Annotated in this window: 56 protein-coding genes, 1 tRNA gene and 1 other RNA gene (2 of these 58 cut by a window edge); 47 read left to right on the top strand and 11 right to left on the bottom strand. The window is 40.1% G+C overall.

The annotated features are described in order from the left end of the window. The 8 genes from GEZ84_RS00295 to GEZ84_RS00335 form a co-directional block, all read left to right on the top strand. A protein-coding gene (locus GEZ84_RS00295; RefSeq protein WP_153222852.1) for a DEAD/DEAH box helicase crosses the window boundary here: on the top strand, positions 1-63 show its end. Its footprint begins 1,281 nt before the window's first position; the window shows 63 of its 1,344 coding nt (coding positions 1,282-1,344); its start codon lies off the left edge, out of view; its stop codon occupies positions 61-63. Between the two features lie 357 nt (positions 64-420). Next, positions 421-1,611, top strand: a complete 1,191-nt coding sequence (metK, locus tag GEZ84_RS00305; protein ID WP_153222853.1) for a methionine adenosyltransferase — start codon at positions 421-423, stop codon at positions 1,609-1,611. A 95-nt stretch (positions 1,612-1,706) separates the two neighbouring features. Next, positions 1,707-3,098, top strand: a complete 1,392-nt coding sequence (gene pgdA, locus GEZ84_RS00310; protein WP_153222854.1) for a peptidoglycan-N-acetylglucosamine deacetylase PgdA — start codon at positions 1,707-1,709, stop codon at positions 3,096-3,098. A 201-nt stretch (positions 3,099-3,299) separates the two neighbouring features. Then, positions 3,300-8,021 (top strand): S8 family serine peptidase, encoded by a 4,722-nt coding sequence (locus GEZ84_RS00315; RefSeq protein WP_153222855.1) that lies wholly within the window; start codon positions 3,300-3,302, stop codon positions 8,019-8,021. A gap of 301 nt (positions 8,022-8,322) precedes the next feature. Continuing rightward, on the top strand, positions 8,323-8,694 hold the full coding sequence (locus GEZ84_RS00320; RefSeq protein ID WP_153222856.1) for a GFA family protein: 372 nt from the start codon (positions 8,323-8,325) through the stop codon (positions 8,692-8,694). A gap of 35 nt (positions 8,695-8,729) precedes the next feature. Then, on the top strand, positions 8,730-9,647 hold the full coding sequence (gene glyQ, locus GEZ84_RS00325; RefSeq protein ID WP_000038736.1) for a glycine--tRNA ligase subunit alpha: 918 nt from the start codon (positions 8,730-8,732) through the stop codon (positions 9,645-9,647). A gap of 258 nt (positions 9,648-9,905) precedes the next feature. Then, the gene (gene glyS, locus GEZ84_RS00330; RefSeq protein ID WP_153222857.1) at positions 9,906-11,942 is read left to right on the top strand and encodes a glycine--tRNA ligase subunit beta; all 2,037 of its coding nucleotides are present in this window, start codon (positions 9,906-9,908) and stop codon (positions 11,940-11,942) included. Positions 11,943-11,983: 41 nt separating this feature from the next. Beyond that, entirely contained in the window at positions 11,984-12,241 is a 258-nt protein-coding gene (locus tag GEZ84_RS00335) for a DUF896 family protein (protein WP_000372163.1), read from the top strand. A 115-nt stretch (positions 12,242-12,356) separates the two neighbouring features. Here the strand turns inward: GEZ84_RS00335 and GEZ84_RS00340 are convergent, their stop codons facing one another. Genes GEZ84_RS00340 through GEZ84_RS00350 form a run of 3 tightly spaced genes read right to left on the bottom strand, consistent with a single transcriptional unit; the run spans position 12,357 to position 15,208 of the window. Next, a complete protein-coding gene (locus tag GEZ84_RS00340) occupies positions 12,357-13,601 on the bottom strand; it encodes an NAD(P)H-dependent oxidoreductase (RefSeq protein WP_125421183.1) in 1,245 nt (414 codons plus the stop codon). Between the two features lie 18 nt (positions 13,602-13,619). Continuing rightward, a complete protein-coding gene (locus GEZ84_RS00345) occupies positions 13,620-14,225 on the bottom strand; it encodes an NADPH-dependent FMN reductase (protein ID WP_153222858.1) in 606 nt (201 codons plus the stop codon). Between the two features lie 59 nt (positions 14,226-14,284). Next, positions 14,285-15,208: an FAD:protein FMN transferase gene (locus GEZ84_RS00350; RefSeq protein ID WP_153222859.1), complete on the bottom strand. Its 924-nt coding sequence runs from the start codon at positions 15,206-15,208 to the stop codon at positions 14,285-14,287. A 307-nt stretch (positions 15,209-15,515) separates the two neighbouring features. Between GEZ84_RS00350 and nox the strand changes: the two genes are divergently transcribed. The 3 genes from nox (at position 15,516) to pdxT (ending at position 18,505) form a co-directional block, all read left to right on the top strand. Further along, positions 15,516-16,895, top strand: coding sequence for a H2O-forming NADH oxidase (nox, locus tag GEZ84_RS00355; RefSeq protein ID WP_153222860.1), 1,380 nt, complete (start codon positions 15,516-15,518; stop codon positions 16,893-16,895). A gap of 152 nt (positions 16,896-17,047) precedes the next feature. Then, complete coding sequence (gene pdxS, locus GEZ84_RS00360; RefSeq protein WP_000138517.1) at positions 17,048-17,923, top strand: pyridoxal 5'-phosphate synthase lyase subunit PdxS; 876 nt, start codon at positions 17,048-17,050, stop codon at positions 17,921-17,923. After that, positions 17,924-18,505: a pyridoxal 5'-phosphate synthase glutaminase subunit PdxT gene (gene pdxT, locus GEZ84_RS00365; protein ID WP_153222861.1), complete on the top strand. Its 582-nt coding sequence runs from the start codon at positions 17,924-17,926 to the stop codon at positions 18,503-18,505. Between the two features lie 20 nt (positions 18,506-18,525). Here pdxT and trhA read toward each other — a convergent pair whose 3' ends face one another. Beyond that, positions 18,526-19,173 carry a PAQR family membrane homeostasis protein TrhA gene (trhA, locus tag GEZ84_RS00370; protein ID WP_153222862.1) on the bottom strand — a complete coding sequence of 216 codons (648 nt, stop codon included), beginning with the start codon at positions 19,171-19,173 and terminating at the stop codon, positions 18,526-18,528. Continuing rightward, positions 19,170-19,616, bottom strand: a complete 447-nt coding sequence (locus GEZ84_RS00375) for a DUF1836 domain-containing protein (RefSeq protein WP_153222863.1) — start codon at positions 19,614-19,616, stop codon at positions 19,170-19,172. Before GEZ84_RS00375 ends, trhA begins: the two co-directional genes overlap by 4 nt. A gap of 134 nt (positions 19,617-19,750) precedes the next feature. Here GEZ84_RS00375 and GEZ84_RS00380 point away from each other — a divergent pair, with 134 nt between their 5' ends. The 7 genes from GEZ84_RS00380 to trxB all read left to right on the top strand — a co-directional run bounded on the left by GEZ84_RS00380 (position 19,751) and on the right by trxB (position 24,105). Further along, positions 19,751-20,245: a GNAT family N-acetyltransferase gene (locus GEZ84_RS00380; protein WP_153222864.1), complete on the top strand. Its 495-nt coding sequence runs from the start codon at positions 19,751-19,753 to the stop codon at positions 20,243-20,245. Next, positions 20,245-20,763, top strand: coding sequence for a methylated-DNA--[protein]-cysteine S-methyltransferase (locus GEZ84_RS00385; RefSeq protein WP_153222865.1), 519 nt, complete (start codon positions 20,245-20,247; stop codon positions 20,761-20,763). The genes GEZ84_RS00380 and GEZ84_RS00385 overlap by 1 nt, the downstream gene beginning before the upstream one ends. A gap of 5 nt (positions 20,764-20,768) precedes the next feature. Further along, positions 20,769-21,125: an arsenate reductase family protein gene (locus tag GEZ84_RS00390; protein ID WP_153222866.1), complete on the top strand. Its 357-nt coding sequence runs from the start codon at positions 20,769-20,771 to the stop codon at positions 21,123-21,125. 157 nt (positions 21,126-21,282) lie between these two features. Beyond that, positions 21,283-22,083, top strand: a complete 801-nt coding sequence (locus tag GEZ84_RS00395; protein WP_001103451.1) for an amino acid ABC transporter permease — start codon at positions 21,283-21,285, stop codon at positions 22,081-22,083. Further along, positions 22,083-22,826, top strand: a complete 744-nt coding sequence (locus GEZ84_RS00400; RefSeq protein ID WP_153222867.1) for an amino acid ABC transporter ATP-binding protein — start codon at positions 22,083-22,085, stop codon at positions 22,824-22,826. Before GEZ84_RS00395 ends, GEZ84_RS00400 begins: the two co-directional genes overlap by 1 nt. Positions 22,827-22,903: 77 nt before the next feature. Further along, positions 22,904-23,128, top strand: coding sequence for a DUF4059 family protein (locus GEZ84_RS00405; protein ID WP_020900216.1), 225 nt, complete (start codon positions 22,904-22,906; stop codon positions 23,126-23,128). Positions 23,129-23,193: 65 nt separating this feature from the next. Continuing rightward, positions 23,194-24,105, top strand: a complete 912-nt coding sequence (gene trxB, locus GEZ84_RS00410) for a thioredoxin-disulfide reductase (RefSeq protein WP_153222868.1) — start codon at positions 23,194-23,196, stop codon at positions 24,103-24,105. 221 nt (positions 24,106-24,326) lie between these two features. On the opposite strand, the gene rlmB is transcribed toward trxB, so the two are convergent. Both rlmB and def read right to left on the bottom strand, forming a co-directional pair. Then, positions 24,327-25,055 carry a 23S rRNA (guanosine(2251)-2'-O)-methyltransferase RlmB gene (gene rlmB, locus GEZ84_RS00415; protein WP_153222869.1) on the bottom strand — a complete coding sequence of 243 codons (729 nt, stop codon included), beginning with the start codon at positions 25,053-25,055 and terminating at the stop codon, positions 24,327-24,329. A 44-nt stretch (positions 25,056-25,099) separates the two neighbouring features. Further along, on the bottom strand, positions 25,100-25,711 hold the full coding sequence (gene def / locus GEZ84_RS00420; protein ID WP_001272952.1) for a peptide deformylase: 612 nt from the start codon (positions 25,709-25,711) through the stop codon (positions 25,100-25,102). Positions 25,712-25,885: 174 nt separating this feature from the next. Here def and GEZ84_RS00425 point away from each other — a divergent pair, with 174 nt between their 5' ends. From GEZ84_RS00425 to ssrA, 4 genes are all read left to right on the top strand, one after another. After that, positions 25,886-27,211 carry a CapA family protein gene (locus GEZ84_RS00425; RefSeq protein WP_153222870.1) on the top strand — a complete coding sequence of 442 codons (1,326 nt, stop codon included), beginning with the start codon at positions 25,886-25,888 and terminating at the stop codon, positions 27,209-27,211. Positions 27,212-27,232: 21 nt separating this feature from the next. Then, complete coding sequence (locus tag GEZ84_RS00430; RefSeq protein WP_153222871.1) at positions 27,233-28,060, top strand: HAD family hydrolase; 828 nt, start codon at positions 27,233-27,235, stop codon at positions 28,058-28,060. Between the two features lies 1 nt (position 28,061). Beyond that, entirely contained in the window at positions 28,062-28,697 is a 636-nt protein-coding gene (locus GEZ84_RS00435; protein WP_319946394.1) for an SGNH/GDSL hydrolase family protein, read from the top strand. A gap of 61 nt (positions 28,698-28,758) precedes the next feature. After that, positions 28,759-29,106, top strand: a transfer-messenger RNA (tmRNA) gene (gene ssrA, locus GEZ84_RS00440). A gap of 216 nt (positions 29,107-29,322) precedes the next feature. On the opposite strand, the gene GEZ84_RS00445 is transcribed toward ssrA, so the two are convergent. After that, a tRNA-Ser gene (locus tag GEZ84_RS00445) sits at positions 29,323-29,410 on the bottom strand. Positions 29,411-29,571: 161 nt separating this feature from the next. Here GEZ84_RS00445 and GEZ84_RS00450 point away from each other — a divergent pair. The 5 genes from GEZ84_RS00450 to GEZ84_RS00470 all read left to right on the top strand — a co-directional run bounded on the left by GEZ84_RS00450 (position 29,572) and on the right by GEZ84_RS00470 (position 36,522). After that, positions 29,572-30,312, top strand: coding sequence for a DeoR/GlpR family DNA-binding transcription regulator (locus GEZ84_RS00450; RefSeq protein ID WP_319946395.1), 741 nt, complete (start codon positions 29,572-29,574; stop codon positions 30,310-30,312). Further along, positions 30,309-31,220 carry a 1-phosphofructokinase gene (gene pfkB / locus GEZ84_RS00455; RefSeq protein ID WP_153222872.1) on the top strand — a complete coding sequence of 304 codons (912 nt, stop codon included), beginning with the start codon at positions 30,309-30,311 and terminating at the stop codon, positions 31,218-31,220. The genes GEZ84_RS00450 and pfkB overlap by 4 nt, the downstream gene beginning before the upstream one ends. Then, the gene (locus GEZ84_RS00460) at positions 31,217-33,169 is read left to right on the top strand and encodes a fructose-specific PTS transporter subunit EIIC (protein ID WP_153222873.1); all 1,953 of its coding nucleotides are present in this window, start codon (positions 31,217-31,219) and stop codon (positions 33,167-33,169) included. Before pfkB ends, GEZ84_RS00460 begins: the two co-directional genes overlap by 4 nt. 131 nt (positions 33,170-33,300) lie before the next feature. Beyond that, complete coding sequence (locus tag GEZ84_RS00465) at positions 33,301-34,080, top strand: hypothetical protein (protein WP_319946396.1); 780 nt, start codon at positions 33,301-33,303, stop codon at positions 34,078-34,080. A 138-nt stretch (positions 34,081-34,218) separates the two neighbouring features. Further along, positions 34,219-36,522: a DNA translocase FtsK gene (locus GEZ84_RS00470; protein WP_153222874.1), complete on the top strand. Its 2,304-nt coding sequence runs from the start codon at positions 34,219-34,221 to the stop codon at positions 36,520-36,522. 44 nt (positions 36,523-36,566) lie between these two features. Here GEZ84_RS00470 and GEZ84_RS00475 read toward each other — a convergent pair whose 3' ends face one another. Then, on the bottom strand, positions 36,567-36,995 hold the full coding sequence (locus tag GEZ84_RS00475) for a DUF6556 family protein (protein WP_153222875.1): 429 nt from the start codon (positions 36,993-36,995) through the stop codon (positions 36,567-36,569). 138 nt (positions 36,996-37,133) lie between these two features. Here GEZ84_RS00475 and GEZ84_RS00480 point away from each other — a divergent pair, with 138 nt between their 5' ends. The 9 genes from GEZ84_RS00480 to GEZ84_RS00520 all read left to right on the top strand — a co-directional run bounded on the left by GEZ84_RS00480 (position 37,134) and on the right by GEZ84_RS00520 (position 46,148). After that, positions 37,134-38,276 (top strand): cysteine desulfurase family protein, encoded by a 1,143-nt coding sequence (locus GEZ84_RS00480; RefSeq protein ID WP_153222876.1) that lies wholly within the window; start codon positions 37,134-37,136, stop codon positions 38,274-38,276. A gap of 8 nt (positions 38,277-38,284) precedes the next feature. Then, positions 38,285-39,499, top strand: coding sequence for a tRNA uracil 4-sulfurtransferase ThiI (thiI, locus tag GEZ84_RS00485; RefSeq protein WP_153222877.1), 1,215 nt, complete (start codon positions 38,285-38,287; stop codon positions 39,497-39,499). 136 nt (positions 39,500-39,635) lie between these two features. After that, on the top strand, positions 39,636-40,460 hold the full coding sequence (locus tag GEZ84_RS00490; protein ID WP_153222878.1) for an alpha/beta hydrolase: 825 nt from the start codon (positions 39,636-39,638) through the stop codon (positions 40,458-40,460). Positions 40,461-40,478: 18 nt separating this feature from the next. After that, entirely contained in the window at positions 40,479-41,219 is a 741-nt protein-coding gene (locus GEZ84_RS00495; protein ID WP_153222879.1) for an esterase family protein, read from the top strand. A 12-nt stretch (positions 41,220-41,231) separates the two neighbouring features. Further along, positions 41,232-42,398 carry an ATP-grasp domain-containing protein gene (locus GEZ84_RS00500; protein WP_153222880.1) on the top strand — a complete coding sequence of 389 codons (1,167 nt, stop codon included), beginning with the start codon at positions 41,232-41,234 and terminating at the stop codon, positions 42,396-42,398. 158 nt (positions 42,399-42,556) lie between these two features. Then, positions 42,557-43,462, top strand: a complete 906-nt coding sequence (gene gla, locus GEZ84_RS00505) for an aquaglyceroporin Gla (RefSeq protein WP_153222881.1) — start codon at positions 42,557-42,559, stop codon at positions 43,460-43,462. A 123-nt stretch (positions 43,463-43,585) separates the two neighbouring features. After that, entirely contained in the window at positions 43,586-44,311 is a 726-nt protein-coding gene (locus GEZ84_RS00510) for a CppA N-terminal domain-containing protein (protein ID WP_153222882.1), read from the top strand. Next, on the top strand, positions 44,308-45,243 hold the full coding sequence (locus GEZ84_RS00515; RefSeq protein WP_153222883.1) for a serine hydrolase domain-containing protein: 936 nt from the start codon (positions 44,308-44,310) through the stop codon (positions 45,241-45,243). The genes GEZ84_RS00510 and GEZ84_RS00515 overlap by 4 nt, the downstream gene beginning before the upstream one ends. Positions 45,244-45,251: 8 nt before the next feature. Next, the gene (locus GEZ84_RS00520) at positions 45,252-46,148 is read left to right on the top strand and encodes a DMT family transporter (RefSeq protein WP_153222884.1); all 897 of its coding nucleotides are present in this window, start codon (positions 45,252-45,254) and stop codon (positions 46,146-46,148) included. Positions 46,149-46,190: 42 nt separating this feature from the next. On the opposite strand, the gene GEZ84_RS00525 is transcribed toward GEZ84_RS00520, so the two are convergent. Next, positions 46,191-46,889: a GntR family transcriptional regulator gene (locus GEZ84_RS00525; RefSeq protein ID WP_153222885.1), complete on the bottom strand. Its 699-nt coding sequence runs from the start codon at positions 46,887-46,889 to the stop codon at positions 46,191-46,193. A gap of 245 nt (positions 46,890-47,134) precedes the next feature. Between GEZ84_RS00525 and guaA the strand changes: the two genes are divergently transcribed. The 11 genes from guaA to GEZ84_RS00585 all read left to right on the top strand — a co-directional run bounded on the left by guaA (position 47,135) and on the right by GEZ84_RS00585 (position 57,329). After that, positions 47,135-48,697, top strand: a complete 1,563-nt coding sequence (gene guaA, locus GEZ84_RS00530; RefSeq protein WP_153222886.1) for a glutamine-hydrolyzing GMP synthase — start codon at positions 47,135-47,137, stop codon at positions 48,695-48,697. 232 nt (positions 48,698-48,929) lie between these two features. After that, the gene (locus tag GEZ84_RS00535; protein WP_102210931.1) at positions 48,930-50,216 is read left to right on the top strand and encodes a peptidase U32 family protein; all 1,287 of its coding nucleotides are present in this window, start codon (positions 48,930-48,932) and stop codon (positions 50,214-50,216) included. Positions 50,217-50,230: 14 nt separating this feature from the next. Beyond that, complete coding sequence (locus GEZ84_RS00540; RefSeq protein ID WP_153222887.1) at positions 50,231-50,542, top strand: CHY zinc finger protein; 312 nt, start codon at positions 50,231-50,233, stop codon at positions 50,540-50,542. Between the two features lie 346 nt (positions 50,543-50,888). Beyond that, positions 50,889-51,089: a F0F1 ATP synthase subunit C gene (locus GEZ84_RS00545; RefSeq protein WP_001054557.1), complete on the top strand. Its 201-nt coding sequence runs from the start codon at positions 50,889-50,891 to the stop codon at positions 51,087-51,089. A gap of 32 nt (positions 51,090-51,121) precedes the next feature. Continuing rightward, positions 51,122-51,835 carry a F0F1 ATP synthase subunit A gene (atpB, locus tag GEZ84_RS00550; RefSeq protein WP_000392860.1) on the top strand — a complete coding sequence of 238 codons (714 nt, stop codon included), beginning with the start codon at positions 51,122-51,124 and terminating at the stop codon, positions 51,833-51,835. A gap of 13 nt (positions 51,836-51,848) precedes the next feature. Further along, positions 51,849-52,343, top strand: coding sequence for a F0F1 ATP synthase subunit B (gene atpF, locus GEZ84_RS00555; RefSeq protein WP_153222888.1), 495 nt, complete (start codon positions 51,849-51,851; stop codon positions 52,341-52,343). Continuing rightward, on the top strand, positions 52,343-52,879 hold the full coding sequence (locus tag GEZ84_RS00560; RefSeq protein WP_060806323.1) for a F0F1 ATP synthase subunit delta: 537 nt from the start codon (positions 52,343-52,345) through the stop codon (positions 52,877-52,879). Before atpF ends, GEZ84_RS00560 begins: the two co-directional genes overlap by 1 nt. A gap of 14 nt (positions 52,880-52,893) precedes the next feature. Beyond that, positions 52,894-54,399 carry a F0F1 ATP synthase subunit alpha gene (gene atpA / locus GEZ84_RS00565; RefSeq protein ID WP_023942963.1) on the top strand — a complete coding sequence of 502 codons (1,506 nt, stop codon included), beginning with the start codon at positions 52,894-52,896 and terminating at the stop codon, positions 54,397-54,399. Between the two features lie 15 nt (positions 54,400-54,414). Next, on the top strand, positions 54,415-55,293 hold the full coding sequence (locus GEZ84_RS00570) for a F0F1 ATP synthase subunit gamma (RefSeq protein ID WP_000301217.1): 879 nt from the start codon (positions 54,415-54,417) through the stop codon (positions 55,291-55,293). Between the two features lie 199 nt (positions 55,294-55,492). Next, positions 55,493-56,899: a F0F1 ATP synthase subunit beta gene (gene atpD / locus GEZ84_RS00580; RefSeq protein WP_000094358.1), complete on the top strand. Its 1,407-nt coding sequence runs from the start codon at positions 55,493-55,495 to the stop codon at positions 56,897-56,899. A 10-nt stretch (positions 56,900-56,909) separates the two neighbouring features. Next, the gene (locus GEZ84_RS00585) at positions 56,910-57,329 is read left to right on the top strand and encodes a F0F1 ATP synthase subunit epsilon (protein ID WP_000068045.1); all 420 of its coding nucleotides are present in this window, start codon (positions 56,910-56,912) and stop codon (positions 57,327-57,329) included. A 44-nt stretch (positions 57,330-57,373) separates the two neighbouring features. Here GEZ84_RS00585 and GEZ84_RS00590 read toward each other — a convergent pair whose 3' ends face one another. After that, positions 57,374-57,671: the end of a lactonase family protein gene (locus GEZ84_RS00590; RefSeq protein ID WP_153222889.1), read on the bottom strand. Its footprint extends 716 nt past the window's final position; the window shows 298 of its 1,014 coding nt (coding positions 717-1,014); the start codon falls outside the window, past its right edge; it ends in the stop codon at positions 57,374-57,376.

Here is a 57,671-nt window from a genome sequence, read left to right on the forward strand (position 1 = left end):
AAGCGTGCTGAAAATCGCGCTCGCGGTCGTGCAGAGCGTAAAGCAAAACGCCAAACATTTTAATAGTAATTGTTGGAGTAGTGAGCTCCAACTTTTTTATTTATAGGAATGAAATATCTACATTGAAACACTGCAAATTGCGGTTAAAAATGGTATAATGATAAAGTTATATAGTCCCGATAAGATGGTAGAAATTTCTATTTTTTGTTTCGAGTCGTAACTCGCAAAGAATGACGGCTCTAAAGTAGTCGCTCGTCATTCTACGGTTGCCGCTATAGGGCGACCACCCTATGCGCCTTACTAGCTTCAGAAATAAAAAAGTATCGTTTTTATTTCTTTCGAGTCGCAACTCGCAGATTATAAGGATTTCTATCAGTACTTTGTAACTCTATAACACTATTTTTAAGGGGGGACATTTTTATGTCAGAACGTAAATTATTCACGTCTGAATCTGTATCTGAGGGGCATCCAGATAAGATTGCAGACCAAATTTCAGATGCGATTTTGGACGCCATTTTAGCTAAGGATCCAGATGCGCACGTTGCTGCTGAGACAGCTGTCTATACTGGTTCCGTCCACGTTTTTGGAGAAATTTCTACAAATGCCTATGTGGATATTAACCGTGTTGTTCGTGATACCATTGCAGAGATTGGTTATACCAATACAGAATATGGATTTTCTGCTGAGACGGTGGGAGTTCATCCGTCACTTGTTGAGCAATCACCAGACATTGCCCAAGGTGTTAACGAAGCCTTGGAGGTTCGTGGGAATGCAGATCAAAATCCACTGGACTTGATTGGAGCTGGAGACCAAGGGCTCATGTTTGGATTTGCAGTGGATGAAACAGAAGAGCTCATGCCGTTGCCAATTTCACACAGTCATAAATTGGTTCGTCGTCTGGCAGAACTTCGTAAGTCTGGGGAAATTAGCTATCTTCGCCCAGATGCTAAATCACAAGTTACGGTTGAGTATGATGAAAATGACCGTCCAGTGCGTGTGGACACAGTTGTTATTTCAACTCAGCACGATCCAGAAGTCAGCAACGAACAAATTCACAATGATGTCATTAACAAGGTTATCAAAGAGGTTATTCCAGCCTCTTACTTGGATGAGCAAACAAAATTCTTCATCAATCCAACTGGTCGATTTGTAATCGGTGGACCTCAAGGAGACTCAGGCTTGACTGGTCGTAAGATTATTGTGGATACCTATGGTGGCTACTCTCGTCACGGTGGTGGTGCCTTCTCTGGTAAAGATGCGACTAAGGTGGACCGTTCTGCCTCATATGCAGCTCGTTATATTGCCAAGAATATTGTTGCAGCGGGTCTTGCTAAGAAGGCAGAAGTGCAATTGGCCTATGCCATCGGTGTTGCGCAACCTGTTTCTGTCCGTATTGATACCTTTGGTACAGGAACAGTAGCTGAAAGCAAACTTGAAAAAGCGGCTCGTCAAATCTTTGACCTTCGCCCTGCAGGAATTATCCAAATGCTGAACCTCAAGCGCCCAATTTACCGTCAAACAGCGGCTTATGGACACATGGGACGTACAGATATTGATCTTCCATGGGAACGTTTGGATAAGGTAGATGCTTTGAAAGAAGCTGTCAAATAAATGAATTGAAGAAAGAGGGAAGTCCCTCTTTTTTCGATATATTATAATCTCCGTTAATCATTGAAATTATAGCTTGAATTTGATATGATGGTCTTATGAATAAAAGTAGAGCAAATCGTGTTGAGCACGATAAGATAAGAATGAGTTTAATAGCCCTAGTAGCTATCTTTTCAGTAAGTATTTGTGTTCTTGGAACGATGATTGGCTACAAGGTATTTTCAAAACAAAGCTTTGAACAAAATATTGAATCGCTTAAAAAAGAGAAAGATGATCAATTGAGTGAGGGTAATCAGAAAGATCATTTTCGTAAGGGACAAGCTGAAGTGATTGCCTATTATCCTCTCCAAGGGGAGCAAGTGATTTTGTCTGTAAAAGGAATCATAGTGCAGGATATTAAGGAAAATTTAGAAGACAAGGAAAATCTGGTTTTTTATTATACGGAGAAACAGGATTCGACTTTAAAAGGGATTGTCAACCGAAGTGTGATGAAACAAGTCTATGATTTAACTTCGTTAAAAGTTGAAGAGACTGAAAAAACTAGTCTGGCAAAAGTCCATTTGACAGAAGATGGCAAAACTTTTACACTTGATCAATTATTTTCAGATGCTAGTAAAGCCAAAGAAAAGCTGACAAAAGAACTGACTTCTTTCTTACAGGATAAGAAATTGGAGCAAGAAAAGTTTAATCAGATTGTTAAAGGTTTCTCTGACCAAGACTTGTCTGCATGGAACTTTGATTATAAGGATAGCCAAATTATTCTTTATCCCAGTCAATCAGTGGAAAATCTAAATGAGATTGCCTTGCCAGTATCTAGTTTCTTTGAGCTTATTCAGTCCTCATATTTGCTAGATAAGGATGCCGAACTCTACAAGGCTTATTATGAAAAGAAAAATCGTAAAGTCGTAGCCTTGACTTTTGATGATGGACCAAATCCTGCAACAACAAATCAAGCATTAGATACTCTTTCTAAGTATGGAATTAAGGCTACTTTCTTTGTTTTAGGTAAGAATATTTCTGGCAATGAAGAGATTTTGAAACGCATGAAATCAGAGGGTCATGTTATTGGAAACCATAGTTGGAGCCATCCAGTTCTTTCAAAACTTTCTCTTGATGAAGCTAAAAAACAAATTACTGATACTGAGGATGCACTAGCTAAAGTGTTGGGCTCTAGTTCTAAACTTATGCGTCCACCTTATGGGGCCATTACAGACGACATTCGCAATAGTCTCAATTTGAGCTTTATTATGTGGGATGTGGATAGTCTGGACTGGAAGAGTAAAAATGAAACAGCTATCCTGACAGAGGTTCAGCGTCAGGTTAAGAATGGTTCAATTATTCTTATGCATGACATTCATGCTGAGACGGTACATGCTTTACCGAAGGTTATTGACTATTTGAAAGAGCAAGGTTATGAATTTGTCACAGTTCCAGAAATGCTTAATTCACGATTAAAATCACACGAATTATTCTATGACCGTAATCAGTAAGAAGGTTGCTGAAAGACCAATTCAATAGTAAGTAATTTTTCAATAAAGAAATTTAGTCTTGTATCACTCAAGGCTAATTTTTTATGTTTAAATCGTATGATATGATTAATATTACAATCTTGTTACAAAATATTTTTTTGATAGAATTTTCTGATAATTTAGGATATAATACTTTTAATTTAAATAAAAAGGAGTGATTTTATGGGAGATTGCAACGATTTTTGTCATAAAAAGTACCAAGTAGCAACGATTTTTCTGCTAACGGTCTTTGCATTCGGATTTGCTTTCGCACAGGTTAGTGCCGATGAGGGAAAATTTGAAGCATCCAATCAAGTTACACATGCGGTAATAACAAATAAATTAGATGATTCAAATAAGCTCGCACCGTCAGTCACGGCTGACAAGAATGCTCTAAATTCTTCTTCGAAGGAAAAAACAGAAGTGACAGAGTCATTAAAAGAAGATGATTCTATAGAATATAGAGATAATAAGTCAGACAAGAATGTAAGCACACAGAAAGAAACGACTGCTATAAAAAGTGAAGAGAAGAAGGAAGAATCAGCAGTAAAAAGCAGTTCTTCTTCCGAAAGTTCACAATCACAGTCGTTATCTCAAGGTGGACATAAAGAAAAGCCAAATAGTATCTCCAGTAATGAAATGATTACTGTCCCTAAAACCTGGGAAGCAGGACACAAAGGGCAAGGAACTGTAGTCGCTGTTATAGATTCAGGCCTTGATTTGAATCATGAAGTTCTGCGTATTTCTGATCCGTCAAAGGCGAAATTTAAAAATCAGAATGATATCGAAAAAGCTAAAAAGGCTGCTGGTATTGACTATGGGAAATGGTACAGTGACAAGGTAGTATATGCTTATGATTACTTTGATGGAACAGATAATATAAAAGAGGTTGAAAAAGAGTCTCATGGAATGCACGTTACTGGTATTGTAGCTGGAAATCCAGTTAATAAAGCTCCAAATTCTGAGAAGGTATATGGAGTTGCACCAGAAGCTCAAATAATGTTTATGAGAGTTTTTTCAGACAGAGATAAAACTACAGCCTCTGCCCTCTATGTAAAAGCTATTGATGATGCAGTTGCGTTAGGTGCAGATGTGATCAATATGAGTTTGGGTGCAGGTGCAGGTTCAACGGTAGATGCAGGTTCAGATATCATTGATGCAGTAAAAAGAGCACGTGCTAAAGGAGTATCTGTTGTTATTGCTGCTGGTAATAGTAATACTTTCGGTAGAGGTTTTTCACAACCATTGGCAGCAAATCCTGATTATGGTCTCGTCGGAAATCCCTCTACAGTGGAAGATTCAATTTCTGTTGCTTCGATTAATAATAAAATTCTAACTACTGAAGTCTTTGAAGTAAAAGGTTTAGAAAATGACGCTACCCTTGATTATGGTAAGTTTGATTTTAATAGACCTGAAACAGAAAAAGATTTTGAAAAAGGGAAAGAATACGAATATGTAGCAGCGGGTATTGGTCGTGAAGAAGATTTTGCTAATATTGATGTAAGAGGCAAGTTAGCACTGATTCAACGTGGTAAAATCCATTTCTCTGATAAGATTAAAAATGCTCTTCAACACGGTGCAGCTGGAGTTTTAATTTATAACAACGTTGAAGGTGCAAATGTTAGTATGTCTGTTACAGGTGATGCTAAGAAAATCCCATCTGTCTTTATTTCAAAACATTATGGTGAAATTCTTAAGTCTGGTCAGTATAAAATTGTCTTTAATCACAAGATGGATAATCGTAAATCAGACGTTGCAGACCAATTATCAGATTTTTCAAGTTGGGGAGTTACAACAGATGGACAATTGAAACCAGATGTTACTGCACCTGGTGGAAATATCTATTCATCATTTAACGACAATAGCTATGGAAGTATCAGTGGAACAAGTATGGCAGCTCCTCATGTAGCTGGTGTCGCAGCATTAGTCAAAGAATATTTAGCGAAAAAACATCCTGAATTATCAGCTAGTCAAATTTCAGAGATTGTAAAAGCTTTAATTATGTCTACTGCAAAACCACATTTTAATAAACAAACTGGAGCCTATACTTCTCCACGTCAGCAAGGTGCCGGTGTAGTTGACACGATGGCAGCAACCAGCACAGATCTATTTGTAACAGGTACAAATAACTATCCAAGTGTTACTCTTGGCAATGTTGGTGATAAATTTACCTTTGAAGTTACAATTCATAATATTTCGGATAAAGACAAAATATTGAAGATGATTGTAAATACAAATACGGACGAAGTTGAAGAAGGGAAATTCACTCTCCGTCCACGAAAACTAACTGAAACAGTTTGGCCTGAAGTAACTGTGAAAGCTCATAGTACGAAGACAGTAACAGTTAGTGTAGATACAAGTAAGTTTACTGAAGAACTTAGCAAAATAATGCCAAATGGTTATTTTCTAGAAGGATTTGTTAGATTTGTCAATCCTGCAGATGATGGTCCTGTTATTGGGTTGCCATTTATGGGATTTAAGGGAGAATTCCAAAATCTACCTGCAATTGAAAAACCAATTTATCAATTGATTAAGGAAGGAAACAGTGGATTTTACTCTGAAATTGATAAAGATAATCCAGGAATTTCACCTTCAGACGATGCAACTTATTTAACAAGTTCTGAAAATGATGTAAATGTTTTAAAAGCAGAGCGTCAAGGAAATCGAGTGACTGTACTCGGAGTAAAACAAGATGCTGAAGGAAAATACCATCTTCAGTTAGATGAAAAGGGTAATGTTCGCCTTGCTATCTCGCCAAATGAGGATGGTAATAAAGATTCTGTTCAATTTAAAACTCTTGTCTATAGAAACTTGGTAAATCTTCGTGCGACTGTTTATGATTCTTCGGATACAACACACAGTCAGCCTATTTGGCAAAGTCGTCCAACAGACCTTGTAAAAAATTATTTTGATGGCGATACTAGAAATCCAAGAAGTTACATTGTAGATAAAACAGCTTGGGGAGGACAGGATTCTAATGGAAATCGAGTCTCTGATGGAATTTATGACTATGTTATTAGTTATAAGCCAGATGTTCCTGGAGCTGAAGAACAATACACAACATTTAAAATTCAAATCGATACACAAAAACCTCTGATTACTTCGGGATATATTCGTTCTCAAAAAGATCAAGAACAATTTATAGCTCGTAAACCTCAGGATGTAGGAAATGGCGGAATTCTTCTAGAAAAAGTCTTTTATATTCGTCCTTCTGAAAATAGAGAGGCGACAGATTCAGAAATCGAACAGTATCAAATTATCAAACAAAATGAAGATGGTAGTTATACACTTCCTAAGAACATTGATAAATCGAAAATCTTCTATTATGTAGAAGACTTTGCGGGAAATGTAGATTTTATATCTCTCAAAGATCTTGTAGGTGAAGAAAATAGTGGTCGTGTAAAAATTGCTATACTAAACAATAAAACCAAGGATGAGATTGATACAACTTATGTTTACCGCATTAAAAATAGCGAAGGTCAATATGTAACTGTTGATAAGTCAAAAGATATTAATTTCTTGAAATTTGGACATTATGTTGCAGAAATTTTTAGCTATGATCGTACAGAGTTGAAATTTGTAAGTGCCCTATCTAAGGAATTTGATTTAACGAAAGAAAATAGTTTTCAAACAATTACTTTCTTAGCTAACAAATTGAAATATGCTCCAGTAACGGTTGGCTTTAATCAAGCTGTTCCTGGAACTACAACGATTACTTTAGTAGGTGAAGACGGTCAGAGTCAAGTTTTGCCAGCTGAAACATATGGTAAACATTCTTATGGTAAGAAAGTAGTTACTGGTGAATATAAAGTTCTTGTAAATCTATCCAACGGTTATGAATTACTCGATAATCTTCAACCATTTAAAGTTTTGTTTGGTAAAAATAATGTTTTGTCACTTTCAGTTGTTTCTAAGTTAGCTCTGATTGCAGCTTTAAATAAACAAATGGAAGTAGTTAAAACTCCGAGATATTATAATACAAAACAGAAGTTAAAAGAAATTTTTGATCAAAGTGTCAAAGATGCCCAACTAGCATTGGGAAGTAAACTTAACCAAGATAAAATTGACCAAATTGTTAAGGATTTAGAGTCTGCTATGCAAACATTGGATGGTAAGGAATCTGATATCACATCATTGAAGAATGCCATTAAAGCATATGCTGAGACAGTTAAAAAAGGTAAATATATAAATTCTGATCGAGAACGCAAAGGTCAATATGATCGTGAATTTAAACTCTTAGCCTTATTAATTACAAAAGATTTGATAACTCAAGATGAAATTGACCGCCTATTGACCACTTTCTTGCAAGCCCAAGAACAGCTGAATGGGAAAGAAACAGATTTCATGATCCTAAAAAATGTTATCGTGGATGAAGTGAAGTTCCAAGACAAAGATCCAAGATTTTTGACAGCTAGCAAAGAGGAGAAGGATGCATATAATCTTATTTTCAACAAAGCTAAGCTACTTTTAGAAAATTCAGAAGCTAGTCAAGAAGAAATTAATACAGTAATCAATGCTCTAAAAGAGACGGCTGTAAAACTGAAGGCTAATAAAGTAGAAATTCCAACTAAACCAGTTGCATCGATTAAGCCAGTTTCTCAAGTGCAACCTGTTAAATTAGTAAGTCACAATAGACAAGTCACAACTATTAAGCCTTCAATTAGCAATGATAAAATTGAGAAAGCTAGATCAATTGCAATATATCATTCCAATATAGAAGCTAAGCATGAGAATAAAACACTAGCTGGAAGTGGTCAACAAGTGCTTTTAGCTACAGTCAACAAAGAAGGAAAACAATTACCAGCCACTGGTGAGAATAACATGATTTCTATTATGCTAAGTATTTCAGGAATTTCTCTCTTATTGTCAGTTATTGGACTTGAAACTTTTTCAAAAAGTGAGTAGAGAATACTATACATCTTTCTATAGTTTTTGATTTACAGTATGTTACAATTCTGATATAATAGTCAGCAGGAAAGAAAGTCTTATGGCGTTCTTCAAGCGAGCTTGGGATAGTGGGAGCCAAGTAGGACAAAATAAAGTGCTGGCGCTTTCTGTAGTATTTTCAAAAACAATGAAGTAATAAATTAGGGTGGAACCGCGTTTCTGACGCCCCTAGTCGCAAGGCTTGGGTGTTGAAATTCGGTTCTTTTTGAATTTCGGTTCTTTTTGAATTTCGTCTAATACCTAAGTGGAAAGGAGCATCATGCTTAAAGGATCTTGTTTATGTAAAGCAGTCACCTACACTTTAGATGAGGAATTGTCGGAAATAGTTTTTTGCCATTGCTCATTCTGTCGGAAAGCAACTGCGTCTGCCTACACAGTTAATGCTAAAGTTAGCAGTGAAAAGCTAGTATTGCATGGAAAAGAAAAGCTTGTTTCCTATAGTTCTTCTCCAGGAAAACAGCGTTATTACTGCCAGAACTGTCATAGTCAAATTTTCACTGTTCAAGAAAATATACCAGAAGTCTGTGCTTTAAAATTAGGTACAATAGATGAATGCGATCAGAATTTACAAACTGTTCCTAAACGTCATATTTTTCAGGACCCAGCCTTTTCTTGGTTGCTTGATAAATAAATCTAAGAAGATAATATAAATTAAAGGAGTAAACAATGTCTAAGAAATTAACATTTCAAGAAATTATTTTGACTTTGCAACAATTTTGGAATGACCAAGGTTGTATGCTTATGCAGGCTTATGACAACGAAAAAGGTGCAGGGACAATGAGTCCTTACACTTTCCTTCGTGCTATCGGACCTGAGCCATGGAATGCGGCTTATGTAGAGCCATCACGTCGTCCTGCTGACGGTCGTTACGGAGAAAATCCTAACCGTCTTTACCAACACCACCAATTTCAGGTTGTCATGAAGCCATCTCCATCAAATATCCAAGAACTTTACCTTGAGTCTTTGGAAAAATTGGGAATCAATCCTTTGGAACACGATATTCGTTTTGTTGAGGACAACTGGGAAAACCCATCAACTGGTTCAGCTGGTCTTGGTTGGGAAGTTTGGCTTGATGGGATGGAAATTACTCAGTTCACTTATTTCCAACAAGTCGGTGGATTGGCAACTGGCCCTGTGACTGCGGAAGTTACCTATGGTTTGGAGCGTTTGGCTTCTTATATTCAAGAAGTAGACTCTGTCTATGATATAGAGTGGGCTGATGGTGTAAAATATGGAGAAATCTTTATCCAGCCTGAGTATGAGCACTCAAAATATTCGTTTGAAATTTCTGACCAAGAAATGTTGCTGGAAAACTTTGATAAGTTTGAAAAAGAAGCTGGTCGTGCTTTGGAAGAAGGTTTGGTTCACCCTGCCTATGACTATGTTCTCAAATGTTCACACACCTTTAACCTGCTTGATGCGCGTGGTGCAGTATCTGTAACAGAGCGTGCAGGCTATATCGCTCGTATTCGTAACCTAGCCCGTGTCGTAGCCAAAACCTTTGTCGCAGAACGCAAACGCCTAGGCTACCCACTTTTGGATGAAGAAACACGAGCTAAACTCTTAGCAGAAGACGCAGAATAGTGAGTAATATTGTGCTCTAAAATCGTTAGAGGCAAATCGAAGACTTGCTAGAGGGATATGCACCGCCGTACTGTTATGTGAGGATTTTTGAAACCTTAGGTTCAAAAATTAGTCAGCTAAATCCACTTTGATGAGACTGTTGGAAATCTTAATTAATTTTGCATTAGATTTCCATACAGACTCACAAAGTTAGTTAGCGACGTCCCCAGTACCTAAGGTGCATATCAAAAAGATTGAAGAAAATGTAAAGGAAAAAACATGACAAAAAACTTATTAGTAGAACTCGGTCTTGAAGAATTACCAGCCTATGTTGTCACACCAAGTGAAAAACAACTAGGCGAAAAAATGGCAGCCTTCCTCAAGGAAAACCGCCTGTCTTTTGAAGCTGTTCAAACCTTCTCAACACCACGTCGTTTGGCTGTTCGTGTAACTGGTCTTGCAGACAAACAGTCTGATTTGACAGAAGATTTCAAGGGTCCAGCAAAGAAAATCGCCTTGGATAGTGATGGAAACTTCACCAAAGCAGCCCAAGGATTTGTCCGTGGAAAAGGCTTGACGGTTGAAGATATCGAATTTCGTGAAATCAAGGGTGAAGAATATGTCTATGTCACTAAGGAAGAAGTTGGTCAAGCAGTTGAAGCCATTGTTCCAGGTGTTGTGGATGTCTTGAAGTCACTGACTTTCCCTGTCAGCATGCACTGGGCAGGAAATAGCTTTGAATACATTCGTCCTGTTCACACTTTGACTGTTCTTCTAGATGAAGAAGAGTTTGACTTGGATTTCCTTGATATCAAGGGTGGGCGTGTGAGCCGTGGCCATCGTTTCTTAGGACAAGAAACCAAAATTCAGTCAGCTTTGAGCTATGAAGAAGATCTTCGTAAGCAGTTTGTAATCGCAGATCCACGTGAACGTGAGCAAATGATTGTTGACCAAATCAAAGCAATCGAAGTTGAGCATGGTGTACATATCGAAATTGATGCGGACTTGCTTAATGAAGTCTTGAACTTGGTGGAATACCCAACTGCTTTTATGGGAAGTTTTGATGCTAAATACCTTGAAGTTCCAGAAGAAGTTTTGGTGACTTCGATGAAGGAACACCAACGGTACTTTGTTGTCCGTGATCAAGATGGAAAACTCTTGCCAAACTTCATTTCTGTTCGTAACGGAAACGCAGAGTATTTGGAAAATGTCATCAAAGGAAATGAAAAAGTTTTGGTAGCTCGTTTGGAAGACGGTGAATTCTTCTGGCGTGAAGACCAAAAATTGGTGATTTCAGACCTTGTTGAAAAATTAAACAATGTCACTTTCCACGAGAAGATTGGTTCCCTTCGTGAGCACATGATTCGTACGGGTCAAATCGCTGTACTTTTGGCTGAAAAAGCAGGTTTGTCAGTGGATGAAACAGTTGCCCTAGCTCGCGCAGCTGCCATTTACAAGTTTGACTTGTTGACAGGTATGGTTGGCGAATTTGACGAGCTCCAAGGCATTATGGGTGAGAAATATGCCCTTCTTGCTGGGGAAACTCCAGCGGTGGCTGCTGCTATTCGTGAACACTACATGCCTACATCAGCTGAAGGAGAACTTCCAGAGAGCAAGGTCGGCGCAGTTCTTGCCATTGCAGACAAATTGGATACGATTTTGAGTTTCTTCTCAGTAGGTTTGATTCCATCAGGTTCTAATGACCCTTATGCCCTTCGTCGTGCGACCCAAGGTGTGGTTCGTATCTTAGATGCCTTTGGTTGGCACATCGCTATGGATGAGTTGATTGATAGCCTTTATGCATTGAATTTTGACAGCTTGACTTATGAAAATAAAGCTGAAGTTATGGACTTTATCAAGGCTCGTGTTGATAAGATGATGGGTTCTACACCAAAAGATATCAAGGAAGCCGTTCTTGCAGGATCAAACTTTGTTGTGGCGGATATGTTGGAAGCAGCAAGCGCTCTCGTGGAAGCAAGCAAGGAAGAAGACTTTAAACCATCTGTTGAATCACTTTCTCGTGCCTTTAACTTAGCTGAGAAGGCAGAAGGTGTTGCTACAGTTGATTCAGCACTATTTGAAAATGACCAAGAAAAAGCCTTGGCAGAAGCAGTAGAAACACTTACTTTATCAGGATCTGCAAGTCAGCAATTGAAACAGCTCTTTGCTCTTAGCCCGGTTATTGATGCTTTCTTTGAGAATACCATGGTAATGGCAGAAGATCAGGCTGTTCGTCAAAATCGCTTGGCTATCTTGTCTCATTTAACTCAAAAAGCAGCTAAACTTGCACGTTTTAACCAAATCAATACCAAATAAAATCTGTTGAACGGATTAAATCTTATCACAAAGGAGAAGAAATGGATCAGAAAAAAATTGATCGTATCAACGAGCTTGCTAAAAAGAAAAAAGCAGAAGGCTTGACACCAGAAGAAAAAGTGGAACAAGCTAAACTACGTGAGGAGTACATCGAAGGTTATCGTCGCTCTGTTCGTCACCACATTGAGGGAATCAAAATTGTGGACGAAGAAGGAAACGATGTTACACCAGAGAAACTACGTCAGGTACAACGTGAAAAAGGCTTACATGGTCGTAGTCTCGATGACCCAAATTCATAATAAATATTCTTTCTTTTAACAAAGATAGATGAAATAATAACTAAAAGACTAGCAGTTTGTGTTTGCTAGTCTTTTTTTGCTAAAAAAGGAACCAAGATGGTTCCTAAAACTATTATTAGTTACTTGCGCCAGATGTAGCGTCTGCGCCACCACCGTGGCCTCCAGCATCACCTGCATCAGAAGCTCCAGATGTAGCATCTGCATCGCCGTGACCATGTCCGCCAGCAGATGCTGCAGCATTTCCACCAACTAGACGTTGACCAGTTGTTTCTAAGTACCAATCAAGCCATGGTTGGAAGTTAAAGATAATTTCATTAATTCCAGCATATGAGCCATCTGGATAGTACATTGCCTTGTAGTTATGAGTATTAATAACACCTTCTGGTTGTCCTGGTACAATTGTACGGACATATTCTTGATCTCCGTTACGTAGTACACCGACAACCCATTCAACGTTTTTCATTCTTGCAGGTGGAAGAGAAGCATGTACTGTTCCTAGTCGGCTACCTGCTTGAACTCGCACACGTTTACCATACATTGTGTTTGGATCTTGGTGGGCATTATTATAGTACAAGAATTGGTTATTATCATCCGCATATGTCAACTCGAATGGCATTGCTTTCAAGAACATATCAATTTGGTTAACTGTCAAGATACCGTGGTCTAATTTAACGTAAGTATCTCCAGAAACAGCTCCAACAAGCTCAGCTGCTTTTTCTACCCATTCAGGATCATCAGGGTCAACACCTTGAATGGTAGTTGCAATTGGATTTGTACAATATAAATCTTCTGGTGCGATTGGTTTTGGTTTTTTCAATTTTGAAACGACTCCCACATATTTTACAAAGTTGTCTAAACATGTTTCAAGGAAATTAATAGTTCCTTCATTTGTGATATTCCCATTAACATCAAAGGCTTCTTTAGCTTTACCGAGAAGGAATTCATTTCCTGGAAGAGTATAGGCATTGACACCTGGAGCGTCAAGAATCTTACGAAGGTGAACTTGGGCACGAGAAGTACCTTGGTCGTAGTAAGATGCTCCCACAATCATGACTGGTTTGTTTTCAAATGGATGAACTTCATATGAAAGCCATTCAAGAACAGATTTTAGAGAAGCTGAGATTGTATGGTTGTGCTCAGGAGTAGCGATGATAACACCATCAGCACGAGTAATTTTATTATATAAATAACGTAATTGGAAACTTTCGTCCCATTTTTCGTCTTGGTTAAACATTGGAACTTCGTCAATTTCAAGAACTTCTAATTCAAATTTGAGTTTGAAGTGACGACGGATGAATTCCAAGAGTTTACGGTTATATGATTGATCGTAGTTTGATCCTACAAGTCCAACAAATTTCATTCTTTTTGGTCTCCTATCTTACAAATTTTCCCAGTCAAAGTCTTCAGCATCTTTGCGAAGTAGTTCTTGTGCATTACGCAATTTTTCAGTAATTTTTACAAAGATACGGAAGTCGTCAAAAGTGGCATCCAGTTTTTTGATAACATCAAGATCTACTAGATCACCACTTGGGGTGAAAGCTTGAAGAGAATGTGAAAGCAAGAATTCATCTGGAAGAACACTTGCTTTAATTTCTGGGGCATTCAAGATTTGGCGAAGTTGTAATTGGGCACGTGATGAACCAAGCGTACCGTAAGAAGCACCAGTAATCATGATTGGTTTGTTCAAGAGTGGATAAATACCGTATGACAACCAAGCAAGAGCGCTCATCAAAACAGCTGGGATAGAGTGGTCATACTCAGGAGTACCGATAATAACGCCATCTGCCTCTTCAATTTTAGCAGCAATTTCTAGAATTTCAGCAGGTACTTGCTTGTCAGCTGGTTTGTTGAAGACAGGAATGTCTTTAATTTCAACAAGTTCAATTTCAGCTTTTTCAGCAAAGTGTTTTTGCATGTATTGAAGCAATTGGCGGTTTGTAGAACGTTTTGAATTTGTTCCAACAATAGCAATAAGTTTTAACATGAGATTTCCTTTCTCTTTTTACATAATACGATTTTAAAACTCCATTGAAATATCTATTTCTATAGAGTAGGAATTCCTGAAGAACAGCTTAGGTGACCTTCCTTATCGATGAGGATAGCTTCGATGCCCTCCAAACTTTCGACTTGCCAGAGGATAGAAGCTGGTCTTTCTCCAAATAGACGAGTTGTCCAGATTTCACCATCAACTGATTTATCAGAGATGATTGTCAGACTTGCTAGCTCCGTTTCAACAGGATATCCTGTTTGACTGTCAAAAATATGATGGTAATCTTGTCCATCAACTGTCAGGTGACGTTCATAAATGCCTGAAGTGACGACAGACTTATTGACAACAGGGATGGTCATTAAATGATTCCCTCTTGGATTGGCCGGGTCTTGAATCCCGATTTGCCAAGGTTGATCCCCTCTTGCCTGATTTTTTCCAATGGTCAGGATATTCCCTCCCAGATTGATCAAGGCAGATGTCACTCCCTCTTCTCTAAGAAATTGGGCAACCTTATCCGCACTATAACCCTTGGCTAAACAACCAAGATCGATCTTCATTCCTTTCTGTTTCAAGAACACAGTGGAAGCAGAAGAATCTAACTCGATAGAATGAGGATTGATTAAAGGTAGCACTGATTCAATTTCTTGAGGTTGGGCAACTTTAGCATCTGAAAAACCGATGCGCCAGGTTTGAATCAAGGGACCAATGCTGATATTGAGATGACTAGAAGGCGCTAGGCTATGCTCTAATCCAAGTGAAATCAGTTCGAACAGGTCTGGATGAACTTTGACTGGAGCTATTCCAGCTTGATAATTGATTTCCATCAACTCAGATTCTTGGCTATTGGCATTGAAGCGGTATTCAAGTTCTTTGAGCAAATCAAAGGATTTTTGAAGCAAGCTATCGGCTCGCTCATCTACTAATGAAATAGTGATAGTAGTCCCCATTAGCCGTTCGGAATGTGAACTAAGAGGCAAGCTACCAACTCCTTTCTCTTATGAAAAGAAAGCTGAAATATAGTAAATTTATGAAAAATGAACCCCTTACATTTTCTTTCCATGATACTAGCATACCATAAAGTCAGCGTTTTCACAAATAAAATTTGTAAAGTTGTCAAGAAATATGCTCAGAAAATAAAGAGCAATTGTAAGATAGACTGATAAAATACAGATTATTTACATTTTTTTACAAAAAAATCGGGAAAATTAGCTAAACTCTTGTAAACGCTAACAGTAAATGTTATACTAGAAGAGTAAATTTAAAATTGAAGGTAGGAATTTTTCTATGAGTAAAATCGTTGTAGTTGGTGCTAACCACGCTGGTACAGCATGTATTAATACTATGTTGGATAATTTTGGCAATGAGAACGAAATCGTTGTATTCGACCAAAACTCTAACATCTCTTTCCTAGGATGTGGAATGGCTCTTTGGATCGGTGAACAAATTGACGGTGCTGAAGGTTTGTTCTATTCTGATAAAGAAAAATTGGAAGCTAAAGGTGCTAAGGTTTACATGAACTCACCAGTTCTTTCAATCGACTACGACAACAAAGTTGTTACAGCAGAAGTTGAAGGAAAAGAGCACAAAGAATCATACGAAAAATTGATTTTCGCTACAGGTTCTACACCAATCTTGCCACCAATCGAAGGTGTTGAAATTGTTAAAGGAAACCGCGAATTTAAAGCAACTCTTGAAAACGTACAATTCGTTAAATTGTACCAAAACGCTGAAGAAGTTATCAATAAGCTTGCTGACAAGAGCAAACACCTTGACCGTATTGCCGTTGTTGGTGGTGGTTATATCGGTGTTGAACTTGCTGAAGCCTTTGAACGTCTTGGAAAAGAAGTTGTGCTCGTTGATATTGTAGATACTGTCTTGAACGGTTACTATGACAAAGACTTCACACAAATGATGGCGAAAAACTTGGAAGACCACAACATCCGTTTGGCTCTTGGTCAAACTGTTAAAGCAATCGAAGGTGACGGTAAAGTAGAACGTTTGATTACTGATAAAGAAACTTTCGATGTGGATATGGTTATCCTTGCAGTTGGTTTCCGTCCAAACACAGCCCTTGCTGACGGTAAGATTGAACTCTTCCGCAACGGTGCCTTCCTTGTAGATAAGAAACAAGAAACATCACTTCCAGGTGTATTTGCCGTTGGTGACTGTGCGACTGTTTATGACAATGCTCGTAAAGACACTAGCTACATCGCCCTTGCTTCAAATGCTGTTCGTACTGGTATCGTTGGTGCTTACAATGCTTGTGGTCATGAATTGGAAGGAATCGGTGTTCAAGGTTCAAACGGTATCTCAATCTATGGTCTTCACATGGTTTCAACTGGTTTGACTCTTGAAAAAGCAAAAGCTGCGGGTTACAATGCGACTGAAACAGGCTTTAACGATCTTCAAAAACCAGAATTCATGAAACATGATAACCATGAAGTAGCCATCAAGATTGTCTTTGACAAAGATAGTCGTGAAATTCTTGGTGCCCAAATGGTTTCACATGATATTGCAATTAGCATGGGAATCCACATGTTCTCACTTGCTATCCAAGAGCATGTGACAATTGATAAATTGGCATTGACAGACCTCTTCTTCTTGCCACACTTCAACAAACCATACAACTACATCACAATGGCTGCCCTTACAGCTGAAAAATAATATTTGATGAACTATCTGGCCTTAAGTTAAGGTCAGATAGTTTTTTAGGTAACCTGTACCCATACAATTGCGATTTTTTTATCTTGTGATTCACTCTAATCTGGCTTAAAATGAAATGGTAGCTACTAATATAAATAATGAGGATAAAACAAATGACTGAAAATCGTTATGAATTAAACAAAAACTTGGCGCAGATGCTCAAAGGTGGGGTAATCATGGATGTTCAAAATCCTGAGCAAGCTCGTATAGCAGAAGCTGCTGGTGCGGCAGCTGTTATGGCCTTGGAGCGGATTCCAGCTGATATTCGTGCAGCTGGTGGGGTTTCCCGTATGAGTGATCCAAAGATGATTAAGGAAATCCAAGAAGCGGTTAGTATTCCAGTGATGGCTAAGGTCAGAATCGGACATTTTGTTGAAGCTCAGATTTTAGAGGCTATTGAGATTGACTATATCGATGAGAGTGAAGTTCTATCTCCAGCTGACGACCGTTTCCATGTGGACAAGAAAGAATTCCAAGTTCCTTTTGTTTGTGGGGCTAAGGACTTGGGAGAAGCTTTGCGTCGTATCGCTGAAGGCGCTTCTATGATTCGTACAAAAGGAGAACCAGGTACAGGAGATATTGTCCAAGCTGTTCGCCATATGCGTATGATGAATCAGGAAATTCGCCGCATTCAAAATCTACGTGAGGACGAACTTTATGTTGCTGCTAAAGACTTGCAAGTCCCTGTAGAATTGGTTCAATACGTCCATGAACATGGGAAATTGCCAGTTGTAAACTTCGCAGCTGGAGGCGTTGCAACGCCAGCAGATGCTGCACTGATGATGCAATTAGGGGCAGAGGGTGTCTTTGTCGGTTCAGGTATTTTCAAGTCAGGAGATCCTGTTAAACGAGCGAGTGCCATTGTTAAGGCTGTGACTAACTTCCGTAATCCTCAAATCCTAGCTCAAATCTCTGAAGATCTAGGAGAAGCCATGGTTGGTATTAATGAAAATGAAATCCAAATTCTCATGGCAGAGCGAGGAAAATAGATGAAAATCGGAATATTGGCCTTGCAAGGTGCCTTTGCAGAACATGCAAAAGTGCTAGATAAACTAGGAGTCGAGAGTGTTGAAATCAGAAATTTAGAGGATTTTCAGCAAGATCAGAGTGACTTGTCGGGTTTGATTTTGCCTGGTGGGGAGTCTACAACCATGGGCAAGCTCTTACGAGACCAGGACATGTTGATTCCCATCCAAGAAGCCATTCTATCTGGCTTACCAGTATTTGGGACCTGTGCGGGTTTAATTTTGCTGGCTAAGGAAATTACTTCTCAGAAAGAGAGTCATCTAGGAACTATGGATATGGTGGTCGAGCGTAATGCTTATGGGCGCCAACTAGGAAGTTTCTATACGGAAGCCGAATGTAAGGGAGTCGGTCAGATTCCAATGACCTTTATCCGTGGTCCAATTATCAGTAGTGTTGGAGAAGGTGTAGAAATTCTAGCAAGAGTTGATAATCAAATCGTTGCAGCCCAAGAAAAAAATATGTTGGTAACTTCTTTTCATCCTGAATTGACTGATGATGTGCGCTTGCACCAGTACTTTATCGAAATGTGTAAAGAAAAAAGTTGAGACTGAGTTTCTCAACTTTTTTACATGTAATAAACAATGGCGATGTATTGGAGGGCAGATGCTGCTAGGATAAAGAGATGCCAAATCATGTGGAAATAAGGTTTTTTCTTGGCGTAAAATCCAGCTCCAACTGTATAACAGAGTCCGCCAGTTACCATGAGACTCCAGAAAATTGGTGTCGTTTGACTGATAATGGCTGGAATGATAGCCAGAACCAACCAGCCCATAATCAGGTAAAGAGCAAGGCTAAATTTCTCATTGACTTTTTTAGCAAAGATTTTATAGAGAATACCAAAGATGGTCGTTCCCCATTGGATGGCAATAATTAGATAGCCAAACCAGTTATTCATTAAGGTCAAGACGACGGGCGTGTATGAGCCAGCAATGGCAACGTAAATCATAGAATGGTCGATGATTCGCAAGACATATTTATGGGTCGAACCATAGGCCATAGAGTGATAAATGGTGGATGATAGGAACATGAGAAAGAGACTGATGACAAAAATGGAAACACCTATAGAGGATAAAAAGCCTTGTGCTTCGTAACTATAGGTGGATGAAATAGGGAGTAAGATGAGCATGATGACTGCACCTACGGCATGGGTCACGCTATTAGCAATTTCCTCTCCAAAACTGAGTTGTTTGCTGAGTTTAAGACTAGTGTTCATTGGCTTTCCTCCTCTTCAGTATGATGGATTAAGGCTAGGGTTTGATGATAGAGTTTAATGGTTTGGCAACTACTTTGGATAATAGGGTTAGCTGGGTCAATTCCTTGGTTCATGTAGTCCACAAAAGCATCGTAGAGTTGGTCTGAACTTGCTTGAATTTGTAGAGTATTAAGTGTATGTGCTATTTCTTGAATAGAAAATATAGACTTGAGTGTTGTGATAGCAATCAGACGGGCAATCTGTTGGCGTTGGTATTTTTTCTTGTCAGGCTTTGTCAGGTAACCATGTTTCACATAATTATTGACCATAGATGCTGTTAGTCCCTTGTCTTTATCAGTAGAAATAGGGGCGCAGACCTGATTGACATAGAGCAAAACCTGGTCCAGATAGAGGTCAATATTTGGAATTTCTGCCCATTTTGGGTAGGAAAAGGTGATTTTCATTTCAGACTCCTTTTTATCTAGTTTTGACAACTAGATTATAAAATAACAAAAACAAAAAGTCAAGTTTTAACTGCTTGTGAAAAGGCTTAAATTATGCTATGATGGGAGAAACTAGTCAGAAATGAGGAGAAAACATGGAGATTCGTTTAGCTTTTCCAAACGAAGTAGATGCCATCATGCAGGTGATGGAGGATGCAAAGAAATGTTTAGCAGATGCTGGTAGTGACCAGTGGCAAAATGGTTATCCAAATGCTGATATTATTATTGAGGATATAATCTCAGGTCAAGCCTATGTAGCCTTGGAAGATGGAGAACTACTAGCCTATGCTGCTGTGACTAAGAGTCCAGAGGAGGCCTATGAAGATATTTATGAGGGAAACTGGCAAGCTGGAGAGTCAGAATATCTAGTCTTTCACCGTATTGCTGTGGCAGCAGATGTGCAGGGACAAGGAGTTGCTCAAACCTTCTTAGAGGGCTTGATTGAAGGATTTGATTATCTAGATTTTCGCTCAGATACGCATGTTGCCAACAAGGTCATGCAACATATTTTTGAAAAACTTGGTTTTAAACAGGTTGGTAAAGTGCCTGTTGATGGCGAACGCTTGGCCTATCAAAAATTGAAGAAATAATGCAAAAGAAGTACGCAAAAATGCTCTATTCTTCGCCGATTGGTTCTCTTTCTCTTGTAGCTGATGATCATTATTTGTATGGAATTTGGGTACAGGAGCAGAAGCATTTTGAGAGGGGGATAGGAGATGACACGATAGAAGCAGTTGTTAGTCATCCCATTTTAGACTCAGTTATTGCTTGCTTAGATGCTTACTTTAAAGGCAAGTCTCGGGATTTATCCGACTTGCCCTTGGCTCCAATCGGAACGGATTTTGAAAAGCAAGTTTGGTCCTATTTACAGGGAATTCCTTATGGTCAGACAGTGACCTATGGACAAATAGCCCGAGATCTGCAAATGGCTTCTGCTCAAGCAATTGGTCGAGCGGTAGGACGCAATCCGTGGTCTATTCTAGTACCTTGTCATCGGGTGCTGGGAGCAGGAAAGCGTTTGACAGGTTATGCTGCAGGAGTGGAAAAGAAAGCTTGGCTCTTGGGGCATGAAGGCGTAGATTTTAAAGAGATAAACAATAGAAAGTGAAGCACATGTTAGAATTTATCGAATACCCAAAATGTTCAACTTGTAAAAAAGCAAAACAAGAATTAAACCAACTCGGTGTGGACTACAAAAACGTCCATATCGTGGAAGAAACACCTAGTCAAGAAGTCATTTTAAACTGGCTAGAAACCTCAGGGTTCGAGCTAAAGCAATTTTTCAACACCAGTGGAATCAAATACCGTGAATTAGGGCTGAAAGATAAGGTAGAAAGTCTGTCAAACCAAGAAGCAGCCGAGTTGCTAGCAAGTGATGGAATGTTGTTAAAACGGCCGATTTTAGTAGAAAATGGAACTGTTAAGCAAATCGGTTATCGAAAAACTTATGAAGAATTGGGATTGAAATAGTTTTTACTTATCTCTTTGATAGATAAAATATATAACCTCCCTGTTTCAAAGTATGATAAACTAGTAGGTAGACAAAGTCTGTATCTGACCGTAGCAAATAATTTCATTGACGGCAGAAGTATGGTAGAATGAATCATTATCAGGAGAGGATGTTTTTATGAATGTTACAACGATTTTAGCATCAGATTGGTACCAAAACTTGATGCAATTGATTCCGGATGGCAAGCTTTTTAGCCTGCGTTCGGTCTTTGATGGAATTCCAAGAATTGTCCAACAACTTCCAACAACGATTATGTTGACAATTGGTGGTGCCCTTTTTGGATTGGTTTTGGCTCTGCTTTTTGCTATTGTGAAAATCAATCGTGTCAAGATTTTATATCCCTTGCAGGCATTCTTTGTTAGCTTCTTAAAAGGGACACCGATTTTGGTGCAACTCATGTTGACCTACTACGGAATTCCTTTGGCTTTGAAAGCTCTCAATCAGCAATGGGGTACTGGTCTCAATATCAATGCGATTCCAGCTGCTGTTTTTGCGATTGTAGCCTTTGCCTTTAATGAGGCAGCTTATGCTAGTGAAACCATTCGTGCAGCCATTCTCTCAGTCAATCCTGGTGAGATTGAGGCGGCACGAAGTCTGGGTATGACCCGAGCGCAAGTTTATCGTCGAGTGATTATTCCAAATGCGGCAGTTGTGGCGACTCCAACCTTAATTAATTCCCTAATCGGCTTGACCAAAGGAACTTCTCTAGCCTTTAGTGCGGGTGTTGTGGAAGTCTTTGCCCAAGCTCAGATTCTGGGTGGAGCTGATTACCGCTATTTTGAACGCTTTATCTCCGTTGCCCTTGTTTATTGGGTAGTCAATATTGGAATTGAGAGCCTCGGTCGTTTCATCGAGAGAAAAATGGCTATTTCTGCACCAGATACAGTGCAAACAGATGTGAAAGGAGACCTTCGTTAATGATTAAGGTTTCGAATTTAAGCAAATCCTTTTCAGGACAAACTGTCTTGGATCATCTGGACTTGGATATTCAAAAAGGGGAAGTTGTAGCCTTGATTGGTTCCTCAGGAGCTGGAAAATCAACCTTCCTTCGCAGTCTCAATTATCTTGAAACACCTGACAGTGGCTCTATTCAGATTGATGATTTTTCAGTTGATTTTTCTAAAATCACTCAAGAAGAAATCCTTGCTCTACGCCGTAAGCTATCTATGGTTTTCCAACAGTTTAATTTGTTTGAACGCCGCACAGCACTTGATAATGTGAAAGAAGGCTTGGTTGTTGTCAAGAAATTGTCTGATCAAGAAGCGACTAAGATTGCCAAGGAAGAGTTGGCTAAGGTTGGGCTTTCTGATCGTGAAAATCATTACCCTCGCCATTTATCAGGTGGACAGAAGCAACGGGTTGCCTTGGCGCGTGCGCTTGCTATGAAACCAGATGTTTTGCTCTTGGACGAACCAACTTCAGCCCTTGACCCAGAATTGGTCGGCGAAGTAGAAAAGTCTATTGCAGATGCTGCTAAGTCAGGTCAAACCATGATTTTAGTTAGTCATGATATGTCCTTTGTAGCCCAAGTGGCTGATAAGATTCTCTTCTTAGATAAGGGGAAAATCATTGAGTCTGGAACACCGGATGAAATTATCCACCATCCTAAAGAAGAGCGGACAAAAGAATTCTTCGCTAGTTACAAACGGACTTATATTTGATATAATAGACAAAGGAAAACTCAGTTAGCTGGACTAGCTGAGTTTACTCTTTAAAAAAGATAGAAATGAGAGAAATCATGCTATTGCAACTATTTTCTTTATATTTCGAGAGTTTGATCTTGACTACCATCCTCGTCCTGATTTTTTTAGGGATTTGGATTGGACTGAGAGCCATGTCGGGAGTTGATAAGACAGTCAAGGCTCGCCAAGCCCATCTCTATGATATGATTATGATTGGGGTCTTGGTTGTTCCAGTATTATCCTTTGCGGTTATGAGTTTAATTCTTGTTTTCAAGGCATAATCCTTGCATGATTGACAAGAAAGAGTTAGAATAAAGATAGTTACAACAAGAAAGAAGGAATCTATATGTACGATACTATTATTATCGGTGCTGGACCTGCAGGGATGACTGCAGCCTTGTATGCTGCTCGCAGCAATCTGAAAGTAGCCTTGATTGAAGGTGGTTTGCCAGGTGGTCAGATGAATAATACATCGGATATTGAAAATTACCCTGGATACGCTAATATTAGTGGGCCAGAATTGGCAGAAAAGATGTTTGAACCGCTTGAAAACCTTGGTGTTGAGCACATTTATGGTTATGTTGAAAATGTAGAAGACCATGGTAATTTTAAGAAAGTGATGACTGATGACCAAACATATGAAACCCGTACAGTTATCGTAGCGACTGGCTCTAAACACCGTCCTTTGGGAGTGCCTGGAGAAGAAGAACTGAATAGTCGTGGTGTTTCATACTGTGCCGTGTGTGATGGTGCCTTCTTCCGTGACCAAGATTTGTTGGTAGTTGGTGGCGGAGATTCAGCTGTCGAAGAAGCCATCTTCTTGACTCGTTTTGCTAAGACTGTTACCATTGTTCACCGTCGTGATCAACTTCGAGCCCAAAAGGTTTTACAAGACCGCGCCTTTGCGAATGAGAAAATCAGCTTTATCTGGGATTCTGTTGTCAAGGAAATCAAGGGTGAAAACCGAGTAGAATCTGTCGTATTTGAAAATGTGAAAACAGGTCAAGTGACAGAGCAAGCCTTTGGTGGCGTCTTTATCTATGTTGGCTTGGACCCTCTTAGCGATTTTGTTAAAGAATTGAATATCCAAGATCAGGCAGGCTGGATTGTGACAGATAATCACATGAAGACTGCAGTTGATGGTATCTTTGCAGTTGGAGATGTTCGTTTGAAAGATCTTCGCCAAGTAACAACGGCAGTTGGAGATGGAGCTATCGCTGGTCAAGAAGCCTATAAATTTATCACAGAACATAGTTAATACACTTCGAAAATCTCTTCAAACCACGTCAGCTTCGCCTTGCCGTAGGTATGGGTACTGACTTCGTCAGTTCTATCCACAACCTCAAAACAGTGTTTTGAGCTGACTTCGTCAGTCTTATCTACAACCTCAAAGCACTGCTTTGAGGTGTCTACAGCTAGCTTCCTAGTTTGCTCTTTATAATCATAAAAAAGTTTCCAATCAGATGATTGGAAACTTTTTTATAGTCTATTTCGGAAAACTTCGTACATGAGAATGGCTGCAGCAACACTAGCATTAAGGCTTTGAACATGTCCATTCATAGGAATGGTAATCATTTCATCGACCTGTTTTTTAATGTTGCTAGAGATACCTTTTCCTTCATTTCCGATGATGAGGGCGATTTTCCCTTTTGTATTCCACTTGTGGCAAGGAGTTCCATTCATATCTGTTCCAAAGGTCCAGAATCCTTCATCCTTGAGTTTGTCCAGAGTTTGGCTCAGATTTGTTACTCGGGCAATTGGAACGTGTTCAATAGCACCTGTGGCTGTTTTGGCAACGACAGGAGTAACACCGACAGCACGGTGCTTAGGAATGATGACACCTGAAACATTGGTCGCATCGGCCGTTCTCAAGATTGAACCCAGATTATGGGGATCAGTAAGACCATCCAGAATCAATAGAAGTGGATTTTCTTCTTGATGCGTTTTTGCAAGGATGTGATCTAGCTCGCTATAGGCAAATTCAGACACTCGTAGAACAAAACCTTGGTGCACAGCACCTTCAGTCATCTCAGAGAGGGATTTTTTTGAGATCCAAGAAATGGATACCTTTTTTTCTGTAGCCAGATCCTTGACTTTCTCAAGATTCTTACCTCGGAGATCTTCTTGGAGGTAGAGTTTGTTGCCAGTATTTGCAAGGAGGGCTTCGGTAACGGCGTGGACGCCATAGACAATATCATTTGTTTTCATGCCTCTATTATAACACAAAACCCCGTCTTGCAACGGGATTTTCTTTATTCTAGAATCAGTAAACCATCTTTAACTGCAAATGGGTCTTTTTCATTGATACGGTCGTAAAACATGATACCGTTGATGTGGTCAATTTCATGCTGAACAACGATAGAGTTGTAGCCTTTAAGTTTGATGCGGTGTTTTTCTCCATCCTTGTCAAAGTAGTCAACAGTGACGCGAGCATGGCGCACCACATAGCCAGGCACGTTGCGGTCAACAGACAGACAACCTTCTCCTTCGCCAAGAGCAGCGTCTTGAACAGAGTGAGAGACGATTTTTGGATTGTACATAATAGCTTGCAAGTCGTAGGCTTCCTGTGGAGTTTCGCCTTCTTCGACAATATTAGGTACCAAAACAGCGATAATGCGTTTTGAGATATCTAACTGAGGAGCAGCCAGTCCAACCCCACCTCTGAGTCCCAATTTTTCAGCCATTACGGGATCTTGGGAATGTTTAAGGAATTGCATCATTTTTTCGCCTAGGATGATTTCCTGATCAGACAAGGGGAAAGTGACTTCCTCAGCAACCGCGCGTAGAGTAGGATTCCCTTCGCGGATAATATCGTTCATATCAATTAAGTGAGCAGCTTTTGTAATACGTTCTATTGCAGACATTTTCTCTCCTTTCATTACCTCTACATGATAACACAAAATGACAAGGATTGAAAGTATTACGGCATCGAGCTTTTATAGAAAATGTCTAGTAGGTTCGATTCAATTGTGAAAGAATTACGTATCTGTGATATAATGAAAAGAAAAGGCTTGCATTAGAAAGTTGGGAGAATACAGATGCAAAGAAGACAGGAAAGACATAAACGTGGATCAGTTTTTCGTTTTATGAGGGGCTTGGTAAACTTTTTTAGGAGTTATCGTAGGTGGAGCAATAAGGGATTTGTTGCGGTCCTTTTGCTAGCAGTAGCTTTATCAATGGGCTTGGTCTTGTTGTTTGAAAGCTTTCAAGGAATCCCCTTAACCAGTCAAAAAAAGGATGCCATTTCTCAAGAAGCAAATAAGACCAATCAAAATTCTAAAGATCAGGAAGAGGAAAAGACTGCTAGAATTATGGCCAACGGGGACCTCCTCTATCATATTCCAATCTATCGTTCTGCCTTAAAAGAAGATGGGACCTATGATTTTCATGAAAATTTTGATTATGTGAAACCATGGCTCAAACAAGCAGACTTGATTATAGGTGATTTTGAAGGGACTGTAAACAAGGACCGTTATTTGGCTGGTTATCCGCTATTTAATGCACCTGGAGAAGTCATGGATGCCATTAAGGATGCTGGTTATCAAGTGCTAGACTTGGCGCATAATCATATCCTAGATTCACAAATAGAAGGTGTGGTCTCAACAGCAGATGCAATTGAAAAGGCAGGAATGACACCTATTGGAGTGTATACGCATGAGTCCCGTGATCAAGCTCCACTGGTTATCAAGGAAGTGAACGGCATCAAGGTTGCACTTTTGGCTTATTCTTATGGATTTAATGGAATTGAGCAAAATATTTCTCAAGCAGACTATAACCGCTATCTTTCAGACCTAAATGAAGACAAGATGAAGGCTGAAATTGAACGTGCAGAAAAGGAAGCGGATATTACTATTATCATGCCTCAGATGGGTGTGGAGTATCGCTTGGAACCAACTGAGGAACAAAAGGTTCTTTATCACAAGATGATAGATTGGGGAGCTGATATTATCTTTGGAGGGCATCCTCACGTTGTGGAACCATCTGAAACGGTTGAAAAAGATGGGGACAAGAAACTCATTATCTATTCAATGGGGAACTTCATTTCTAATCAACGAATTGAAACCATGCAAGATGAAGAGAATGCTAAGTGGACAGAGCGTGGCGTGCTCATGGATGTGACTATTAAGAAAAAGGCTGGTAAGACGACAATCGAAACTGCCAAAGCGCACCCTTCTTGGGTAAACCGTACACCGAAAGGAACCTATTCTCCAGAAGGTTATCCACTCTTCCTTTACCAAACTTATATCTTAGAAGATTTTATCGAGGGTGGCAGTCATCGTGACCAGTTAGATGAAGCGACTAAGGAACGAATTGATACAGCCTATAAAGAAATGAACGAACATGTGGGATTGAAGTGGGACTAGCTTGAATCCAGAGGAAAGTAAATGACGATTAAAGTAATTGCGACAGATATGGATGGGACCTTGCTGGATGCTAGAGGCCAGCTTGATCTCCCACGCTTGGAAAAGATTTTAGATCAGTTGGACCAAAGGGGTATTCGTTTTGTCATCGCGACGGGCAATGAAATTCACCGCATGAGGCAACTACTGGAGCACTTGGTGGATCGAGTGGTTCTGGTTGTTGCCAATGGTGCTCGTATTTTTGAAAACAATGAACTGATTCAGGCTCAGACTTGGGATGACGCCATTGTTGATAAGGCTTTGGCTCATTTCAAGGATCGAGCGTGTCAGGATCAGTTTGTTGTGACGGCTATGAAGGGTGGTTTCGTCAAAGAAGGTACGATTTTTACAGACCTTGAAAGTTTTATGACTCCAGAAATGATTGAAAAATTCTACCAACGGATGCAGTTTGTGGATGAGTTAACCTCTGACCTCTTTGGTGGTGTGCTCAAGATGAGTATGGTTGTTGGTGAGGAACGGTTGAATTCGGTCTTGGAAGAAATCAATGATCTCTTTGATAGCCGTGTTCGGGCTGTATCGAGCGGCTATGGTTGCATTGATATCCTTCAAGCTGGGATTCATAAAGCATGGGGCTTGGAAGAATTACTCAAGCGCTGGGACTTGAACCCTCAACAAATCATGGCTTTTGGTGACAGTGAAAATGATGTTGAAATGCTTGAAATGGCTGGAATTGCCTATGCGATGGAAAATGCTGATGATAAAGCCAAAGCTGTGGCGACTTCTCTAGCGCCAGCCAACAGCCAAGGAGGAGTTTATCAAGTCTTGGAAAATTGGTTAGAAAAAGGAGAATGAAGTGGCAGTACAGTTATTAGAAAATTGGTTACTAAAGGAACAAGGAAAAATCCAAACCAAGTACCGTCACTTAAATCAGGTTTCTGTTGTAGAACCAGATATTCTCTTTATTGGGGATTCCATTGTCGAATATTATCCTCTGCAGGAGTTATTTGGGACTTCAAAGACGATTGTCAATCGTGGCATTCGTGGCTATCAGACAGAACTGTTATTAGATAATCTGGATGCCCATCTGTACGGTGGAACGGTAGATAAAATTGTCCTTTTGATTGGGACAAATGATATCGGAAAAGATGTACCTGTGAATGAGGCACTCAATAATCTCGAAGCTATCATTCAATTCATTGCTCGCGATTATCCACTGACAGAGATGAAATTGCTTTCCATTTTGCCAGTCAATGAGGGAGAGGAGTACAAGCAGACAGTTTATATCCGCACGAATGAAAAAATTCAAAAATGGAATCAAGCCTATCAAGAGCTTGATTCTGCCTACGTGCAGGTAGAATTTGTGCCAGTTTTTGATAGTTTGACAGACCAAGCAGGCCAACTCAAAAAAGAATATACGACTGATGGTCTGCATCTCAGTGTTGCTGGTTATCAGGTTTTGACAAAAGCCTTGAAAGACTATCTTTTCTAGTTAATTGATTTCCTTTTTGCATTTTTGAGTTAGATAGGGTATAATGGTTTTATTGTCTTTTGGGGTCGTTACGGATTCGACAGGCATTATGAGGCATATTTTGCGACTCGTGTGGCGACGTAAACGCTCAGTTAAATATAACTGCAAAAAATAACACTTCTTACGCTCTAGCTGCCTAAAAACCAGCAGGCGTGACCCGATTTGGATTGCTCGTGTTCAATGACAGGTCTTATTATTAGCGAGATACGATCAAGTCTTGTCTAGTGGCTTGATAAGAGATTGATAGACTCGCAGGTTCTAGGCTTGAGTTATGTGTCGAGGGACTGTTAAAATAATACATAACCTATGGTTGTAGACAAATATGTTGGCAGGTGTTTGGACGTGGGTTCGACTCCCACCGGCTCCATTATTCCTTTGCATTCCTTTGCATTCTTTTGCATTCCTTGGTAAAACGTTGTTAAATCAACGTTTTTTATTTTTATCTTTGGTATTCCTTTGCATTCTTTTGCGAAAAGAATGCAACAAAGGAGTCACAAACAGACCCTAAAGCAGACCTTATTTTTAAAAAAGCGATACAAAAAAGGATACAACATTTGTTGATCCTAGAAATAATTGTTCTTTTCTACGGAAGACATGGGATTCGAACCCACGCACGCTGTTACACGCCTACCGCGTTTCCAACACGGCCTCTTAAGCCTCTTGAGTAATCTTCCAATACTTACTCAAATAGTCTACCATAAAGGATCCTATCTTGCAATAAAAATTCTGTAAATAAGGAAAATGATAGAATTTGAAAGAAAATGACAAAAAATGCTTGACTTTGAAAGAAAGTATGATAGAATGAATAGTGTAAACGATAACAGGAGGTGATTCAGTGTTAAAAACAGAGCGTAAACAGCTGATTTTAGAGGAGTTACATCAACATCATGTAGTTTCTCTAGAAAAATTAGTCAGTTTGCTAGAAACGTCAGAATCAACGGTTCGAAGAGACTTGGATGAGTTGGAAGCGGAAAACAAGCTTCGTCGCGTGCATGGTGGAGCAGAATTGCCCCATCCTTTGCAGGAAGAAGAAACCATTCAAGAAAAATCTGTCAAAAACCTTCAAGAGAAGAAGTTGCTAGCTCAGAAAGCAGCCTCTCTCATCAAGGAACAAGATGTCATCTTTATAGATGCTGGAACAACAACTGCCTTTTTGATTCATGAATTGGTTAATCAGAATATTACTGTTGTGACCAATTCGATTCACCATGCAGCTCAGTTGGTTGAAAAGCAGATTCCAACTGTCATGGTTGGAGGAAGTGTCAAGATGGCGACAGATGCTAGCATCGGGGGCGTTGCTCTTAACCAGATTAACCAATTGCACTTTGACCGTGCCTTTATCGGGATGAATGGTGTGGACGATGGTTATTATACGACTCCTGATATGGAGGAGGGAGCTGTGAAGCGAGCGATTTTGGAGAATGCTAAACAGACCTACGTCTTAGTGGATTCATCAAAAATTGGACAAACTTGCTTTGCCAAGGTAGCACCACTCAAACGAGCTATTGTTATCACCAGTCAAGGGCATGAGCTCTTGCAGGTTATTAAGGAGAAAACGGAGGTAATAGAAGTATGATTTATACAGTCACACTCAATCCATCTATTGATTATATCGTTCGTTTGGACCAAGTCCAGGTCGGTAGTGTCAATCGTATGGACAGTGATGATAAGTTTGCTGGTGGAAAAGGAATCAATGTCAGTCGTGTCTTGAAACGTTTGGATATTCCAAATACAGCGACGGGATTTATCGGAGGCTTTACTGGTAAATTTATCACAGATACCCTTGCAGAGGAAGAAATCGAGACACGTTTTGTCCAAGTAGCAGAAGATACGCGTATCAATGTTAAAATCAAAGCAGATCAAGAAACAGAAATTAACGGAACGGGTCCAAATGTTGAATCAGCTCAGTTAGAAGAATTGAAAGCTATTCTTTCAAGTTTAACAGCAGAAGATACAGTTGTCTTTGCGGGTTCGAGTGCTAAAAATCTAGGCAATGTTATCTATAAGGATTTGATTGCCTTGACACGCAAGACTGGTGCGCAAGTGGTTTGTGACTTTGAAGGACAGACCTTGATTGATAGTTTGGACTATCAGCCACTTTTGGTCAAACCAAACAATCATGAACTTGGAGCGATTTTTGGGGTTAAACTCGAAAGTTTAGATGAAATTGAGAAATATGCTCGTGAGTTACTAGCTAAAGGTGCTCAAAACGTCATTGTCTCTATGGCTGGTGACGGTGCCCTTCTTGTCACATCTAAGGGAGCTTACTTTGCTAAACCAATTAAGGGAACTGTGAAAAATTCAGTTGGAGCTGGTGATTCTATGGTTGCTGGATTCACAGGTGAATTTGTTAAATCAAAAGACGCGGTAGAAGCCTTTAAATGGGGAGTGGCTTGTGGAACAGCAACCACCTTCTCGGATGACTTGGCAACAGCGGAATTTATTAAAGAAACATATGAAAAAGTTGAGGTAGAAAAACGATGAAAATTCAAGACCTATTGAGAAAAGATGTTATGTTGCTGGATTTGCAGGCAACTGAAAAAACTGCTGTCATCGAAGAGATGATTAAAAGTTTGACAGACCACGGTTATGTGACAGATTTTGAAATCTTTAAAGAAGGAATTTTGGCGCGTGAATCTTTGACTTCTACAGGTTTGGGTGACGGAATCGCAATGCCTCACAGCAAAAATGCTGCTGTCAAAGAAGCGACTGTTCTCTTTGCTAAGTCAAACAAGGGAGTTGACTATGAGAGCTTGGATGGGCAAGCAACTGACCTCTTCTTTATGATTGCGGCTCCAGAAGGTGCCAATGACACTCACTTGGCAGCCTTGGCAGAATTGTCTCAATACTTGATGAAAGACGGTTTTGCTGACAAACTTCGTCAAGTAACATCAGTTGACCAAGTCATCGAACTCTTTGACCAAGCTTCAGAAAAAACTGAGGAGCCTGTTCAAGTACCTGCTAATGAAACTGGTGACTTTATCGTAGCTGTTACAGCTTGTACGACAGGAATTGCCCACACTTACATGGCCCAAGAAGCCCTTCAAAAAGTGGCTGCTGAAATGGGTGTTGGAATTAAGGTGGAAACCAACGGAGCTAGCGGTGTTGGTAACCAACTAACTGCTGAAGACATCCGCAAGGCTAAAGCTGTTATCATTGCAGCAGACAAGGCCGTTGAAATGGATCGATTTGATGGAAAACCATTGATCAATCGTCCGGTTGCTGACGGGATCCGTAAGACAGAAGAGTTGATTAACTTGGCTCTTTCAGGAGATGCGGAAGTCTACCGTGCCGCTAATGATGCAAAAGCTGCAACAGCCTCTAACGAAAAACAAAGCCTTGGTGGTGCCTTCTACAAACACTTGATGAGTGGTGTATCGCAAATGTTGCCATTCGTTATCGGTGGTGGTATCATGATTGCCCTTGCCTTCTTGATTGATGGTGCTTTGGGTGTTCCAAATGAAAATCTTGGTAATCTTGGTTCCTACCATGAGCTAGCTTCTATGTTCATGAAAATTGGTGGTGCAGCCTTTGGTTTGATGCTTCCAGTCTTTGCAGGTTATGTTGCCTACTCTATCGCTGAAAAACCAGGTTTGGTAGCTGGTTTCGTGGCTGGCGCTATTGCCAAAGAAGGTTTTGCCTTTGGTAAAATCCCTTATGCAGCAGGTGGTGAAGCAACTTCAACTCTTGCAGGTGTCTCATCTGGTTTCCTAGGTGCCCTTGTTGGTGGATTTATCGCAGGTGCCTTGGTTCTTGCTATCAAGAAATACGTTAAAGTTCCTCGTTCACTTGAAGGTGCTAAATCAATCCTTCTCTTGCCACTTCTTGGAACAATCTTGACTGGATTTGTCATGCTAGCTGTTAACATCCCAATGGCGGCAATCAACACTGCTATGAATGACTTCCTAGGTGGTCTTGGAGGAGGTTCAGCTGTCCTTCTTGGTATCGTCCTTGGTGGAATGATGGCTGTTGACATGGGTGGACCAGTTAACAAAGCGGCTTATGTCTTTGGTACAGGTACGCTTGCAGCGACTGTTTCTTCAGGTGGTTCTGTGGCTATGGCAGCGGTTATGGCTGGAGGAATGGTGCCACCACTTGCTATCTTTGTTGCAACTCTTCTTTTCAAAGATAAATTTACTAAGGAAGAACGCAACTCTGGTTTGACAAACATCATCATGGGCTTGTCATTCATCACTGAGGGAGCGATTCCATTTGGTGCCGCTGACCCAGCTCGTGCGATTCCAAGCTTCATCCTTGGTTCTGCAGTAGCAGGCGGACTCGTTGGTCTTACTGGTATCAAACTCATGGCACCACACGGAGGAATCTTCGTTATCGCGCTTACTTCAAATGCTCTCCTTTACCTTGCCTCTGTCTTGGTAGGAGCAATCGTAAGTGGTGTGGTCTATGGTTACCTACGCAAACCACAAGCATAAAAAATAGATATAAAATGAAAAGATTGGACCGTTTGGTGCAGTCTTTTTTAAAGAATTTGACAAACAAGTTTTTGAATGATATTCTAAAATAAAACTCATAGAAATGAAAAAATATAATGAGAGTATGTTAAGTGAATATAATTGAATTTATTCTGGATTTGGATTGGAAGAAGATAGTAGAATCAATTTTATCAGCTCTATTAGCTTCTGGAATAATCGGTGGTTTTGGTTACTTAGTAACGAAAAAAATTACAAGAGATTTTCGTATTGCAAAAGAAATGAAATCGTATGGATTTAAAGGTGTAGTGGCAAAGAAAAAGCATTCGACTAGAGAGATTAAAAAGTTATGTAAAGATACTAAAAGATTGGATTTACTTTTTATATCAGGTATTGATTTTTTTTCGGAAAATAGAACTGTATTAGAGAATGCTATGAATAATGGAATGAAAATTCGTTTTTTGTGTTCTCAGATTTATACCAATTTTTTATCAGATTTAGAGGAACTTGAGGATAAAGAAGGGGTGCGAAAGTCTGACACAAATATTAGTATCGAAATTGAAGATGTGACTAAAAAATATAGTAAATATATAGAAAGTGGACAAATGGAAATTCGCTATTATTCAACACAATATCGTTTGCCATTTATATTGGTTTATAAAAGAAAGAAAAATATGAAGACGACAAAGGCTTTTTTAAGAGTTACTCTGCCTCCATATAATTGGGAGACCAATTTCGTGTTGATAGGTGAACGAAAAACTACTAAAAAGGATGATTTTTTTAAAACTAATAATGATGAAATAGATTTCATCTCTATGATGGAAAAACATTTCGATTGTGTTTGGGAAGTTGCGGATAGGGAAATAGATAGAAAACAAGAAATAAAAAATACAAATTTCGAAGTGAAATCTTAAAAATCTAAACTTTGAGACTTTGATTATTTAAATATAATAACAATTACTTTGAATATAATCATAATAAAGAAGATTGGACCGTTTGGTGCAGTCTTTTTCTCTTTTCGAAATACCTGTGAAATATGGTATAATAGAAGAATGGCAAACAAGAATACAAGTAAAACAAGACGGAGACCGTCTAAAGCAGAACTCGAAAGAAAAGAAGCAATTCAACGGATGTTGATTTCGTTGGGAATCGCGCTTTTATTGATTTTCGCAGCCTTTAAATTAGGGGCTGCAGGTATAACCCTTTACAATTTAATTCGCTTGCTGGTGGGTAGCCTAGCCTATCTGGCAATAGTTGGTCTCTTGATCTATCTCTTCTTTTTCAAGTGGATACGAAAACAGGAAGGACTCTTATCTGGCTTTTTCACCATATTTGCAGGCTTGCTCCTGATTTTTGAGGCCTACTTAGTTTGGCAATATGGTTTGGACAAGTCGGTATTAAAAGGAACCATGGCTCAGGTTGTGACGGATTTGACTGGTTTTCGAACGACCAGTTTTGCTGGAGGGGGCTTGATTGGGGTCGCTCTTTATATGCCAACCGCCTTTCTTTTTTCAAATATCGGTACTTACTTTATTGGTTCTATCTTGATTTTAGCAGGCGCTCTCCTAATCAGTCCTTGGTCTGTTTACGATATTGCGGAATTTTTCAGTAGAGGCTTTGCTAAATGGCGGGAAGGGCATGAGCGTCGAAAAGAGGAACGCTTTGTCAAACAAGAAGAAAAAGCTCGCCAAAAGGCTGAGGAAGAGGCTAGATTAGAACAAGAAGAAGCTGAAAAAGCCTTACTCGATTTGCCTCCTGTTGATATGGAAACGGGTGAAATTCTGACTGATGATGTTGTGCTTGACGTTCCACCTTTTTCGGAAGAAGAGTGGGTGGAACCAGAAATCATCCTGCCTCAACCTGAACTTGAATTCCCTGAACAGGAAGATGATTCTGATGATGAAGATGTTCAGGTCGATTTTTCAGCCAAGGAGGCTATTGAATACAAACTTCCAAGCTTGCAACTCTTTGCGCCAGATAAACCAAAGGACCAGTCTAAAGAGAAGAAAATCGTTCGGGAAAATATCAAAATCCTAGAAGAAACCTTTGCTAGCTTTGGTATCAAGGTAACGGTGGAACGGGCTGAAATTGGACCTTCAGTAACCAAGTATGAAGTCAAGCCAGCAGTTGGAGTGCGGGTTAACCGAATTTCCAATCTGGCAGACGACTTAGCACTAGCTCTAGCGGCCAAGGATGTCCGAATCGAAGCACCAATCCCTGGGAAATCCCTTGTCGGAATTGAGGTGCCTAACTCCGAGATTGCCACTGTGTCTTTCCGTGAACTTTGGGAACAATCTCAAACGAAAGCTGAAAATCTCTTGGAAATTCCTTTAGGGAAGGCTGTTAATGGTGCCGCAAGAGCTTTTGACCTTTCCAAGATGCCTCACCTACTTGTTGCAGGTTCAACGGGTTCAGGAAAGTCAGTAGCAGTTAACGGTATTATCGCTAGCATTCTCATGAAGGCGAGACCAGACCAAGTTAAATTTATGATGGTCGATCCCAAGATGGTTGAGTTATCTGTTTACAATGATATTCCCCACCTCTTGATTCCAGTCGTGACCAATCCACGTAAGGCCAGCAAGGCCCTGCAAAAGGTTGTGGATGAAATGGAAAATCGTTATGAACTCTTTGCCAAGGTGGGAGTCCGTAATATTGCAGGCTTTAATGCCAAGGTAGAAGAGTTTAATGCTCAGTCTGAGTACAAGCAGATTCCACTGCCACTCATCGTTGTGATTGTAGATGAGTTGGCTGACCTCATGATGGTGGCAAGCAAGGAAGTGGAAGATGCCATTATCCGTCTCGGACAGAAGGCACGTGCTGCAGGTATCCACATGATTCTTGCAACCCAGCGTCCATCCGTTGATGTCATTTCTGGTCTGATTAAGGCCAATGTTCCATCTCGTGTAGCGTTTGCGGTTTCATCAGGGACAGACTCCCGTACGATTTTGGATGAAAATGGAGCAGAAAAACTGCTTGGTCGAGGAGACATGCTCTTTAAACCGATTGATGAAAATCATCCAGTTCGTCTGCAAGGATCCTTTATCTCAGATGATGATGTTGAACGCATCGTAAACTTCATCAAGGCTCAGGCAGATGCAGACTACGATGAGAGTTTTGATCCAGGTGAGGTTTCTGAAAATGACGGAGAATTTTCAGATGGTGAATCTGGTGGGGATCCGCTTTTTGAAGAAGCCAAGGCTTTGGTCATCGAGACGCAGAAAGCCAGTGCGTCCATGATTCAGCGTCGCTTATCAGTTGGCTTTAACCGTGCGACTCGCCTCATGGAAGAATTGGAAATGGCAGGTGTCATCGGTCCGGCTGAAGGTACCAAACCAAGAAAAGTTTTGCAACAATAAAAAAATAGCTTCTTTCCAAGTTTGGAGGGAAGCTATTTTACTGGTTATTGATTACTTTTATTTTTCGAAGTTGGACTATTGGACTGTTTTTCATTTTCAGTAGTGGATTTACTTAGAGCAGGAGTAGTAGATTCCTGAGTTGCTGCTTTCTGCTCTTCTTTTTTCTCTTCCTTGACGTTAGATTTTGGTGTTTCCTCTTGCTGTGTTTTTTCTTGAGAAGTGTTATTTTCCTTATTGGGACTGGTGTTTTCCTTAGGGGATTCCTTTTGAATTTCTTTGACAATGGTTGTCGTCTGGCTTGTCGTAGGTTCTTTTTTAGTGTTTTTATTATTATCCAAGGCGTTCATAATCGTGATAGTCGCAGTAATTAAGCCAAGGATACTACCGATAGTAGCAACGGTTTTTTGAAAGACCGTAAATCCTTTTTTGATGTGCTCTGTTTTTGGTTTTGAAGTTCTACGATAATTAGACATGTATTCTCTCCTTTAATTAAAATTTATTATACCTCATTTCTTTAAAAAAATCTTAAAAAAAGAGGAATTGCCCTTTCTTGTCGCAAGCTCCGTTTCATGATACAATAGAGGGAGTGATTTTAGAAAGCGTGAGAAAACATGATTTACTTTGATAATTCGGCGACGACCAAGCCTTATCCAGAAGCACTTGAAACTTATATGCAGGTCGCTTCAAAAATTTTAGGAAATCCATCTAGTCTCCATCGTTTAGGAGACCAGGCAACACGAATCTTAGATGCTTCTCGCCAACAGATTGCAGATTTAATCGGCAAGAAAAGTGATGAAATCTTCTTTACTTCTGGTGGAACAGAAGGGGATAACTGGGTCATCAAGGGTGTGGCCTTTGAAAAAGCTCAATTTGGCAAGCACATCATCGTATCAGCTATTGAGCATCCAGCAGTCAAGGAGTCAGCTCTCTGGCTGAAAAGTCAAGGTTTTGAGGTGGATATTGTCCCAGTTGATAGCAGAGGATTTGTGGATGTTGAGGCTCTAGGAGCTTTGATACGACCTGATACAATCCTAATTTCTGTCATGGCTGTAAACAATGAAATCGGCTCTATCCAACCTATTGAGGCTATTTCAGAACTCTTGGCAGATAAGCCGACTATTTCCTTCCATGTTGATGCGGTTCAGGCACTTGCTAAGATTCCAACTGAAAAGTATTTGACAGAACGAGTGGATTTTGCGACCTTCTCGAGTCATAAATTTAATGGTGTCCGTGGTGTTGGTTTTGTCTATATCAAGTTTGGCAAGAAGATTACGCCTCTTTTAACAGGTGGTGGTCAGGAGCGTGATTATCGTTCGACAACTGAAAATGTAGCAGGGATTGCAGCGACAGCCAAGGCTCTTCGTTTGTCTATGGAAAAGCTGAATATCTTTACTAGTAAGACAGGACAGATGAAGGCAGTGATTCGCCAAGCTCTTCTCGACTATCCAGATATTTTTGTCTTTTCAGATGAGGAAGACTTTGCACCTCATATTTTGACTTTTGGAATTAAGGGTGTTCGTGGTGAGGTCATCGTTCACGCCTTTGAAGACTATGATATTTTCATTTCAACGACCTCTGCTTGTTCGTCCAAGGCTGGGAAACCTGCAGGTACCTTGATTGCCATGGGAGTGGATAAGGATAAGGCCCAGTCAGCTGTGCGTCTAAGCCTAGACTTTGAAAATGATATGAGTCAGGTCGAGCAGTTTTTAACCAAGCTAAAATTAATTTATAATCAAACTAGAAAAGTAAGGTAGGAGCATTTATGCAGTATTCAGAAATTATGATTCGCTATGGAGAATTGTCAACCAAACACAAAAATCGTATGCGCTTCATCAATAAACTTCGTAATAATATTTCAGACGTTTTGTCTATTTATCCCCAAGTTAAGGTAACTGCAGATCGCGACCGTGCCCACGCTTACCTCAATGGAGCGGATTACACAGCGGTTGCAGAATCACTTAAGCAAGTCTTTGGAATTCAAAACTTTTCTCCCGTTTATAAAGTCGAAAAGTCTGTGGAAGTTCTTAAGTCTGCTGTCCAAGAGATTATGAAAGAAACTTACAAGGAAGGGATGACCTTTAAAATCACTGGTAAGCGTAGCGACCACAACTTTGAATTGGACAGTCGTGAACTCAATCAAACTCTTGGTAGTGCTGTTTTCAAGGCTATTCCAAACGTGAAAGCTCAGATGAAAAATCCTGACATCAATCTTCAGGTTGAGATTCGTGAGGAAGCGGCTTATATTTCCTATGAAACCTTTCGTGGAGCAGGAGGATTACCTGTGGGAAGTTCTGGTAAAGGCATGCTCATGTTGTCAGGGGGGATTGACTCTCCTGTGGCAGGTTATCTAGCTCTTAAACGAGGGGTAGATATTGAGGCGGTTCACTTTGCTAGCCCACCTTACACGAGTCCTGGTGCCCTTAAAAAAGCTCAAGATTTGACTCGTAAATTGACCAAGTTTGGGGGTAATATCCAGTTTATAGAAGTGCCTTTCACAGAGATTCAAGAGGAAATCAAGGCTAAAGCACCAGAAGCCTACCTCATGACCTTGACACGCCGTTTTATGATGCGGATTACCGATCGTATTCGTGAGGTACGAAATGGTTTAGTTATCATCAATGGGGAAAGTCTTGGCCAAGTAGCTAGCCAGACCCTGGAAAGCATGCAGACTATCAACGCTGTGACTAGCACTCCAGTCATTCGTCCCGTGGTTACTATGGATAAGTTGGAAATCATTGACATCGCCCAAGCAATCGATACCTTTGATATTTCTATCCAGCCTTTTGAAGACTGCTGTACGATTTTTGCACCTGACCGTCCTAAGACAAATCCTAAGATTAAAAATGCAGAGCAGTATGAAAAACGGATGGATGTTAAGGGCTTAGTAGAGAGAGCAGTTGCTGGAATCATGATTACTGAGATTACACCTCAAGTTGAAAAAGATGAAGTAGATGACTTGATTGACAATCTGCTTTAATTCAGAAAATCCAAAAGAATTTAGAGAAATAAATAAAAAAGTTAGTTTTTAATCCAAAAATGGAAGCAAAGCTAACTTTTTTTCTATAATTGTGATATAATGAGATAAAATTTTGAATATAGAGAGTTTTCTGACAATGAATCAATCCTACTTTTATTTAAAAATGAAAGAACACAAACTCAAGGTTCCTTACACTGGTAAGGATCGCCGTGTACGTGTTCTTCTTCCTAAAGATTATGAGAAAGACACGGATCGTTCTTATCCTGTTGTTTACTTTCATGACGGGCAAAATGTCTTTTACAGTAAAGAATCTTTCATTGGTCACTCGTGGAAGATTATCCCAGCCATCAAACGAAATCCCGATATCAGTCGCATGATTGTCGTTGCCATTGACAATGATGGCATGGGGCGGATGAATGAGTATGCGGCTTGGAAATTCCAAGAATCTCCTATCCCAGGGCAGCAATTTGGCGGTAAAGGTGTGGAGTACGCCGAGTTTGTCATGGAGGTGGTCAAGCCTTTTATCGATGAGACCTACCGTACAAAAGCTGACCGCCAGCATACGGCTATGATTGGTTCTTCGCTAGGAGGCAATATTACCCAGTTTATCGGTTTGGAATACCAAGACCAAATTGGTTGTTTAGGTGTCTTTTCATCTGCAAACTGGCTTCACCAAGACGCCTTTAACCGCTATATCGATCGGAAGAAACTGTCTCCTGACCAGCGTATCTTTATCTATGTAGGAACAGAAGAAGCAGATGATACGGACAAGACCCTGATGGCTGGTAATATCAAGCAAGCCTATATCGACTCGTCGCTTCTCTATTACCATGATTTGATAGCAGGGGGAGTTCATCTGGATAATCTTATCTTGAAAGTTCAGTCTGGTGCCATCCATAGTGAAATACCTTGGTCAGAAAATCTACCCGATTGTTTGAGATTTTTTGCAGAAAACTGGTAAAGTAAGAAAGGAGAAAATATGCATATTGAATATCTTAGCCACTGGAGTGGCAATCTTAACCGTGAAATGTACCTTAACCGTTATGGCCATGCTGGGATTCCAGTTGTGGTCTTTGCTTCATCAGGTGGTAGTCACAATGAATACTATGATTTTGGCATGATTGATGCCTGTGCTTCTTTTATCGAGGAAGGCCGTGTTCAGTTCTTTACCCTATCCAGTGTGGATAGTGAGAGCTGGCTGGCCACTTGGAAAAATGGTCACGACCAAGCAGAGATGCACCGTGCCTATGAACGCTATGTGATTGAAGAGGCTATTCCTTTTATCAAGCATAAGACAGGTTGGTTTGATGGTATGGTGACGACAGGTTGCTCCATGGGCGCCTACCATGCTGTCAACTTTTTCCTCCAACATCCAGACGTCTTTACCAAAGTAATTGCTCTCAGTGGTGTTTACGATGTACGTTTCTTTGTCGGCGATTACTACAGTGACGATGCCATTTACCAAAACTCGCCAGTAGATTATATCTGGAATCAGAACGACGGCTGGTTTATCGATCGTTACCGTCAGGCAGAGATTGTGCTGTGTACGGGTCTTGGTGCCTGGGAACAAGACGGTTTACCGTCTTTCTACAAGCTCAAAGAAGCCTTTGACCAGAAACAAATTCCAGCCTGGTTTGCTGAATGGGGACATGATGTCGCTCACGACTGGGAATGGTGGCGCAAACAAATGCCTTATTTCCTTGGAAATCTCTATTTATAAAAGGAGTTACCTATGAATTACCTTGTTATTTCTCCCTACTATCCACAAAATTTTCAACAGTTTACCATCGAACTAGCAAATAAAGGCATCACCGTCTTGGGAATTGGTCAAGAGCCTTACGAGCAATTGGATGAACCCTTGCGCAATAGTTTGACCGAGTATTTCCGTGTAGATAATCTTGAAAATATAGACGAAGTCAAGCGTGCTGTAGCTTTTCTCTTTTATAAACATGGCCCAATTGACCGTATCGAGTCTCACAATGAATATTGGCTAGAGCTGGACGCAACACTCAGAGAACAATTCAATGTTTTTGGTGCCAAACCAGAGGATCTCAAAAAGACGAAATTTAAGTCTGAAATGAAGAAACTCTTCAAAAAAGCAGGTGTCCCTGTTGTTCCTGGAGCTGTTATCAAGACGGAAGCAGATGTGGATCAAGCTGTGAATGAAATTGGCCTTCCAATGATTGCCAAACCTGACAATGGAGTGGGAGCAGCCGCGACCTTTAAGCTTGAGACAGAGGACGATATCAATCATTTCAAGCAAGAATGGGACCATTCGACCGTTTATTTCTTTGAGAAATTTGTCACGTCTAGTGAAATTTGTACCTTTGATGGTCTTGTGGACAAGGATGGCAAGATTGTCTTTTCAACAACCTTTGACTATGCCTATACACCGCTTGATCTCATGATTTACAAGATGGACAATTCTTACTATGTACTCAAGGATATGGATCCTAAATTACGTAAATATGGTGAGGCAATTGTCAAGGAATTTGGTATGAAAGAACGGTTCTTCCATATCGAGTTCTTCCGTGAAGGGGATGATTATATTGCCATCGAGTACAATAACCGCCCTGCAGGTGGTTTCACCATTGATGTTTATAACTTTGCTCATTCCTTGGACCTCTATCGTGGATATGCAGCCATTGTCGCAGGAGAAGAGTTCCCAGCGTCAGAGTTTGAACCTCAGTATTGTTTGGCTACTTCTCGCCGTGCAAATGCTCACTATGTTTATTCTGAGGAGGACTTGCTTGCAAAATACAATCAGCAGTTCAAGGTTAAGAAAATCATGCCAGCGGCCTTTGCGGAACTTCAAGGAGATTACCTTTATATGCTGACAACTCCGAGTCGACAAGAAATGGAGCAAATGATTGCAGATTTCGGACAACGTCAAGAATAAGAACTCTTGGATTAAGGAGAATGACTTTCTTAATCCTTTTGTTTTTTATAAGAAATAAAACCGCTTTCTCATATATTCTTTTAGAAAACCTGTTGCTAAAAGATATAAAAATTGATAGAATAAGGATTGTCTAAAAAATTTTAAGGAGAATCTATCAAATGGATTTCACATGGGCAATTAAATATGCCACTGAATTTTTGGCTACTGCTATTTTGATCATTCTTGGAAATGGTGCAGTTGCCAACGTTGAACTTAAAGGTACGAAAGGTCACCAAAGTGGCTGGATCGTTATCGCTGTTGGTTACGGTATGGGGGTTATGATTCCTGCCTTGATGTTTGGTAATGTATCTGGAAACCACATCAACCCAGCCTTCACTCTTGGACTTGCAGTAAGCGGTCTATTCCCTTGGGCACAAGTTGCGCCTTATATCATCGCACAAGTTTTGGGTGCTATCTTTGGTCAAGCCTTGGTTGTGGCAACACACCGCCCATACTACTTGAAAACTGAAAATCCTAACAATATCTTGGGTACTTTCTCAACAATTTCAAGCTTGGATCAAGGTACAAAAGAATCACGCTTTGCGGCAACTGTTAACGGTTTTGTAAACGAGTTTGTTGGTTCATTTGTTCTTTTCTTTGCAGCGCTTGGATTGACTAAAAACTTCTTTGGTGCTGAACTAGTATCAAAAGCACAAGCAGCTATTAATGCTCAAGTTGCACAAGCAACTACTCAAGGTCAAACAATTCCTCAAGAACAAGTAACAGCAGCGCTTGACCAAGCTAAAGAACAAGTAGCACCATTTATGACATCTGGTCTTGGAATTGCTCACTTGGCACTTGGATTCCTTGTTATGGCTTTGGTAACATCACTTGGTGGACCTACAGGACCTGCCTTGAACCCAGCCCGTGACTTGGGACCACGTCTCCTTCATGCTTTCCTTCCAAAATCAGTTCTTGGTGAGCACAAAGGTGATTCAAAATGGTGGTATTCTTGGGTACCAGTAGTAGCACCTATCGCAGCAGCAATTGCGGCAGTAGCTATCTTCAAATTCCTTTACCTATAAGAAATTGAAACCGAGGAAAGCCTCGGTTTTTTAGATGAAATTTTTATGAAAATCGGTAAATTTGAGCATAATATCTTGTAAAAAATTCTAAAATCCTTTAAAATAAAAGAGTTGGAGGAATTTATGAATGTAAATCAAATTGTACGGATTATTCCTACTTTAAAAGTTAATAATAGAAAATTAAATGAAACATTTTATATTGAAACCCTTGGCATGAAGGCCCTGTTAGAAGAATCAGCATTTCTATCACTAGGTGATCAAACAGGTCTAGAAAAGCTGGTTTTAGAAGAAGCTCCTAGTATGCGTACTCGTAAGGTGGAGGGAAGAAAAAAGCTGGCTAAACTGGTTATCAAGGTGGAAAATCCCTTGGAAATCGAAAATCTCTTATCTAAAATAGATGCGATTCATCGATTATATAAAGGTCAAAATGGCTACGCTCTTGAAGTTTTATCACCAGAAGATGATTTGATTTTGATTCATGCGGAAGATGATAGAGCAAGTCTAGTAGAAGTAGAAGAGAGGCCTGAATTTCAAACAGATTTGGAGTCAATTTCTTTGAGTAAATTTGAGATTTCTATGGAATTACATCTCCCAACTGATATCGAAAGTTTCTTGGAATCATCTGAAATGGGGACATCACTTGATTTTATCCCAGCTCAGGGGCAGGATTTGACTGTGGACAATACGGTTACTTGGGACTTATCTATGCTCAAGTTCTTGGTTAATGAACTAGACATAGAAAGTCTTCGCAAGAGGTTTGAGTCTACCGAATATTTTATTCCTAAGTCTGAAAAATTCTTCCTTGGTAAAGATAGAAATAATGTTGAATTGTGGTTTGAAGAAGCATGAAGTGGACCAATATTATTAAAAAAATAGAAGAACAAATCGAGGCAGGGATTTATCCTGGAGCCTCTTTTGCGTATTTTAAGGACAATCAATGGACGGAGTTCTATTTAGGCCAGAGTGAACCAGAGCGTGGCTTAGAGACTGAGGCAGGACTAGTTTATGACCTAGCCAGTGTCAGTAAGGTTGTTGGGGTTGGCACAGTTTGTACCTTTTTGTGGGAAAAAGGTCAATTAGATATTGACAGACCAGTAACCGATTTTTTACCTGAAAGTGATTATCCAGATATCACTATTCGTCAGCTCTTAACTCACGCTACAGATCTTGATCCGTTTATTCCCAATCGTGATCTTTTAACAGCCCTAGAATTAAAAGAAGCGATGTTTCATCTCAAGAGACGAAATCAGCCAGCCTTTCTTTATTCAGATGTCCATTTTTTGCTGTTAGGCTTTATTTTGGAAAGAATCTTTGACCAAGACTTGGATGTGATTTTACAAGAACAAGTCTGGAAACTTTGGGGAATGACGGAAACCCAGTTTGGTCCTGTTGAGCTTGCTGTTCCAACAGTCAGAGGTGTAGAGGCAGGTCTGGTACATGATCCCAAAGCTCGTCTCCTGGGCAGACATGCAGGTAGTGCGGGTTTGTTTTCGACTGCAAAGGATTTACAAATCTTTTTAGAACACTATTTAGCAGATGATTTTGCAAGAAATTTGAGTCAAAATTTTTCTCCTTTGGATGACAAGGAACGTTCTATGGCATGGAATTTGGAAGGAGATTGGCTAGATCATACGGGTTATACAGGTACCTTTATCATGTGGAATCGTCATAAGCAAGAAGCGGCTATTTTCCTATCGAATCGTACCTATGAAAAGGATGAGAGAGCCCAGTGGATTGTAGACCGTAATCAGCTTATGGACTTGATTCGAAAGGTAGAGTGAGGAGATTTATGTCAAGGAGTTTGCAAGGATTTTTATTGACAATTGTTGCTGGTATAGCTTGGGGCCTATCAGGAACGAGTGGCCAATACCTGATGGCACACGGAATTTCGGCTCTGGTCTTGACTAACTTACGACTTTTAATCGCTGGTGGGATTCTCATGCTCTTAGCTTATGTTACTGCAAAGGATAAAATGCTGACCTTTTTAAAGGATAGAAAGAGTTTGCTGTCTCTTCTTATTTTTGCTCTGATTGGCCTCTTCCTCAATCAATTTGCCTATCTAACTGCTATTCAGGAGACCAATGCAGGAACAGCGACAGTGCTTCAGTATGTTTGCCCTGTCGGAATTTTGATTTATAGCTGTATTAAGGATAAGGTGGCACCGACTCTGGCAGAGATTATTTCCATCATATTAGCCATTGGAGGAACCTTCCTGATCGCAACACATGGGGAGTTGGACCAGTTATCAATGACACCTGCTGGCCTATTCTGGGGGCTATTTTCTGCTCTGACTTACGCACTTTATATCATTTTGCCCATAGCCTTGATTAAGATGTGGGGGAGTAGTTTGGTCATTGGTGTGGGAATGGTTATAGCAGGTTTGGTCGCCCTTCCTTTTACAGGAGTTCTACAGACTGCTATCCCAACTAGTCTTGATTTTCTCCTCGCTTTTGCGGGCATTATTCTTATCGGGACTGTCTTTGCCTATACAGCCTTTTTAAAAGGAGCAAGTCTGATTGGACCGGTTAAGTCAAGTTTATTGGCTTCAATTGAACCAATCTCGGCGGTTTTCTTTGCCTTTCTAATCATGAATGAACAATTTTATCCCATTGATTTTCTTGGCATGGCAATGATATTGTTTGCTGTAACTCTGATTTCTTTAAAAGATTTACTCTTAGAAAAATAAAAAAGACTCTTTGTCCGTGACAGAGAGTTTTTACCTAGTATTCTAGTTGTTTTCAAGATAAAATTCAAAACGTTCGCCTACATACTGACTTTTTACATATTCAAAAGCTGTCCCATCTTCTAGGTAGGAAACCTGAGTCAGCCCAAGAATAGCATGTCCTTTTTCAACTTCCAAATAGTGGGCAATTTTTTCCTTAGCGAGGCGAGCATAGATGGTCTGCTGTGATTTGCCGATACGATAGCCATATTTTTGCAGGGTTTGGAAGAAATGACTGGTGATTTCTTCTTTTTTAAAGTTCTTAATGAATTTTTCAGGAATAGAAGCAACTTCATAAACCAGAGGAACTTGGTCGGCATAGCGAACACGTTCCATTCGGATAATATTTTCCGTTGGAGAAATTTCTAGCTTGGCAACCTCCTGCTTGTTGGGAATGGTTTTTCTGTAAGAAATGAGCTGGCTAGAGGGAACTTTGCCTTGGGATTTGACAATTTCAGTAAAACTGGTTGTCCCTCGCATCTTTTCTTGTACCCGAGTACTGGAAACAAAGGTGCCACTTCCTACGCGACGCTCTAAGACACCTTCTTCGACTAATAGAGATACAGCCTGTCGGAGGGTCATGCGGCTGACCTCAAATTGTTCAGCCAAATCTCTTTCACTAGGAAGTCTCTCCCCAATAGCCCAACGGTGCTCGTCAATATCCTTTTTTATCTGATCATGGATTTTCATATAAGCAGGTAGCATATTTTCACTTCATTTCTATCTTTTCTCTATTGTACCCTAATAAACTAGAAAAAGTCAATCTTCGCCTTGTTTATACTCTTCGAAAATCTCTTCAAACCACGTCAGCGTCGCCTTACCGTACTCAAGTACAGCTTGCGGCTAGCTTCCTAATTTGCTCTTTGATTTTCATTGAGTATTAGTTGGTAATTCGCCCTTATTTGTGATAGAATATTGGAAAAAGATATTTCTTTTGAGAAAGGAAAAAGATGAGCAACATTTCAACTGATTTGCAAGATGTAGAAAAAATCATCGTTTTGGACTATGGTAGCCAATACAACCAGCTGATTTCACGCCGTATCCGTGAGATTGGTGTTTTTTCAGAACTAAAGAGCCATAAAATTTCAGCTGCGGAAGTTCGTGAAATCAACCCTATAGGAATTATCCTTTCAGGTGGTCCAAACTCTGTATACGAAGATGGATCATTCGATATTGACCCAGAAATCTTCGAACTTGGCATTCCTATTTTGGGAATTTGCTACGGTATGCAGTTGTTGACCCATAAACTTGGAGGAAAAGTGGTTCCCGCAGGTGATGCTGGAAATCGTGAATATGGTCAATCAACCCTAACTCACACACCATCAGCGCTTTTTGAATCAACACCTGATGAGCAGACTGTTTTGATGAGCCATGGTGATGCAGTTACCGAGATTCCTGCTGACTTTGTTCGTACAGGTACATCAGCTGACTGCCCATACGCAGCCATCGAAAACCCAGATAAACACATTTACGGTATCCAATTCCACCCAGAAGTTCGTCACTCTGTATACGGTAATGACATCCTTCGTAACTTTGCCCTTAACATCTGTAAAGCTAAAGGCGATTGGTCAATGGATAACTTCATTGACATGCAGATCCAAAAAATCCGTGAAATAGTTGGAGATAAACGTGTCCTTCTTGGCCTATCAGGTGGAGTTGACTCATCTGTAGTTGGAGTTCTTCTCCAAAAGGCTATTGGCGATCAATTGATCTGTATCTTTGTAGACCACGGTCTTCTTCGTAAAGGAGAAGCAGACCAAGTTATGGACATGCTTGGTGGTAAGTTTGGTTTGAATATCGTCAAAGCAGATGCTGCAAAACGTTTCCTTGACAAACTTGCTGGCATTTCTGACCCTGAACAAAAACGTAAAATCATCGGTAATGAATTTGTCTATGTATTTGATGACGAAGCAAGCAAGCTCAAAGATGTGAAATTCCTTGCTCAAGGTACCTTATATACAGACGTTATCGAGTCTGGTACAGATACAGCTCAAACTATCAAGTCACACCACAACGTGGGTGGTCTTCCAGAAGACATGCAGTTTGAATTGATCGAACCACTCAACACTCTCTATAAAGACGAAGTTCGTGCCCTTGGTACAGAGCTTGGCATGCCAGACCATATCGTATGGCGCCAACCATTCCCAGGACCAGGACTTGCTATCCGTGTCATGGGAGAAATCACTGAAGAAAAACTAGAAACAGTTCGTGAGTCAGACGCTATTCTTCGTGAGGAAATTGCCAAAGCTGGTCTTGACCGCGATATCTGGCAATACTTCACTGTTAACACAGGAGTTCGTTCAGTTGGTGTAATGGGTGACGGTCGTACGTATGACTACACGATTGCAATCCGTGCTATCACTTCTATCGATGGTATGACTGCTGACTTTGCCAAAATTCCTTGGGAAGTGCTTCAAAAAATCTCAGTACGTATCGTAAATGAAGTGGATCACGTTAACCGTATCGTCTACGATATTACAAGTAAACCACCTGCAACAGTTGAGTGGGAATAGTCATCTAAGGACTAATTTATGTAGTTTAACGAGCCAGTATCTTTGTTTACTATATCTGGATTTTTGATTACTTGCTAAGACTAGGTTAATTTTCGACAAATTAACAGTTAGTTTGCAAGCCTTAAAATATTAGAATTGTCAAAACAATCTGTCTAGGCTTGATTTTATCACTTATTTGCTATAAAATGAGAAGGAAAAACGTCAAACTTTTATATTGCAAATAGGAGAAAACATGACAAAAACATTAAAACGTCCTGAGGTTTTATCACCTGCAGGGACTTTAGAGAAGCTAAAAGTAGCTGTTCAGTATGGGGCAGATGCTGTATTTATCGGTGGTCAGGCCTATGGTCTTCGTAGCCGTGCAGGTAATTTCACCTTTGAACAGATGGAAGAAGGCGTGCAGTTTGCGGCTAAGTATGGAGCTAAGGTCTATGTAGCTGCCAACATGGTGATGCACGAAGGAAATGAAGAGGGTGCTGGTGAGTGGTTCCGTAAACTACGTGATATCGGCATTGCAGCAGTTATCGTATCTGACCCAGCCTTGATTATGATTGCAGCGACAGAAGCGCCTGGTCTTGAAATCCACCTCTCTACCCAAGCAAGTGCCACTAACTATGAAACTCTTGAGTTTTGGAAAGAACTGGGCTTAACTCGTGTTGTTTTGGCGCGTGAGGTTTCAATGGAAGAATTGGCAGAAATTCGCAAACGCACAGATGTTGAGATTGAAGCCTTTGTCCATGGAGCCATGTGTATTTCTTACTCTGGTCGTTGTACCCTTTCTAACCACATGAGTATGCGTGATGCCAACCGTGGTGGATGTTCTCAGTCTTGCCGTTGGAAGTACGACCTTTACGATATGCCATTTGGGAAAGAACGCAAGAGCTTGAAAGGTGAGATTCCTGAAGAATTTTCAATGTCGGCCGTTGATATGTCTATGATTGACCATATTCCAGATATGATTGAAAATGGTGTAGACAGTCTCAAAATCGAAGGTCGTATGAAGTCTATTCACTACGTATCAACAGTAACCAACTGCTACAAGGCGGCTGTGGATGCATATCTTGAAAGTCCTGAAAAGTTTGAAGCGATCAAACAAGACTTGGTGGATGAGATGTGGAAGGTTGCCCAACGTGAATTAGCAACAGGTTTCTACTATGGTACACCATCTGAAAATGAGCAGTTATTCGGTGCTCGTCGTAAAATTCCTGAGTATAAGTTTGTTGCTGAAGTCGTTTCTTATGATGATGCGACACAAACAGCAACTATTCGTCAACGGAATGTCATTAACGAAGGCGACCAAGTTGAGTTTTATGGCCCAGGTTTCCGTCATTTTGAAACTTATATCGAAGATTTGCATGATGCAAAAGGCAATAAAATCGATCGGGCTCCAAATCCAATGGAACTCTTGACAATCAAGGTTCCTCAACCTGTTCAAGCAGGAGACATGGTTCGAGCTCTCAAAGAAGGCCTCATCAATCTCTACAAAGAAGATGGAACCAGTGTCACAGTTCGAGCTTAAGAAAGGAAAAGGAAATGACAGAGGCACAGGGTTTCTTAGTAGATAAGCAAACAAGATGTATTCATTATCATAGCAAATTGGATATTATTGCTTTACAATGCTTTGACTGTAAAAAGTACTATGCTTGTTATCGGTGTCATGATTCATTAGAAAATCACCCTTTTGAGCCCTATCCCTTATCTTTGATACAGGATAAGCATATTTTATGTGGTGTTTGTCTAAAACTACTAACGTATAAGCAATATAAAGAAAGCTTAAGTTGCCCCTTTTGTTTTTCTCGCTTTAATCCAGGTTGCCAAAATCATAAGGAACGCTATTTTAAATAGCAAATCATCTAGTTTTGAAGTAGTCTAAAACTCAATTCCAAGAGAAAATGAAGTAAATATTCTTATAATAAACTGTATAGTATCAAGTTTTTCAATACTTTATACTATACAGTTTTTTGATTTTCAAGCCTTTTTGCTCAGCATCTTTTCAGTATTTTTCAGAAAGGTCTAGATAATGGACGGATTTATTACATATTATTTCCAAAGTTTTCTATATAATAGACTCAAAAATAGTAAAATTGTAAATAATTTTCATTAAACGCTTTCAATGTTAGTAAAAAGTTGACAAATCCAATTTTTAGGACTAAACTAAGTAAGTAAATTTTAATTAAAAGGAGAATTCGTCATGAATTTAACATTTTTTGGTCTATGTCTTGCCTGTATGGGTGTATCTCTTGGTGAAGGGTTATTGATGAATGGTTTGTTGAAATCAGTAGCTCGCCAACCAGATATTATCGCTGAGTTTCGTAGCTTGATGTTTTTAGGGGTTGCCTTTATTGAAGGAACTTTCTTCGTAACTCTTGTCTTCTCATTTATTATTAAATAACGAAATATAAATTGGAGAAGGGAGAATGTTAGATGGAAGAAAGTATCAATCCAACCATCAATATTGGTCCTGTTACCTTTGATTTAACTTTGACAGCCTTGACTTTGCTGTCTGTGTTTCTGATTTTTGCATTTATCTATTGGGCAAGTCGTAATATGACCTTGAAACCCAAAGGTAAACAAAATGTACTAGAGTATCTCTATGATTTTGTAATTGGATTTACAGAACCTAACCTTGGTTCCCACTACATAAAAGATTACTCACTCTTTTATTTATGTTTATTTCTTTTTATGGTTATCGCCAATAACCTTGGTTTGATGGCGAAACTTCAAACAACAGATGGAACAAACCTTTGGACATCGCCAACTGCAAATCTTTCATTTGACCTTGTCTTGTCTTTCTGTATTATTGTGATGGCGCATATTGAGGGGATTCGTCGTCGTGGGATTAAACAATACCTAAAAGGTTTTGTAACTCCTGCATTTATGACACCGATGAATCTACTTGAAGAAGTCACGAATTTCCTTTCTCTTGCTTTGCGGATTTTTGGGAATATCTTTGCAGGTGAAGTAATGACAAGCTTGCTTCTATTACTTTCACATCAGGCTATTTTTTGGTATCCAATCGCATTTGGGACAAACTTAGTTTGGACTGCATTTTCCGTGTTCATTTCTTGTGTACAGGCCTATGTCTTTACACTATTATCCTCTATGTACCTAGGAAATAAAATTAATGATGAAGAGTAGAAAGGAGTAACTGATGCACGTAACAGTAGGTGAATTAATTGGTAATTTTATTTTAATCGCTGGCTCTTTTATCCTTTTGCTAGTCTTGATTAAAAAATTTGCATGGTCTAATATTACAAGCATTTTCGAAGAAAGAGCTGAAAAAATTGCTTCAGATATTGACAGAGCCGAAGAAGCACGTCAAAAAGCAGAAGTATTGGCTCAAAAACGCGAAGATGAATTGGCTGGTAGCCGTAAAGAAGCTAAGACAATCATTGAGAATGCGAAAGAAACAGCTGAGAAAAGTAAGGCTAGTATTTTAGCAGATGCTAAAATAGAAGCAGGACGCTTAAAAGAAAAAGCAAACCAAGAAATTGCTCAAAACAAAGCTGAAGCTTTACAAAGCGTTAAGGGTGAGGTGGCAGATTTGACAATCAGCTTGGCTGGTAAAATCATCTCACAAAACCTTGATGGTCATGCCCATAAAGAACTCATTGATCAGTATATCGATCAGCTAGGAGAAGCTTAATGGACAAGAAAACAGTAAAGGTAATTGAAAAATACAGCATGCCTTTTGTCCAATTGGTACTTGAAAAAGGAGAAGAAGACCGTATCTTTTCAGACTTGACTCAAATCAAGCAAGTTGCTGAAGAAACGGGTTTACCTTCTTTTTTAAAAAAAGTGGCAGTAGACGAGTCTGATAAGGAAAAAACGATTGCTTTCTTCCAAGACTCTGTGTCACCTTTATTGCAAAACTTGATCCAGGTTCTTATCTACAATCACAGAGCAAACCTCTTTTATGATATTCTTGTAGATTGCTTGAACCGACTTGAAAAAGAAACAAATCGATTTGAAGTGACGATTACGTCTGCTCATCCTCTAACTGATGAACAGAAGAGTCGCTTGCTCCCTTTGATTGAGAAAAAAATGTCTCTGAAAGTAAGGAGTGTAAAAGAACAAATCGATGAAAGTCTCATTGGTGGTTTTGTCATTTTTGCCAATCACAAGACAATTGATGTGAGTATTAAACAACAACTTAAAGTTGTTAAAGAAAATTTGAAATAGAAAGTGGTGTTCTTTTGGCAATTAACGCACAAGAAATCAGCGCTTTAATTAAGCAACAAATTGAAAATTTCAAACCTAATTTTGATGTGACTGAAACAGGTGTTGTAACCTATATCGGGGACGGTATCGCGCGTGCTCACGGCCTTGAAAATGCCATGAGTGGTGAGTTGTTGATTTTTGAAAACGGCTCTTATGGTATGGCTCAAAACTTGGAGTCAACAGACGTCGGTATTATCATCCTAGGTGACTTTACAGATATCCGTGAAGGCGATACAATCCGCCGTACAGGGAAAATCATGGAAGTCCCAGTAGGTGAAAGTCTGATTGGTCGTGTTGTGGATCCGCTTGGTCGTCCAGTTGACGGTCTTGGAGAAATCCACACTGATAAAACTCGTCCAGTAGAAGCGCCAGCTCCTGGTGTTATGCAACGTAAGTCTGTATCAGAACCATTGCAAACTGGTTTGAAAGCTATTGACGCCCTTGTTCCGATTGGTCGTGGTCAACGTGAGTTGATTATCGGTGACCGTCAGACAGGAAAAACAACCATTGCGATTGATACAATCTTGAACCAAAAAGGTCAAGATATGATCTGTATCTATGTTGCGATTGGACAAAAAGAATCAACAGTTCGTACGCAAGTAGAAACACTACGTCAGTACGGTGCCTTGGATTACACAATCGTTGTGACAGCCTCTGCTTCACAACCATCTCCATTGCTCTTCCTAGCTCCTTATGCTGGGGTTGCTATGGCGGAAGAATTTATGTACCAAGGTAAGCATGTTTTGATCGTTTATGATGATCTTTCAAAACAAGCGGTAGCTTATCGTGAACTGTCTCTCTTGCTTCGTCGTCCGCCAGGTCGTGAAGCCTTTCCAGGGGATGTTTTCTACCTTCACAGCCGTTTGCTTGAGCGCTCAGCTAAAGTTTCTGATGAACTTGGTGGTGGATCTATTACAGCCCTACCATTTATCGAGACACAAGCAGGAGATATCTCAGCCTATATCGCAACCAACGTGATTTCAATCACTGATGGACAAATCTTCCTTGGTGATGGTCTTTTCAATGCAGGTATTCGTCCAGCCATCGATGCGGGTTCATCTGTATCTCGTGTAGGTGGTTCTGCACAAATCAAAGCCATGAAGAAGGTTGCTGGTACACTTCGTATCGACCTTGCTTCATACCGTGAGTTGGAAGCCTTCACTAAGTTTGGTTCTGACTTGGATGCGGCAACACAGGCTAAGTTGAACCGTGGACGTCGTACAGTTGAAGTTTTGAAACAACCTGTTCACAAACCATTACCTGTTGAGAAACAAGTAACCATTCTCTATGCTTTGACACATGGTTTCTTAGACACTGTTCCAGTAGATGATATTGTTCGTTTCGAGGAAGAGTTCCATGCCTTCTTTGACGCTCAACATCCAGAGATTTTGGAAACCATTCGTGATACAAAAGACTTGCCAGAAGAAGCAGTCTTGGATGCTGCGATTACAGAGTTTCTCAATCAATCCAGCTTCCAATAAGAATAGAGGTGTCAGATGGCAGTATCTCTAAATGATATTAAAACAAAAATCGCCTCAACAAAAAATACGAGTCAAATCACTAATGCCATGCAAATGGTATCAGCTGCTAAGCTTGGTCGCTCTGAAGAAGCTGCTCGCAACTTTCAAGTATACGCTCAAAAAGTTCGCAAGCTCTTGACAGATATCCTTCATGGTAATGGAGCTGGTGGTTCAACCAATCCCATGTTGATTAGCCGTCCAGTTAAGAAGACAGGCTATATCGTCATCACTTCAGACCGTGGTTTAGTTGGAGGTTATAATTCCTCTATTCTGAAAGCCGTTATGGAGTTGAAGGAAGAATACCATCCAGATGGTAAAGGTTTTGAAATGATCTGTATTGGTGGAATGGGAGCTGATTTCTTTAAGGCTCGCGGTATTCAACCACTTTATGAATTACGTGGCTTGGCGGATCAACCTAGCTTTGATGAAGTTCGAAAGATTATTTCAAAAACAGTTGAAATGTACCAAAATGAACTTTTTGATGAGCTCTATGTCTGCTACAACCACCATGTCAATACGCTAACCAGTCAAATGCGTGTGGAACAAATGCTTCCTATTGTTGACTTGGATCCCAATGAAGCGGATGAAGAGTACAGCTTGACTTTTGAATTGGAAACCAGTCGAGAAGAAATTTTGGAGCAGTTGTTGCCACAGTTTGCAGAAAGTATGATTTACGGTGCCATTATCGATGCCAAGACAGCTGAAAATGCTGCTGGTATGACAGCCATGCAAACAGCGACAGATAATGCTAAGAAAGTCATTAATGATTTGACAATTCAGTATAACCGTGCCAGACAGGCGGCGATTACACAAGAAATTACAGAAATCGTAGCAGGAGCTAGTGCCTTAGAATAGGTTCTAGTCCAGCTCGTATGAAAATGAACTTATACTCAATGAAAATCAAAGAGCAAACTAGGAAGCTAGTCGCAGGTCGCTCAAAACACTGTTTTGAGGTTGCAGATAGAGCTGACGTGGTTTGAAGAAATTTTCGAAGAGTATTAGGACCTAGTTGAGCTAGGGACCGACAGTATCTTATATAGAATAGGAGAAGGAGATGAGTTCAGGTAAAATTGCTCAGGTTATCGGCCCCGTTGTAGACGTCTTGTTTGCAGCAGGGGAAAAACTTCCTGAGATTAACAATGCACTTGTCGTCTACAAAAATGACGAAAGAAAAACAAAAATCGTCCTTGAAGTAGCCTTGGAGTTGGGAGATGGTATGGTCCGTACTATCGCCATGGAATCAACAGATGGGTTGACTCGTGGAATGGAAGTATTGGACACAGGTCGTCCAATCTCTGTACCAGTGGGTAAAGAAACTTTGGGACGTGTCTTCAACGTTTTGGGAGATACCATTGACTTGGAAGCTCCTTTTACAGAAGATGCAGAGCGTCAGCCAATTCATAAAAAAGCTCCAACTTTTGATGAGTTGTCTACCTCTTCTGAAATCCTTGAAACAGGGATTAAGGTTATCGACCTTCTTGCCCCTTACTTAAAAGGTGGCAAGGTTGGACTTTTCGGTGGTGCCGGAGTTGGAAAAACCGTCTTGATCCAAGAATTGATTCACAACATTGCCCAAGAACACGGTGGTATTTCAGTATTTACCGGTGTTGGAGAACGTACTCGTGAGGGGAATGACCTTTACTGGGAAATGAAAGAATCAGGCGTTATCGAGAAAACAGCCATGGTATTTGGTCAGATGAATGAGCCACCAGGAGCACGTATGCGTGTTGCCCTTACTGGTTTGACAATCGCTGAATACTTCCGTGATGTAGAAGGCCAAGACGTGCTTCTCTTTATCGATAATATCTTCCGTTTCACTCAGGCTGGTTCAGAAGTATCTGCCCTTTTGGGTCGTATGCCATCAGCCGTTGGTTATCAACCAACACTTGCTACGGAAATGGGTCAATTGCAAGAGCGTATCACATCAACCAAGAAAGGTTCTGTAACCTCTATCCAGGCTATCTATGTGCCAGCGGATGACTATACTGACCCAGCGCCAGCAACAGCCTTCGCTCACTTGGATTCAACAACCAACTTGGAACGTAAGTTGGTACAATTGGGTATCTACCCAGCCGTTGACCCACTTGCTTCAAGCTCACGTGCCTTGGCACCTGAAATCGTTGGAGAAGAGCACTATGCAGTTGCTGCTGAAGTAAAACGCGTTCTTCAACGTTACCATGAATTGCAAGATATTATTGCTATCCTTGGTATGGATGAACTTTCTGATGAAGAAAAGACCTTGGTTGCTCGTGCCCGTCGTATCCAGTTCTTCTTGTCACAAAACTTCAACGTTGCGGAACAATTCACTGGTCAGCCAGGATCTTATGTCCCAGTTGCTGAAACTGTACGTGGCTTTAAGGAAATCCTTGATGGTAAACATGACCAGTTACCAGAAGATGCCTTCCGTGGTGTAGGTTCTATCGAAGATGTGATTGCAAAAGCTGAAAAAATGGGATTTTAAGAGGTAATCTATGGCTCAGTTAACTGTCCAGATCGTGACACCAGATGGTCTCGTCTATGATCACCATGCCAGCTATGTATCAGTTCGAACTCTGGATGGTGAGATGGGGATCTTGCCACGACATGAAAATATGATTGCGGTTTTAGCAGTTGATGAAGTAAAGGTAAAACGTATTGATGATGAAGATCACGTGAACTGGATTGCAGTAAACGGAGGCGTTATTGAAATTGCCAATAATACCATCACAATCGTTGCGGATTCTGCAGAACGTGCTCGTGATATCGATGTTAGCCGTGCAGAACGTGCCAAGCTTCGTGCGGAGCGCGAAATCGAAGAAGCCCACGAAAAACACTTGATTGACCAAGAGCGTCGTGCTAAGATTGCTTTGCAACGTGCTATTAATCGTATCAATGTCGGAAAAAGACTATAAGAAAAAAATGAACTTGAGTTACCAAGTTCATTTTTTATGTTTTCTTAAGGAGCAAAACTGATGCAGACCGCTTCTGGTACATGGAAGTCGTTGGAAAGTTCTGCTAGACGACCAGTTTCAGGATTGCGTTTAAAGACGGTTGCATTGTCAGAGTCTTGATGGACAGCAATGAGGAATTCTTGGTCTGGTGTCAAATCAAAATCACGTGGAGTCTGACCATGCGTCGGAACGATTTCTAACAACTCTAAGCTACCGTCCGCAAGGATTGTATATACTGCGATAGAATCATGACCACGGTTAGAAGCATAGAGGTATTTACCGTCTTTAGAGAGACGAATAGCA

Source organism: Streptococcus mitis (assembly GCF_009496155.1).
Taxonomy (GTDB): domain Bacteria; phylum Bacillota; class Bacilli; order Lactobacillales; family Streptococcaceae; genus Streptococcus; species Streptococcus mitis_BQ.

Excerpts from the sequence above, each read along its gene's own strand:
- metK (WP_153222853.1), top strand. The coding sequence starts at position 421 with ATGTCAGAACGTAAATTATTCACGTCTGAATCTGTATCTGAGGGGCAT.
- pgdA (WP_153222854.1), top strand. The coding sequence starts at position 1,707 with ATGAATAAAAGTAGAGCAAATCGTGTTGAGCACGATAAGATAAGAATG.
- GEZ84_RS00315 (WP_153222855.1), top strand. The coding sequence starts at position 3,300 with ATGGGAGATTGCAACGATTTTTGTCATAAAAAGTACCAAGTAGCAACG.
- GEZ84_RS00320 (WP_153222856.1), top strand. The coding sequence starts at position 8,323 with ATGCTTAAAGGATCTTGTTTATGTAAAGCAGTCACCTACACTTTAGAT.
- glyQ (WP_000038736.1), top strand. The coding sequence starts at position 8,730 with ATGTCTAAGAAATTAACATTTCAAGAAATTATTTTGACTTTGCAACAA.
- glyS (WP_153222857.1), top strand. The coding sequence starts at position 9,906 with ATGACAAAAAACTTATTAGTAGAACTCGGTCTTGAAGAATTACCAGCC.
- GEZ84_RS00335 (WP_000372163.1), top strand. The coding sequence starts at position 11,984 with ATGGATCAGAAAAAAATTGATCGTATCAACGAGCTTGCTAAAAAGAAA.
- GEZ84_RS00340 (WP_125421183.1), bottom strand. The coding sequence starts at position 13,601 with ATGAAATTTGTTGGACTTGTAGGATCAAACTACGATCAATCATATAAC.
- GEZ84_RS00345 (WP_153222858.1), bottom strand. The coding sequence starts at position 14,225 with ATGTTAAAACTTATTGCTATTGTTGGAACAAATTCAAAACGTTCTACA.
- nox (WP_153222860.1), top strand. The coding sequence starts at position 15,516 with ATGAGTAAAATCGTTGTAGTTGGTGCTAACCACGCTGGTACAGCATGT.
- pdxS (WP_000138517.1), top strand. The coding sequence starts at position 17,048 with ATGACTGAAAATCGTTATGAATTAAACAAAAACTTGGCGCAGATGCTC.
- pdxT (WP_153222861.1), top strand. The coding sequence starts at position 17,924 with ATGAAAATCGGAATATTGGCCTTGCAAGGTGCCTTTGCAGAACATGCA.
- trhA (WP_153222862.1), bottom strand. The coding sequence starts at position 19,173 with ATGAACACTAGTCTTAAACTCAGCAAACAACTCAGTTTTGGAGAGGAA.
- GEZ84_RS00375 (WP_153222863.1), bottom strand. The coding sequence starts at position 19,616 with ATGAAAATCACCTTTTCCTACCCAAAATGGGCAGAAATTCCAAATATT.
- GEZ84_RS00380 (WP_153222864.1), top strand. The coding sequence starts at position 19,751 with ATGGAGATTCGTTTAGCTTTTCCAAACGAAGTAGATGCCATCATGCAG.
- GEZ84_RS00385 (WP_153222865.1), top strand. The coding sequence starts at position 20,245 with ATGCAAAAGAAGTACGCAAAAATGCTCTATTCTTCGCCGATTGGTTCT.
- GEZ84_RS00390 (WP_153222866.1), top strand. The coding sequence starts at position 20,769 with ATGTTAGAATTTATCGAATACCCAAAATGTTCAACTTGTAAAAAAGCA.
- GEZ84_RS00395 (WP_001103451.1), top strand. The coding sequence starts at position 21,283 with ATGAATGTTACAACGATTTTAGCATCAGATTGGTACCAAAACTTGATG.
- GEZ84_RS00400 (WP_153222867.1), top strand. The coding sequence starts at position 22,083 with ATGATTAAGGTTTCGAATTTAAGCAAATCCTTTTCAGGACAAACTGTC.
- GEZ84_RS00405 (WP_020900216.1), top strand. The coding sequence starts at position 22,904 with ATGCTATTGCAACTATTTTCTTTATATTTCGAGAGTTTGATCTTGACT.
- trxB (WP_153222868.1), top strand. The coding sequence starts at position 23,194 with ATGTACGATACTATTATTATCGGTGCTGGACCTGCAGGGATGACTGCA.
- rlmB (WP_153222869.1), bottom strand. The coding sequence starts at position 25,055 with ATGAAAACAAATGATATTGTCTATGGCGTCCACGCCGTTACCGAAGCC.
- def (WP_001272952.1), bottom strand. The coding sequence starts at position 25,711 with ATGTCTGCAATAGAACGTATTACAAAAGCTGCTCACTTAATTGATATG.
- GEZ84_RS00425 (WP_153222870.1), top strand. The coding sequence starts at position 25,886 with ATGCAAAGAAGACAGGAAAGACATAAACGTGGATCAGTTTTTCGTTTT.
- GEZ84_RS00430 (WP_153222871.1), top strand. The coding sequence starts at position 27,233 with ATGACGATTAAAGTAATTGCGACAGATATGGATGGGACCTTGCTGGAT.
- pfkB (WP_153222872.1), top strand. The coding sequence starts at position 30,309 with ATGATTTATACAGTCACACTCAATCCATCTATTGATTATATCGTTCGT.
- GEZ84_RS00460 (WP_153222873.1), top strand. The coding sequence starts at position 31,217 with ATGAAAATTCAAGACCTATTGAGAAAAGATGTTATGTTGCTGGATTTG.
- GEZ84_RS00470 (WP_153222874.1), top strand. The coding sequence starts at position 34,219 with ATGGCAAACAAGAATACAAGTAAAACAAGACGGAGACCGTCTAAAGCA.
- GEZ84_RS00475 (WP_153222875.1), bottom strand. The coding sequence starts at position 36,995 with ATGTCTAATTATCGTAGAACTTCAAAACCAAAAACAGAGCACATCAAA.
- GEZ84_RS00480 (WP_153222876.1), top strand. The coding sequence starts at position 37,134 with ATGATTTACTTTGATAATTCGGCGACGACCAAGCCTTATCCAGAAGCA.
- thiI (WP_153222877.1), top strand. The coding sequence starts at position 38,285 with ATGCAGTATTCAGAAATTATGATTCGCTATGGAGAATTGTCAACCAAA.
- GEZ84_RS00490 (WP_153222878.1), top strand. The coding sequence starts at position 39,636 with ATGAATCAATCCTACTTTTATTTAAAAATGAAAGAACACAAACTCAAG.
- GEZ84_RS00495 (WP_153222879.1), top strand. The coding sequence starts at position 40,479 with ATGCATATTGAATATCTTAGCCACTGGAGTGGCAATCTTAACCGTGAA.
- GEZ84_RS00500 (WP_153222880.1), top strand. The coding sequence starts at position 41,232 with ATGAATTACCTTGTTATTTCTCCCTACTATCCACAAAATTTTCAACAG.
- gla (WP_153222881.1), top strand. The coding sequence starts at position 42,557 with ATGGATTTCACATGGGCAATTAAATATGCCACTGAATTTTTGGCTACT.
- GEZ84_RS00510 (WP_153222882.1), top strand. The coding sequence starts at position 43,586 with ATGAATGTAAATCAAATTGTACGGATTATTCCTACTTTAAAAGTTAAT.
- GEZ84_RS00515 (WP_153222883.1), top strand. The coding sequence starts at position 44,308 with ATGAAGTGGACCAATATTATTAAAAAAATAGAAGAACAAATCGAGGCA.
- GEZ84_RS00520 (WP_153222884.1), top strand. The coding sequence starts at position 45,252 with ATGTCAAGGAGTTTGCAAGGATTTTTATTGACAATTGTTGCTGGTATA.
- GEZ84_RS00525 (WP_153222885.1), bottom strand. The coding sequence starts at position 46,889 with ATGCTACCTGCTTATATGAAAATCCATGATCAGATAAAAAAGGATATT.
- guaA (WP_153222886.1), top strand. The coding sequence starts at position 47,135 with ATGAGCAACATTTCAACTGATTTGCAAGATGTAGAAAAAATCATCGTT.
- GEZ84_RS00535 (WP_102210931.1), top strand. The coding sequence starts at position 48,930 with ATGACAAAAACATTAAAACGTCCTGAGGTTTTATCACCTGCAGGGACT.
- GEZ84_RS00540 (WP_153222887.1), top strand. The coding sequence starts at position 50,231 with ATGACAGAGGCACAGGGTTTCTTAGTAGATAAGCAAACAAGATGTATT.
- GEZ84_RS00545 (WP_001054557.1), top strand. The coding sequence starts at position 50,889 with ATGAATTTAACATTTTTTGGTCTATGTCTTGCCTGTATGGGTGTATCT.
- atpB (WP_000392860.1), top strand. The coding sequence starts at position 51,122 with ATGGAAGAAAGTATCAATCCAACCATCAATATTGGTCCTGTTACCTTT.
- atpF (WP_153222888.1), top strand. The coding sequence starts at position 51,849 with ATGCACGTAACAGTAGGTGAATTAATTGGTAATTTTATTTTAATCGCT.
- GEZ84_RS00560 (WP_060806323.1), top strand. The coding sequence starts at position 52,343 with ATGGACAAGAAAACAGTAAAGGTAATTGAAAAATACAGCATGCCTTTT.
- GEZ84_RS00570 (WP_000301217.1), top strand. The coding sequence starts at position 54,415 with ATGGCAGTATCTCTAAATGATATTAAAACAAAAATCGCCTCAACAAAA.
- atpD (WP_000094358.1), top strand. The coding sequence starts at position 55,493 with ATGAGTTCAGGTAAAATTGCTCAGGTTATCGGCCCCGTTGTAGACGTC.
- GEZ84_RS00585 (WP_000068045.1), top strand. The coding sequence starts at position 56,910 with ATGGCTCAGTTAACTGTCCAGATCGTGACACCAGATGGTCTCGTCTAT.